This is a genomic window from Streptomyces sp. NPDC058579 (genome assembly GCF_042718575.1).
Taxonomy (GTDB): domain Bacteria; phylum Actinomycetota; class Actinomycetes; order Streptomycetales; family Streptomycetaceae; genus Streptomyces.
The window spans coordinates 1-54,666 of record NZ_JBHXPI010000029.1; the positions used below are offsets into that span (position 1 = coordinate 1).

General features: G+C 71.1%; 57 protein-coding genes and 1 pseudogene (1 of these 58 only partly in view). 22 read left to right on the top strand and 36 right to left on the bottom strand.

Annotation, left to right across the window (positions count from 1 at the left end; all coding sequences use genetic code 11):
- Positions 1–247: 247 nt before the first annotated feature.
- Both ACFWRO_RS26200 and ACFWRO_RS26205 read right to left on the bottom strand, forming a co-directional pair.
- Complete coding sequence (locus ACFWRO_RS26200; protein ID WP_017242433.1) at positions 248–928, bottom strand: response regulator transcription factor; 681 nt, start codon at positions 926–928, stop codon at positions 248–250.
- Entirely contained in the window at positions 925–2,211 is a 1,287-nt protein-coding gene (locus ACFWRO_RS26205) for a sensor histidine kinase (RefSeq protein WP_384513822.1), read from the bottom strand. The genes ACFWRO_RS26200 and ACFWRO_RS26205 overlap by 4 nt, the downstream gene beginning before the upstream one ends.
- Positions 2,212–2,474: 263 nt before the next feature.
- On the opposite strand from ACFWRO_RS26205, the gene phoU reads away from it, so the two are divergent.
- Together phoU and ACFWRO_RS26215 are read left to right on the top strand one after the other, a co-directional pair.
- On the top strand, positions 2,475–3,155 hold the full coding sequence (gene phoU / locus ACFWRO_RS26210; RefSeq protein ID WP_384513824.1) for a phosphate signaling complex protein PhoU: 681 nt from the start codon (positions 2,475–2,477) through the stop codon (positions 3,153–3,155).
- Positions 3,156–3,268: 113 nt separating this feature from the next.
- Positions 3,269–3,421, top strand: a complete 153-nt coding sequence (locus ACFWRO_RS26215) for a hypothetical protein (protein ID WP_384513825.1) — start codon at positions 3,269–3,271, stop codon at positions 3,419–3,421.
- 114 nt (positions 3,422–3,535) lie between these two features.
- Here the strand turns inward: ACFWRO_RS26215 and ACFWRO_RS26220 are convergent, their stop codons facing one another.
- The 3 genes from ACFWRO_RS26220 to ACFWRO_RS26230 form a co-directional block, all read right to left on the bottom strand.
- Complete coding sequence (locus ACFWRO_RS26220) at positions 3,536–4,042, bottom strand: GNAT family N-acetyltransferase (protein ID WP_384513827.1); 507 nt, start codon at positions 4,040–4,042, stop codon at positions 3,536–3,538.
- A gap of 37 nt (positions 4,043–4,079) precedes the next feature.
- On the bottom strand, positions 4,080–4,460 hold the full coding sequence (locus ACFWRO_RS26225) for a VOC family protein (RefSeq protein ID WP_384513829.1): 381 nt from the start codon (positions 4,458–4,460) through the stop codon (positions 4,080–4,082).
- A 313-nt stretch (positions 4,461–4,773) separates the two neighbouring features.
- On the bottom strand, positions 4,774–6,999 hold the full coding sequence (locus ACFWRO_RS26230) for an FG-GAP-like repeat-containing protein (RefSeq protein ID WP_384513831.1): 2,226 nt from the start codon (positions 6,997–6,999) through the stop codon (positions 4,774–4,776).
- A gap of 241 nt (positions 7,000–7,240) precedes the next feature.
- Here ACFWRO_RS26230 and ACFWRO_RS26235 point away from each other — a divergent pair, with 241 nt between their 5' ends.
- Entirely contained in the window at positions 7,241–7,447 is a 207-nt protein-coding gene (locus ACFWRO_RS26235; protein WP_384513833.1) for a hypothetical protein, read from the top strand.
- 114 nt (positions 7,448–7,561) lie between these two features.
- Here the strand turns inward: ACFWRO_RS26235 and ACFWRO_RS26240 are convergent, their stop codons facing one another.
- Positions 7,562–8,323, bottom strand: coding sequence for a phosphoglyceromutase (locus ACFWRO_RS26240; RefSeq protein ID WP_384513835.1), 762 nt, complete (start codon positions 8,321–8,323; stop codon positions 7,562–7,564).
- A gap of 156 nt (positions 8,324–8,479) precedes the next feature.
- Here ACFWRO_RS26240 and ACFWRO_RS26245 point away from each other — a divergent pair, with 156 nt between their 5' ends.
- Positions 8,480–9,781, top strand: a complete 1,302-nt coding sequence (locus ACFWRO_RS26245) for an MDR family MFS transporter (RefSeq protein WP_384513837.1) — start codon at positions 8,480–8,482, stop codon at positions 9,779–9,781.
- Here the strand turns inward: ACFWRO_RS26245 and ACFWRO_RS26250 are convergent.
- The 3 genes from ACFWRO_RS26250 to mshA form a co-directional block, all read right to left on the bottom strand.
- Positions 9,771–11,441 carry a glycosyl hydrolase family 28-related protein gene (locus ACFWRO_RS26250; protein WP_384513839.1) on the bottom strand — a complete coding sequence of 557 codons (1,671 nt, stop codon included), beginning with the start codon at positions 11,439–11,441 and terminating at the stop codon, positions 9,771–9,773. The two genes, ACFWRO_RS26245 and ACFWRO_RS26250, sit on opposite strands and share 11 nt — an antisense overlap.
- A gap of 107 nt (positions 11,442–11,548) precedes the next feature.
- Positions 11,549–12,064 carry a YbjN domain-containing protein gene (locus ACFWRO_RS26255; RefSeq protein ID WP_384513841.1) on the bottom strand — a complete coding sequence of 172 codons (516 nt, stop codon included), beginning with the start codon at positions 12,062–12,064 and terminating at the stop codon, positions 11,549–11,551.
- Positions 12,057–13,400 carry a D-inositol-3-phosphate glycosyltransferase gene (mshA, locus tag ACFWRO_RS26260; RefSeq protein WP_384513843.1) on the bottom strand — a complete coding sequence of 448 codons (1,344 nt, stop codon included), beginning with the start codon at positions 13,398–13,400 and terminating at the stop codon, positions 12,057–12,059. The genes ACFWRO_RS26255 and mshA overlap by 8 nt, the downstream gene beginning before the upstream one ends.
- 243 nt (positions 13,401–13,643) lie before the next feature.
- Between mshA and ACFWRO_RS26265 the strand changes: the two genes are divergently transcribed.
- The 3 genes from ACFWRO_RS26265 to ACFWRO_RS26275 all read left to right on the top strand — a co-directional run bounded on the left by ACFWRO_RS26265 (position 13,644) and on the right by ACFWRO_RS26275 (position 17,266).
- Entirely contained in the window at positions 13,644–14,450 is an 807-nt protein-coding gene (locus ACFWRO_RS26265) for a class I SAM-dependent methyltransferase (protein WP_384513844.1), read from the top strand.
- Positions 14,451–14,685: 235 nt separating this feature from the next.
- Complete coding sequence (locus ACFWRO_RS26270) at positions 14,686–15,762, top strand: NlpC/P60 family protein (RefSeq protein WP_384513846.1); 1,077 nt, start codon at positions 14,686–14,688, stop codon at positions 15,760–15,762.
- A gap of 232 nt (positions 15,763–15,994) precedes the next feature.
- Positions 15,995–17,266: a PP2C family protein-serine/threonine phosphatase gene (locus ACFWRO_RS26275; protein WP_384513848.1), complete on the top strand. Its 1,272-nt coding sequence runs from the start codon at positions 15,995–15,997 to the stop codon at positions 17,264–17,266.
- A gap of 110 nt (positions 17,267–17,376) precedes the next feature.
- Here ACFWRO_RS26275 and ACFWRO_RS26280 read toward each other — a convergent pair whose 3' ends face one another.
- From ACFWRO_RS26280 to ACFWRO_RS26290, 3 genes are all read right to left on the bottom strand, one after another.
- Positions 17,377–17,718 (bottom strand): DUF2516 family protein, encoded by a 342-nt coding sequence (locus ACFWRO_RS26280; RefSeq protein ID WP_384513849.1) that lies wholly within the window; start codon positions 17,716–17,718, stop codon positions 17,377–17,379.
- A gap of 86 nt (positions 17,719–17,804) precedes the next feature.
- Positions 17,805–18,383 (bottom strand): hypothetical protein, encoded by a 579-nt coding sequence (locus ACFWRO_RS26285; protein WP_384513851.1) that lies wholly within the window; start codon positions 18,381–18,383, stop codon positions 17,805–17,807.
- A gap of 27 nt (positions 18,384–18,410) precedes the next feature.
- Complete coding sequence (locus tag ACFWRO_RS26290; RefSeq protein ID WP_384513853.1) at positions 18,411–18,872, bottom strand: helix-turn-helix domain-containing protein; 462 nt, start codon at positions 18,870–18,872, stop codon at positions 18,411–18,413.
- A gap of 179 nt (positions 18,873–19,051) precedes the next feature.
- On the opposite strand from ACFWRO_RS26290, the gene ACFWRO_RS26295 reads away from it, so the two are divergent.
- Positions 19,052–19,870, top strand: a complete 819-nt coding sequence (locus ACFWRO_RS26295) for a DUF6348 family protein (RefSeq protein ID WP_384513855.1) — start codon at positions 19,052–19,054, stop codon at positions 19,868–19,870.
- A 3-nt stretch (positions 19,871–19,873) separates the two neighbouring features.
- On the opposite strand, the gene rox is transcribed toward ACFWRO_RS26295, so the two are convergent.
- Positions 19,874–21,310: a rifampin monooxygenase gene (rox, locus tag ACFWRO_RS26300; protein WP_384513857.1), complete on the bottom strand. Its 1,437-nt coding sequence runs from the start codon at positions 21,308–21,310 to the stop codon at positions 19,874–19,876.
- 297 nt (positions 21,311–21,607) lie between these two features.
- A complete protein-coding gene (locus ACFWRO_RS26305; RefSeq protein WP_384513859.1) occupies positions 21,608–21,979 on the bottom strand; it encodes a winged helix-turn-helix transcriptional regulator in 372 nt (123 codons plus the stop codon).
- Between the two features lie 49 nt (positions 21,980–22,028).
- Between ACFWRO_RS26305 and ACFWRO_RS26310 the strand changes: the two genes are divergently transcribed.
- The 3 genes from ACFWRO_RS26310 (at position 22,029) to ACFWRO_RS26320 (ending at position 25,155) form a co-directional block, all read left to right on the top strand.
- On the top strand, positions 22,029–22,991 hold the full coding sequence (locus ACFWRO_RS26310) for an NAD(P)-dependent oxidoreductase (protein WP_384513860.1): 963 nt from the start codon (positions 22,029–22,031) through the stop codon (positions 22,989–22,991).
- Between the two features lie 38 nt (positions 22,992–23,029).
- Complete coding sequence (locus tag ACFWRO_RS26315; protein ID WP_384513862.1) at positions 23,030–23,515, top strand: MarR family winged helix-turn-helix transcriptional regulator; 486 nt, start codon at positions 23,030–23,032, stop codon at positions 23,513–23,515.
- A gap of 113 nt (positions 23,516–23,628) precedes the next feature.
- Entirely contained in the window at positions 23,629–25,155 is a 1,527-nt protein-coding gene (locus ACFWRO_RS26320) for an MFS transporter (protein ID WP_384513864.1), read from the top strand.
- Here ACFWRO_RS26320 and ACFWRO_RS26325 read toward each other — a convergent pair.
- Positions 25,037–26,044: a DMT family transporter gene (locus tag ACFWRO_RS26325; protein ID WP_384513866.1), complete on the bottom strand. Its 1,008-nt coding sequence runs from the start codon at positions 26,042–26,044 to the stop codon at positions 25,037–25,039. The two genes, ACFWRO_RS26320 and ACFWRO_RS26325, sit on opposite strands and share 119 nt — an antisense overlap.
- 72 nt (positions 26,045–26,116) lie before the next feature.
- On the opposite strand from ACFWRO_RS26325, the gene ACFWRO_RS26330 reads away from it, so the two are divergent.
- Positions 26,117–27,070 (top strand): LysR family transcriptional regulator, encoded by a 954-nt coding sequence (locus ACFWRO_RS26330; RefSeq protein ID WP_384513868.1) that lies wholly within the window; start codon positions 26,117–26,119, stop codon positions 27,068–27,070.
- Here ACFWRO_RS26330 and ACFWRO_RS26335 read toward each other — a convergent pair.
- Complete coding sequence (locus ACFWRO_RS26335) at positions 27,030–27,638, bottom strand: GNAT family N-acetyltransferase (RefSeq protein WP_384513870.1); 609 nt, start codon at positions 27,636–27,638, stop codon at positions 27,030–27,032. The genes ACFWRO_RS26330 and ACFWRO_RS26335 overlap by 41 nt on opposite strands.
- 39 nt (positions 27,639–27,677) lie before the next feature.
- Positions 27,678–28,544, bottom strand: coding sequence for a TetR/AcrR family transcriptional regulator (locus tag ACFWRO_RS26340; RefSeq protein ID WP_384513872.1), 867 nt, complete (start codon positions 28,542–28,544; stop codon positions 27,678–27,680).
- Positions 28,545–28,647: 103 nt separating this feature from the next.
- Here ACFWRO_RS26340 and ACFWRO_RS26345 point away from each other — a divergent pair, with 103 nt between their 5' ends.
- Both ACFWRO_RS26345 and ACFWRO_RS26350 read left to right on the top strand, forming a co-directional pair.
- Positions 28,648–29,646: an ATP-binding cassette domain-containing protein gene (locus ACFWRO_RS26345; RefSeq protein ID WP_384513874.1), complete on the top strand. Its 999-nt coding sequence runs from the start codon at positions 28,648–28,650 to the stop codon at positions 29,644–29,646.
- Positions 29,627–30,382, top strand: a complete 756-nt coding sequence (locus tag ACFWRO_RS26350; RefSeq protein WP_384513876.1) for an ABC transporter permease — start codon at positions 29,627–29,629, stop codon at positions 30,380–30,382. The genes ACFWRO_RS26345 and ACFWRO_RS26350 overlap by 20 nt, the downstream gene beginning before the upstream one ends.
- A gap of 16 nt (positions 30,383–30,398) precedes the next feature.
- On the opposite strand, the gene ACFWRO_RS26355 is transcribed toward ACFWRO_RS26350, so the two are convergent.
- Entirely contained in the window at positions 30,399–31,643 is a 1,245-nt protein-coding gene (locus tag ACFWRO_RS26355; RefSeq protein WP_384513878.1) for a GNAT family N-acetyltransferase, read from the bottom strand.
- 78 nt (positions 31,644–31,721) lie between these two features.
- Positions 31,722–32,324, bottom strand: coding sequence for an ABC transporter substrate-binding protein (locus ACFWRO_RS26360; protein WP_384513879.1), 603 nt, complete (start codon positions 32,322–32,324; stop codon positions 31,722–31,724).
- Positions 32,325–32,450: 126 nt separating this feature from the next.
- Here ACFWRO_RS26360 and dtd point away from each other — a divergent pair, with 126 nt between their 5' ends.
- Positions 32,451–32,876: a D-aminoacyl-tRNA deacylase gene (gene dtd / locus ACFWRO_RS26365; RefSeq protein ID WP_362007721.1), complete on the top strand. Its 426-nt coding sequence runs from the start codon at positions 32,451–32,453 to the stop codon at positions 32,874–32,876.
- A gap of 17 nt (positions 32,877–32,893) precedes the next feature.
- Here the strand turns inward: dtd and ACFWRO_RS26370 are convergent, their stop codons facing one another.
- From ACFWRO_RS26370 to ACFWRO_RS26395, 6 genes are all read right to left on the bottom strand, one after another.
- On the bottom strand, positions 32,894–33,859 hold the full coding sequence (locus tag ACFWRO_RS26370) for a YgfZ/GcvT domain-containing protein (RefSeq protein ID WP_384513962.1): 966 nt from the start codon (positions 33,857–33,859) through the stop codon (positions 32,894–32,896).
- Positions 33,860–33,883: 24 nt separating this feature from the next.
- Positions 33,884–34,321 carry a Fur family transcriptional regulator gene (locus tag ACFWRO_RS26375; protein WP_384513882.1) on the bottom strand — a complete coding sequence of 146 codons (438 nt, stop codon included), beginning with the start codon at positions 34,319–34,321 and terminating at the stop codon, positions 33,884–33,886.
- A gap of 50 nt (positions 34,322–34,371) precedes the next feature.
- Complete coding sequence (locus tag ACFWRO_RS26380) at positions 34,372–34,944, bottom strand: FABP family protein (RefSeq protein WP_384513883.1); 573 nt, start codon at positions 34,942–34,944, stop codon at positions 34,372–34,374.
- Between the two features lie 262 nt (positions 34,945–35,206).
- Positions 35,207–36,175, bottom strand: a complete 969-nt coding sequence (locus tag ACFWRO_RS26385; protein WP_384513885.1) for a hypothetical protein — start codon at positions 36,173–36,175, stop codon at positions 35,207–35,209.
- A complete protein-coding gene (locus ACFWRO_RS26390; RefSeq protein WP_384513887.1) occupies positions 36,172–37,023 on the bottom strand; it encodes a hypothetical protein in 852 nt (283 codons plus the stop codon). Before ACFWRO_RS26390 ends, ACFWRO_RS26385 begins: the two co-directional genes overlap by 4 nt.
- Positions 37,024–37,040: 17 nt before the next feature.
- Positions 37,041–37,793: a hypothetical protein gene (locus ACFWRO_RS26395; protein ID WP_384513888.1), complete on the bottom strand. Its 753-nt coding sequence runs from the start codon at positions 37,791–37,793 to the stop codon at positions 37,041–37,043.
- A gap of 113 nt (positions 37,794–37,906) precedes the next feature.
- Between ACFWRO_RS26395 and ACFWRO_RS26400 the strand changes: the two genes are divergently transcribed.
- Positions 37,907–38,269 carry a DsrE family protein gene (locus tag ACFWRO_RS26400; RefSeq protein ID WP_384513890.1) on the top strand — a complete coding sequence of 121 codons (363 nt, stop codon included), beginning with the start codon at positions 37,907–37,909 and terminating at the stop codon, positions 38,267–38,269.
- Between the two features lie 10 nt (positions 38,270–38,279).
- On the opposite strand, the pseudogene ACFWRO_RS26405 reads toward ACFWRO_RS26400, so the two are convergent.
- The 9 genes and pseudogenes from ACFWRO_RS26405 to ACFWRO_RS26445 all read right to left on the bottom strand — a co-directional run.
- Positions 38,280–38,363 (bottom strand): annotated as a pseudogene (locus ACFWRO_RS26405) (DUF3099 domain-containing protein); the annotation flags it as partial.
- Between the two features lie 108 nt (positions 38,364–38,471).
- Positions 38,472–38,735, bottom strand: a complete 264-nt coding sequence (locus tag ACFWRO_RS26410; RefSeq protein WP_384513892.1) for a DUF3099 domain-containing protein — start codon at positions 38,733–38,735, stop codon at positions 38,472–38,474.
- Positions 38,736–38,795: 60 nt separating this feature from the next.
- Entirely contained in the window at positions 38,796–40,514 is a 1,719-nt protein-coding gene (locus tag ACFWRO_RS26415) for an IS200/IS605 family accessory protein TnpB-related protein (RefSeq protein ID WP_384513894.1), read from the bottom strand.
- Between the two features lie 178 nt (positions 40,515–40,692).
- Positions 40,693–40,980, bottom strand: a complete 288-nt coding sequence (locus ACFWRO_RS26420) for a DUF1416 domain-containing protein (RefSeq protein WP_356607213.1) — start codon at positions 40,978–40,980, stop codon at positions 40,693–40,695.
- A gap of 47 nt (positions 40,981–41,027) precedes the next feature.
- Entirely contained in the window at positions 41,028–41,867 is an 840-nt protein-coding gene (locus ACFWRO_RS26425) for a sulfurtransferase (protein ID WP_362007744.1), read from the bottom strand.
- 420 nt (positions 41,868–42,287) lie between these two features.
- The gene (locus ACFWRO_RS26430) at positions 42,288–42,977 is read right to left on the bottom strand and encodes a DUF2993 domain-containing protein (RefSeq protein ID WP_384513895.1); all 690 of its coding nucleotides are present in this window, start codon (positions 42,975–42,977) and stop codon (positions 42,288–42,290) included.
- A gap of 100 nt (positions 42,978–43,077) precedes the next feature.
- Positions 43,078–44,202, bottom strand: coding sequence for a hypothetical protein (locus ACFWRO_RS26435; protein ID WP_384513896.1), 1,125 nt, complete (start codon positions 44,200–44,202; stop codon positions 43,078–43,080).
- Positions 44,203–44,212: 10 nt separating this feature from the next.
- Positions 44,213–44,467 (bottom strand): MoaD/ThiS family protein, encoded by a 255-nt coding sequence (locus ACFWRO_RS26440; RefSeq protein ID WP_315896192.1) that lies wholly within the window; start codon positions 44,465–44,467, stop codon positions 44,213–44,215.
- Positions 44,468–44,512: 45 nt separating this feature from the next.
- Positions 44,513–45,316, bottom strand: a complete 804-nt coding sequence (locus ACFWRO_RS26445) for an alpha/beta hydrolase (protein ID WP_384513899.1) — start codon at positions 45,314–45,316, stop codon at positions 44,513–44,515.
- Positions 45,317–45,562: 246 nt separating this feature from the next.
- Between ACFWRO_RS26445 and ACFWRO_RS26450 the strand changes: the two genes are divergently transcribed.
- The 5 genes from ACFWRO_RS26450 (at position 45,563) to ACFWRO_RS26470 (ending at position 50,867) form a co-directional block, all read left to right on the top strand.
- Positions 45,563–46,360, top strand: coding sequence for a response regulator transcription factor (locus ACFWRO_RS26450; protein ID WP_362007756.1), 798 nt, complete (start codon positions 45,563–45,565; stop codon positions 46,358–46,360).
- Positions 46,361–46,384: 24 nt separating this feature from the next.
- Positions 46,385–47,413 carry a LacI family DNA-binding transcriptional regulator gene (locus tag ACFWRO_RS26455; protein ID WP_384513901.1) on the top strand — a complete coding sequence of 343 codons (1,029 nt, stop codon included), beginning with the start codon at positions 46,385–46,387 and terminating at the stop codon, positions 47,411–47,413.
- A gap of 180 nt (positions 47,414–47,593) precedes the next feature.
- Positions 47,594–48,664, top strand: coding sequence for a S1C family serine protease (locus ACFWRO_RS26460; RefSeq protein ID WP_384513903.1), 1,071 nt, complete (start codon positions 47,594–47,596; stop codon positions 48,662–48,664).
- Between the two features lie 38 nt (positions 48,665–48,702).
- On the top strand, positions 48,703–49,440 hold the full coding sequence (locus tag ACFWRO_RS26465) for a response regulator transcription factor (protein WP_384513964.1): 738 nt from the start codon (positions 48,703–48,705) through the stop codon (positions 49,438–49,440).
- An 8-nt stretch (positions 49,441–49,448) separates the two neighbouring features.
- Positions 49,449–50,867, top strand: a complete 1,419-nt coding sequence (locus ACFWRO_RS26470; protein WP_384513905.1) for a sensor histidine kinase — start codon at positions 49,449–49,451, stop codon at positions 50,865–50,867.
- Here the strand turns inward: ACFWRO_RS26470 and ACFWRO_RS26475 are convergent.
- Positions 50,832–51,683: a phosphatidylinositol-specific phospholipase C gene (locus ACFWRO_RS26475; protein ID WP_384513907.1), complete on the bottom strand. Its 852-nt coding sequence runs from the start codon at positions 51,681–51,683 to the stop codon at positions 50,832–50,834. The two genes, ACFWRO_RS26470 and ACFWRO_RS26475, sit on opposite strands and share 36 nt — an antisense overlap.
- 111 nt (positions 51,684–51,794) lie before the next feature.
- Positions 51,795–53,618, bottom strand: a complete 1,824-nt coding sequence (locus ACFWRO_RS26480) for a bifunctional metallophosphatase/5'-nucleotidase (protein ID WP_384513909.1) — start codon at positions 53,616–53,618, stop codon at positions 51,795–51,797.
- 145 nt (positions 53,619–53,763) lie between these two features.
- Between ACFWRO_RS26480 and mshD the strand changes: the two genes are divergently transcribed.
- Positions 53,764–54,666: the 5' portion of a mycothiol synthase gene (gene mshD / locus ACFWRO_RS26485; RefSeq protein ID WP_384513910.1), read on the top strand. 24 nt of this gene lie beyond the right edge of the window; 903 of the gene's 927 nt are visible here — the first part of the coding sequence; its start codon is at positions 53,764–53,766; the stop codon falls past the right edge of the window.

A 54,666-nucleotide genomic window follows, 5' to 3' on the forward strand; every position in this document is an offset into this window, starting at 1 on the left:
CAGCCGCTGGAGTGATCCAGCGGCCCGCCCCTCCCGTATGTGCGTAAGGCTCGCGGTTTACGGCTCGAACTTGTAGCCCAGGCCGCGGACCGTCACCAGGTAGCGCGGGGCACCCGGGTCGGGTTCGAACCCATTCCCGCGTGCGCACCTCGCACTGCTCGGCCCCAGGGGGCCTCCCAGGCTTCGGCACGCTGTGCCGGCCTCCGTCCGGCCGTGCCGGGCTCGGGCCGGGTCCACGGCTCGCGGTTTACGGCTCGAACTTGTAGCCCAGGCCGCGGACCGTCACCAGGTAGCGCGGGGCACCCGGGTCCGGCTCGATCTTGGCGCGGAGGCGCTTCACGTGGACGTCGAGGGTCTTGGTGTCGCCCACGTAGTCCGCGCCCCAGACGCGGTCGATCAGCTGCATACGGGTCAGCACGCGGCCCGCGTTGCGCAGCAGCATCTCCAGGAGGTCGAACTCCTTGAGCGGGAGGTCGACCTTGCCGCCGGAGACCGTGACGACGTGGCGGTCCACGTCCATCCGGACCGGGCCGGCCTCCAGGGCGGCGGGGGTGACCTCTTCCGGCTCGCCGCGGCGGCGCAGGACCGCGCGGATGCGGGCGACCAGCTCCCGCGAGGAGAAGGGCTTCGTCACGTAGTCGTCGGCTCCTATTTCCAGCCCGACGACCTTGTCGATCTCGCTGTCCTTGGCGGTCACCATGATGACCGGGACGTTCGAGCGGCCGCGCAGCTGGCGGCACACCTCGGTGCCGGGCAGGCCCGGCAGCATCAGGTCGAGGAGGACGAGGTCCGCCCCGTTGCGCTCGAACTCGTCGAGGCCGTCGGGCCCGGTCGCGGCGACCGCGACCTCGAAGCCTTCCTTGCGGAGCATGTACGAAAGGGCGTCGCTGAAGGATTCCTCATCCTCGACGACAAGCACTCGGGTCACGGAAGGACCTCCGGGGCAGGGAGCGGTTCGGTCATGAGATCAGGGATGGGGGAGGTGGAGGCGGAAGAGCGGCGGTCCCGCACGGCGCCCGCCTCGGGCAGCCGCAGGGTGAAGGTGGAGCCCTGGCCTTCGGTGCTCCAGACCGTGACCTCTCCGCCGTGCGAGGCGGCCACGTGCTTGACGATGGCCAGGCCGAGCCCCGTACCTCCGGTGGCACGGGAGCGGGCCGGGTCGACGCGGTAGAAGCGCTCGAAGACCCGCTCGCGGTCCTTCTCGGAGATGCCGATGCCCTGGTCGGTCACCGCTATCTCGATCAGGTCGCCGCCGGGGGCGGCCACGCGGCGGGCCGCGATGCCCACCCTCGTACGGGCCGGGGAGTAGTTGACGGCGTTCTCGACGAGGTTGCCGAGGGCGGCGGCGAGCTGGCCGCGGCTGCCCCAGACGTGCAGGTCGGCGGTGCCGCCCTCCCGTCGCCCACCACCACCCTGTTCGAGCCCTTCGGGCGGCCATACATTCGAGGCCATGGTGATCTGCTTGGTGGAGGCCGTGTGCCGGGACCGGTCGATGGCCTCGGCGACCAGCTCGTCCACCCGTACCGGCTCGGAGTCCTCCAGCGGGTCGTCGTTCTGCACCCGGGAGAGGTCGATGAGTTCCTGTACGAGGTTGGTCAGGCGGGTCGCCTCTATCTGCATGCGGCCGGCGAAGCGGGTGACCGCCTCGGGGTCGTCCGAGGCGTCCATGACGGCCTCGGAGAGCAGGGAGAGCGCTCCTGTCGGAGTCTTGAGCTCATGACTCACGTTGGCGACGAAGTCGCGCCGTACCGCTTCGATACGGCGGGCCTCGGTCAGGTCCTCGACCAGGAGCAGCACCAGGCGGGAGCCGAGCGGGGCCACGCGGGCGGAGACCGCGAGGGCCTCGCCGCGTCCGGTGCCGCGCCGGGGCAGGTCGAGCTCGACCTGCCGTATCTCCCCGTCGCGGCGGGTGTCGCGGGCCATGTTGAGCATGGGCTCGACGGCCAGCTTTCCGCCCCGGACCAGACCGAGGGCGTACGCCGCCGAGCTGGCCTTGACCACCGAGTCGCTCTCGTCGAGGACGACCGCGGAGGAGCGCAGCACGGAGAGCACGGTGTCGACACCGGGCGGGAGCACGGCGTCGGTGTGCAGGGAGGTCCGGGTGGGTCGCGCCTGGTCGCGCTCGCTCCAGCGGAACGCCAGCATGGCGATCACGCCGGTGCACACCCCGGCGATCGCGGCCAATGCGGCAACCGCCGCGTTCACGTCCATGCCCTCAAGGTTATGCGGCACGACAGACTCTCTCCCAGCCGTCCGAGTGGCTGCTCGAACAGTCGTCGCCCAGAGTTCACCGTGGGGACCGTGCTGGTTCATTTGGACCGAACCGAGGGACGGCCTGCGTCGCCCAGAGTTCACCGGGGCGAAAGAGCTCATTCACTTCGGGTGGAGACTGCGGACGCGTAGGGGCCCGAACGTGGGAGCGTGGGGGTCCGAGCCCGACGGGGACCCCGGACATCAGTGAGAGAGGGACATCGATGCGGGACGCGTACCACGAGGAACTTGACTCGATCGGCGAAGGCCTGGTCGAGATGGCCCGCCTGGTCGGCTCCGCGGTCGGGCGCGCCACGACGGCGATGCTCGACGCGGATCTGAAGCTCGCGGAGAGCGTGATCGCCGCGGACCAGAAGGTCGACGACCTGCAGCACGACCTGGAGGCCCGGGCCATAGCCCTGCTGGCCCGCCAGCAGCCGGTGGCCACGGACCTGCGGATCGTCGTGACCTCGCTGCGCATGAGCGCCGACCTGGAGCGCTCCGGCGACCTGGCGCAGCACGTGGCGAAGCTGGCGCGGCTGCGCTTCCCGGACTCGGCGGTCCCGCGCGACCTGCACGCGACCATCCTGGAGATGGGTCAGCTGGCGCAGCGCCTGATGGCGAAGGCTGCCGAGGTCATCATCACGAAGGACGTCGACCTGGCGCTCCAGCTGGAGCAGGACGACGACGAGATGGACCTGCTGCACCGGACGCTCTTCCAGCACCTGATCGACGACCGCTGGAAGCACGGCATCGAGACGGCCGTCGACGTGACGCTGCTCGGCCGCTACTACGAGCGGTTCGCCGACCACGCGGTGTCGGTGGCGAAGCGCGTCGTGTACCTGGTGACGGGCGAGCACGCGGACGAGCTGCAGCAGTCGGACTCGCCGGTCGAGGGCGCGTAGCCCGCGGCGGGTGACGGGGCGGGTGGCGTTCGCACTCCTGTGCGCCGTTGATGCGCCCAGGGGGGTGGGCATGCAATGGGGAGAGGCGACATACGCCTCCGAGGAGGGACCCCATGGCTGATACCGCCACCACCGACACCCAGCAGGCGATCCCGCACGACGCGGTGCTCCTGCCCGTTCTCAGTCTCAGCGGCTGCGCCTGCGGCCCGGGCTGCGGCTGCGGCTGCCAGTCCGGCGGGTCGTGCCAGTGCGGGGGCTGCTCCTGAGGCCGTGAGGTCCTGACCGCCCATGGCTGTGAGGGCCTGAGGTCTGAGGCCTGAGGAACGCGCGTGGCCCCGCCCGCTTTTCTCCGGGCGGGGCCACGCGTGCGCCGACAGGCCCTAGACGTCGAGGACGCCGACGGTCTCCCCGCCGCTCGTCTCCCCGGTCGTACGGAAGCCGAGCCCGAGGTAGAACCCCTCGGGCCCGTCCTCGCCCGGCTCCCAGGTCACGTACATCGACGTCGACAACGGCCCGCCGTCGCCGCGCCGCCGTATCTCCTCGCGTACGGCCTCGACGGCGAAACGCCCGTACCCCTTGCCCTGCCGGCCGGCGGCGATGTTGAGCCGCCAGAGTCCGCTGCGCCGGTCGTCCGGGTCCCTCTCCGGGGCCCACTGGATGTCCAGGAAGGCCATCAGGAAGCCGACGACCTCGTCGCCGTCCAGGATGAGCCGGGGCCAGGCGGTCGCGCCGAAGGCGTACGCCTCCGCGAGCGAGTGCGCGACGGAGGAGACGTTCTTCTCCTGGTGGGGATGGACGCGCAGGGCGAGCGCGGCCTCGACGTTGGCGGGGGTGATCTTCTCCAGCCGGAGCGCCGGGAGTGCGGTGTCGTCGGTGTCGTGAGCCATGGCACGGAGGCTAGCTAGATCTCTGGGGATCTAGGTACTAGATATACGGGCTGGTGATCAGCTCGAAGAAGTGACCGGCGGGGTCCTTGAAGTACACCCCTCGGCCATCGTGCCCGTGGTTGATCTCGCCCGGGAGCCGCATCTGCGGATCGGCCCAGTGCTCGACGGAACCGTCGCAGAGCCGCTGGTACGCGCGGTCGAAGAGTTCGTCGTCGATCAGGAACGCGTAGTGCTGCATCTGGATCTCGGTCACGCCGGGCGGCGTGGCGAACTGGATCAGGACGCCGTCGGCGAGCTGGACGTTGACGAACGGCCCCCAGGACGGGGCCTCGGGGAGTTCGAGCAGCTCGCGGAAGAAGCGGGCGGACTCGGTGCTGTCCTTGGACGCGATGATGGTGTGGTTGAAGCTGACTGCCATGGGTGGAAGACCTCGCTGTGTGTTCGGCAGGGCGGGAACGAGTGGACTCGGGTGGGGCGGTGGGGTGCACTGCCCAGGGAGGTCCACGTGCCGAACGGTGGGGGTGTCGTACGCACCCCCGCTGCGGGATCAGCCTTCCACCGGCTGACCCATCCGTGTGTGGCGAAGAGTCGCCGATCCGGTGATCACGGACGCGACATTACGCGATGCTCCGTGCCGCAACAACGGGCTTTTCGAAGGGGAATGGCCCCCTCCGTGGGGAGGGGGCCATTCCGCGCGTTCCGTGTGTTCCGCGCGTTCACTTCGCCATGTACTAGGCGATGTTGTTGAACTTGGTGCCCTCGCCCGCGTACAGCGGCGTCGCCTGGCGGCTGAAGGGCGCGGTGGCGGAGCCCGTGGAGCGGTAGACGGACGTGCCGCCCGCTCCGTACGCGATCAGGTCCGGGCGCCCGTCGTTGTCGAGGTCACCCGCGCCGACGAGCTGGCTGAAGGCGCCCCAGCCGGCGCCGACCTTCACTCGGGGGGCGAAGGGGGCGGTGGCGGAGCCCGTCCCCTGGTACAGCCAGAGGATGCCGTCCTTGTCGCGGGCGACGAGGTCACCGGCTGCCGAACCGACGATGTTGCCGACGGCGGTGATCTGGTTGTAGGCGCCCCAGCCGGCGCCGACCTTCACTCGGGGGGCGAAGGGGGCGGTGGCGGAGCCCGTCCCCTTGTAGAACCACAGCACGCCGGTGGTGTCCGTGGCGACGAGGTCGGCGCGGCCGTCCCCGTTGAGGTCCGAGCCGCCGGTGAGCTGGTTGTACACACCCCAGCCGGCGCCGACGCGGGCGCGGGTCGTGAAGGTGCCGTCGCCCTTGCCGAGGTAGTGCCAGAGCACGCCGGCGCTGTCGAGTCCGAGGAGGTCGCCGACCTTGTCGCCGTTGAGGTCGCCGACGGCCTCGATCTGCTTGTACGTGTTCCAGCCCGCGCCGATCTTGGTGCGCTGGGCGGGCTTGACCTGGCCGCCCACGGGCCGGTCCCGCAGGTCGTCCCGCCACAGCACGCCGGCCGCGTCCCGGGCGAGGACGTCGGTGGAGCCGTTGCTGGTGTAGTCGTGCGGGTTGGGCGTGCGGGCGAGGAGCATGGCCGCGTCCTGGGTGACGGACGATCCGACACCGTCGAGCGGTGTCGCGTGGGCCGTCACGCTGTACCTGCCGTTCGGTGCGTCCACCCCGTCGATGGTGCCGTCCCAGGTGAAGTCGAACCGGGAACCGGAGGCCGGGGCGGCCACCCGCGTCCGGAACTCCTTGCCCGTGGCGTCGTGGATGAGAGCGACGTCCAGGCGGACGTTGGGACGGGACAGCGTCCAGCCCAGCGTCACGGTGCCGCCGGTCTGGTCGAGGTTCGCCACGTCGGGGAAGTGCACGTCCCGGAACTTCACACCGAGCGGCTCGCCCTCTTCGGCGACCTTGGTGACCGTCGGGGTGCCGTCCGCCGCGGCCGCGATACGGAACAGCCCCGCGCCGTCGGCGGCCCTCTTGCCTTGAACCACCGCGCTGCCGTCGGCAGCGGCCCACACTCTGGATCCGCTGTCGAGGAGGACGCGGGTCTCGCCGGTGGTCAGGGAAACGGCCTTGAGACGCTGCCAGGCGTTGCCGTACACCAGCCAGCCGCCCACGAGTTGGTGGTGCCACTCCTCGTCGTCGCCCAGGGCGGTCCGCTTCACCTCCCGGGTGGCGCGGTCGACGGAGGTGATGATGTATCCGAGGTCGATGTCGTGGCCGAACCAGGCCACGTGCGAATCGGAGAACGACAGGCCCCTGAAGCCGTACCCACCCTCGACGGCGGAGTACGTCTCGGACACCGTCCCGGCCGCCACGTCGATCACGGCACGGCCGCCGTTCCGGAAGTCCGCGGGGCCCTGCTCGTACCCGACGAAGGCGACGCCGCCCTTGACCGGTGCGCTGGTGTGGAAGTGGGTGGCGTCCGCGGGCAGCCCCGAGATCTTGCGGGTGGTCGTCGTGGTGCCGTCCTTGGTCACGACGTGCAGTTCCGCCGTGCCGTCGGCCTTCGTCACCTGCGCGAGGACGCTCGTCGGGCTCACCACGGCCACGAAGTTGGCGTCGAGCGCGCGGAGGTCGATGTCCACGCCGGGGGCGGACGGGTCGGCCATGTTCCGCAGCGTCAGGGAGCGCATCTCGGAGGTGAAGCCGTCGTCTCCGATGGCGACGACGTCAGTTCCCGACCGTGCCAACCCACCGCCCTCGGGCAGCTGCAGCTGCGTCGCCGCGCCACCCGCGTACGGCGTCCAGTGCACCTCCCGGGTCCTGTCGCCGGGGAAGGAGTACATGAAGAATCCCGTCGCGCCCGTACCGCCGAGCTCGGAGTCCTCGGGGAAGGAGGGAAGGGCGGCGGGCTGGTCGTCCGCGGCCCGGACGGCGCCCGGGGTGGCCGCGAACGCGGCCGGCGCGGTGGCCAGCGTGCCGGCACCGAGGGCCGTGACGGCGAGAACGGCGGTGATGGCCGTGGCGAGACGGGTACCGGTGGAACGGAACTGCAAGGTGAACCCCCACAAGAAGATCGGACACGGCGATGCCGTGCCCGAATCAGACTCATGATCGGTTCGATTGGTTGTACGAGATCCCCGGCGAACCGTTGGACCACTTCGGCCGCTTCTTCTTCGCCTTGCGTGCTCCGGCCTACGCGATGGGGCAATTGCCGCGCGCCTATTACGCCGATACCCGTCACAGTGCGTTACTATTCGATCACTGTCAGTCATCTCGAAAGGGTGCTCCATGGCTATGTCGATCGATGAAGCCCGCGACCTCAAGAGGTCCCGCAGCAAAGAGAAGGACGCGGCCCCGGGCGCGGTGTGGATCGCGGTCACCGGCTTCGCCTACTGGTGGGATGCCGTTGACTTCGCCAACCTCGAACCGGCCCAGGCCGGGGGCGAGTTCATCGCCAGCCACAACGCGGATGGAACAGTCGACGGCTCGTACTTCTTCTGACGGGCCGTCGTAGGTGAGCGCCGCCGACCCTGGGGTCGGCGGCGCCAGGGCCCAGAGCACACGACAGCCCCTGACCTGCGCCATGTGCGCAGGTCAGGGGCTTGATCGCGTTACCTACTTCTTCTTGCCCTGGTTCTTGACCGCCTCGATCGCCGCGGCAGCCGCCTCCGGGTCGAGGTACGTGCCGCCCGGGTTCAGGGGCTTGAAGTTCTCGTCCAGCTCGTAGACCAGCGGGATGCCCGTCGGGATGTTCAGGCCCGCGATGGCCTCGTCCGAGACGCCGTCCAGGTGCTTGACCAGGGCGCGGAGGCTGTTGCCGTGGGCCGCGACCAGGACCGTGCGGCCGTCCAGGAGGTCCGGGACGATGCCGTCGTACCAGTACGGGAGCATCCGGTCGACGACGTCCTTCAGGCACTCCGTGCGGGGGCGGAGCTCCGGCGGGATCGTCGCGTAGCGCGCGTCCGCCGACTGGGAGAACTCCGTGCCGTCCTCGAGCGCCGGCGGCGGGGTGTCGTACGAGCGGCGCCAGAGCATGAACTGCTCCTCGCCGAACTCCGCGAGCGTCTGCGCCTTGTCCTTGCCCTGGAGCGCACCGTAGTGCCGCTCGTTCAGGCGCCAGGAGCGGTGGACCGGGATCCAGTGACGGTCCGCGGACTCCAGCGCCAGCTGCGCCGTGCGGATGGCGCGCTTCTGGAGGGAGGTGTGCAGTACGTCGGGCAGCAGGCCGGCGTCCTTGAGCAGCTCACCGCCGCGGACCGCCTCCTTCTCGCCCTTCTCGGTGAGGTTGACGTCCACCCAGCCGGTGAACAGGTTCTTCGCGTTCCACTCGCTCTCGCCGTGGCGGAGGAGGATCAGCTTGTACGGTGCGTCGGCCATGCGTCCGAGCCTAAACGACGGCAGGGGCCCCACGCGCACCGCGGACAGTCCGTGGACGGTTGACGGTCGCCGTCAATTCACTGGCGTCCGGGAAGGCCCGGCTCGTAAGTTACGTGTCTGCATAGCGACACTTACAGGCACGGGAGCTCGCCACACATGTCCTTCGACTCGCTCAGACGATCAGCCCGTGCCACCGTCTCCGGTCTCCCCCGTGGCTTCTGGTGGCTCTGGCTCTCCACCCTCGTCAACCGGACCGGCGCCTTCGTCCTGACGTTCCTGTCGCTGTACCTGACCCAGGAGCTCGGCCACTCCGCCTGGTTCGCCGGGCTCGTCGTCGCCCTGCACGGCCTCGGCGGCGTCGCAGGCTCCCCGCTCGGCGGCACCCTCACCGACAAGTGGGGCCGCCGGCCCACGATGGTCACCATGCACCTGGTGACGGCCACCTGCGCCGCCGCCCTCGCCCTGGTCACCACCGCCTGGGGCGTCGCCGCCGTCGTCCTGCTCATGGGCGTCTCCATGCAGGCCGTCCGGCCGTCCATCCAGGCGACCATCACCGACATGGTCCCCGAGCACGACCGCCGCCGCGCCTTCGCCCTCAACTACTGGGCCCTGAACCTCGGCTTCGCCGTCGCCGCCCTCGGCGGCGGCGCCGCGATCTTCCTCGGCTACCGCACCCTCTTCGTCGTCGAGGCCGTCGCGGTCACCCTCTGCGCCCTCATCGTCTTCCTGCGCCTCCCCGAGACCCGCCCCGAGGCCAAGCGGAACCAGGCAGGCGAGATCGTCGAGAAGGACCGCGTGAGCGTCCTCGACGTCCTGCGCGACGCCCCGTTCCGTACGCTCGTCCTCCTCAACCTCCTCATCTGCCTCGTCTTCACCGCCCCTTGGGTCGGCCTGCCGCTCTCCATGGCGGCCACGGGGCTCGAACCCTCGGCGTACGGCGCCGTCATCGCCGTCAACGGTGTCGTGATCGTCGCCTTCCAGCTGCTCGTCAACAAGGTGACCGACAAGCGCTCCCCCGCGATGCTGCTCACCGTCTCCTCGCTGCTCTTCGCCGTCGGTACGGGCGCCACCGCCCTGGCCGGCACCCCGCTCGTCTTCGCCGTCACCGTCGTCGTGTGGACCATCGGCGAGATGGTCCACGTCCCGACGAACGCCGCCGCCACCGCCAAGCTCGCCCCCGAACACGCCCGCGGCCGCTACCAGGGCGTCATGGGCATGTCCTGGGCGCTGTCCGGCTTCCTCGCCCCGATCCTCGCCGGATGGGTGGTCGACGGGCCGGGCCCCGACTTCCTCTGGATGGGTACGGGCGTCATCGGAACCCTCGCCGCCATCGGGTACGTGACCCGGCTCCGCAAGGTCCTCGACGAGGACACCGTCCCCGACCCCGCCCCCGACCCCGCCGACAGTCCGGCCGCCTCCGTCGACAAGAAGACCGGCACCCCCTCCGTCAGCGCCTGAACTCCCGCTGTGCCTCGTACAGGTTCCGGGGGCGGACCGTCCCCGGAGTCCCGTACGCCTCCACGCGCGCGTGGAGCTCGCCCGTGAAGTCCGGTACGTCGATCTGGTCGAACTCCGTGACCTCGCTGATCCCCACCGTCGCGCTGTACGGCGCGATCGTGTCGATCTTGACCAGGCCCGCCCGGCCGTTGGTCACCGTCACGTTCCAGTGCGTGAACCGGGCGCCGTACAGCGGGCCCGCCGAGGCGTCGCCGCCGTGCCGGCCGTTGTTCTCGACCGTGATCTCCGTCCGTACGTTGGCGAACGGCATGCCCCGGTGCGTGTCGAAGGTGCCCATCTCCATCACCCCGCGCGACCAGACGTTGTAGCTGGAGAGCCCCTCCACATTGATGCCGTGGAGCTGCGTCCCCGCCGGCGCCGGGACCGTACGGGCCGCGATGCGGAAGTCCTCGATCAGGTTGTCGTGCGCGCCCTCGCGGCAGAAGTATGGGTGGTGGGAGCCGCGCCCCTCGACCCGGGTGCGGCGCAGCGTGCAGGCGGAGGCGGCGACGAGACCGAAGCCGTTGTCCACGTGCCGTACGACGATGTCCTCGGCCCAGCAGTCGTACGCGCACTGGAAGGTGACGCCGTTGTAGCCCTTGTCCAGGAGGTGCGCCGACTGCGGCGTCTCGACCGCCTCCAGGGTGAGGCCCTCCACGCCCGAGCCGGTGAGCGGTTCCGCGAGCGTCGTCAGGCGCGGGTCCCACTCCGGGCGCACGTCGAGCGGGAGCGGGCGCTCCAGGGTGACCTTGCGGCCCCGTACGGAGACCACGCGGACGGGCCACTCGTGCGGCACGTACGAGGTCAGCTTGGTCTTGTCGTCCCAGTGGTACGACTCGGGGCCGGCGCCGCCGCCCGCCATGTGCTCCAGGAGCGTGTGGCCGGCGTCGTCCGCGAGGCGGAGCAGAACCACCTGTCCTCGGCGTACGGCTGACGGGTCGTCGACCGTGATCGTCCAGTCGCCGCGCCTGGCCGGGCGGACGGTGGTCAGGGTCTCCCACTCGTCGCGCTTGTTGCCGGTCCAGCCCTCGAAGGGCCAGGCCTTGGCGCGGATCGCCGCGACGAGGGAGGCGTGCCGGGCCTTGGGGGCGAGCCAGATCAGGCCACCGGCCCAGGACCAGGACGACTTGTCGCCGCCGTAGCGCGAACCGTACGCACCGATGAGCTCGGTCAGGTTCTTCGTCGCGATCAGCTTCGTACGGCCCGAGCCCGCGCCGCGCAGCACCACGTCGCTGTGGCCGATGTGCAGGAAGTCGTCGATGCGGTACGTCCCCGGCGGGACGAGCACCGTGCCGCCGCCGCGCTCCCCCGCCTCGGCGAGCGCCCGGTTGATGGCCGCGGCCGAGTCGGCGGAGCCGTCGGGGACGGCCCCGTACGTGAGGACGTTCGCGACGACCGGCGGCCGGCCGAGACGGGTGGCGCCTCTGCGGGCGCCGGCTCGGCCCACGTAGGGGATCTGGGGGTGGGTGTAGGGGGCGTCGGCGTACTCGCGCCAGAGGGCGGCGGTGCGGGTGGGGGCGGGGTGTGCGGGAGCGGGGCGGGACGGCGTGAAGCCCGTCGTCGTCGCCGCGACCCCGACTCCCACCGCGCCGCCCACGAACTGTCTCCTGCTGATTCCCATGAGCCCGCCTCGCATTCATAGATGTGAACCATGTTCAGATCTGCGTTGGCGGTGAGCATGGCACGGCCTTGGCGCGGTAAGGAAGGGGTTGTACGCGCGTTCGTCGCTTACGACTTCTGGGTCAGGTGGGTGAACGCGTCGAGGTTCCGGGTCGACTCGCCGCGCGAGACCCGCCACTCGTACTCACGCCGGATCGCGCTCGCGAAACCCAGCTCCAGCAGCGTGTTGAAGGAGCCGTCCGCCGCTTCGAGGACCGAGCCGAGCAGCCGGTCCAGCTCCTCCGGGGTGACGGCGGCCAGCGGCAGCTTGCCGGTCAGATAGATGTCGCCGAGGCCGTCGACCGCGTAACTCACGCCGTACAGCTTGAGGTTGCGCTCAAGGAGCCAGCGGTGGACGCCCGGCTCGTTCTCGTCGGGGTGACGGATGACGAAGGCGTTCAGCGAGAGGGAGTGCCGGCCCACCCGGAGGGAGAGCGTCGTGAAGAGCTTGCGCGTGCCGGGGAGTTTGACGACGTACGAGCCCGGCTCGGGCGACTCCCACTCCAGCTCCGCGTCCTTGAACGTGTCCTCGATGACCCGTCGTGCGCCTTCGCCCTGTTCAGCCCGTTCAGCCCGCTCAGCCATGGTGCGAGCGTACGCGACGACGGTGATCGTGCATCGCCGCCGTGTACACGTCCGCCGTGCCCGAGGCCGCCGTGTCCCAGCCGAAGGACTCCGCGTGCCGGGCCGCCGCCGCTCCCATCCGGTCGGTCAGCGTCGGTTCGGCGAGGAAGCGGCCGAGCGCGCGGGCGTAGTCGGCCGGGTCGTGGCCCTGGACCAGGAAGCCGGTGACGTCGTCCCGTACGGCGACCGGAAGGCCGCCCACCGCCGCCGCGACGACCGGGGTCCCGGCCGCCTGCGCCTCGATGGCGACCAGGCCGAAGGACTCGCTGTACGAGGGCATGACCAGCACCGACGCCGCCCGGAACCAGTCCGCGAGGCGGTCCTGGCCGACCGGCGGGTGGAAGCGGACGACGTCCGCGATGCCGAGCCGGGCGGCGAGCTTCTGCAGCCCCTCGGGCTTGGCGAGGCCGCTGCCGCTCGGCCCGCCGACGATCGGCACGAGCATGCGCGAGCGCAGGGACGGATCGCGGTCCAGGAGCTGGGCCGCGGCCCGCAGCAGGATATCGGGGGCCTTCAGGGGCTGGATCCGGCCGGCGAAGACCGGGATGAAGGCGTCGGCGGGCAGCCCGAGGCGGGCGCGGGCGGCGGCCCTGCCGTCCGCCGGGCGGAAGTGGTCCAGGTTCACGCCGGGGTGGACGACGGCGACCTTCGCCGGGTCCGCGTCGTAGAAGCGGACGAGCTCGTCGGCCTCCTCGGCGGTGTTGGCGATCAGCCGGTCGGCGGCGTCGACGATCTGCGTCTCGCCGATCACCCGGGCCGTGGGCTCGGGCGTGTCGCCCTCCGCGAGCGCCGCGTTCTTGACCTTGGCCATGGTGTGCATGGCGTGGACGAGCGGGACGCCCCAGCGCTCGGCGGCGAGCCAGCCGACGTGGCCGGAGAGCCAGTAGTGGGAGTGGACCAGGTCATAGTGGCCGGGACGGTGGCCCGCCCAGGCCTGCATCACGCCGTGCGTGAAGGCGCAGAGCTGGGCCGGCAGCTCCTCCTTGGCGAGGCCCTCGTACGGCCCCGCGTCCACATGCCGTACGAGTACGCCCGGCGCGAGCTCGACGACCGGGGCGAGGCCGCCGGTGGTGGCCCGGGTGAAGATCTCGACCTCGATGTTGATCGCGGCGAGGCGCCTGGCCAGCTCCACGATGTACACGTTCATGCCGCCGGCGTCGCCGGTGCCCGGCTGGTGGAGGGGCGAGGTGTGGACGCTGAGCATGGCCACCCGGCGGGGGCTCCGGTGACGTCCGGGGAGCCGGAGTCGGGGCGGCGTCGCCAGGGAGCCGGCGAGCCGGGACACGTACTGACTCACGTCGACGGTCCTTCCACTGGGTGGGGGCTTAGCGGGTAGAGCGGGGGAGCGGGCACTGCGGTGGAGCGGGCAAAGCGGTCTGGCAGGTAATGCGGTGTAGCGGGCACGGCGAAGGCGGCGCGCGCGGCGCACCCTTCAGGGGCGACAACGCCGGAATCACGCCATCCATTTCCTCTTTGCCAATTCATTGCCCTGCCGGGCGGCGTGGCACCGCCGCCCGGCACCGGCCCGTACCCTCGTTGCATGGCCCCGCGCACCACCCGCCCCGTCGTGCCCCGCCCCGTCGGCACGGCCACCCGCGGGACCACCAACCCGAACCGGCTGCGCCGCATGGACCGCTGGATCGCCGCCACCCACGGCCCCGCACTGCGCCGCTCCGCCGAGCCGCCCGTCGCCGTCGACCTGGGGTACGGGGCCGCCCCCTGGACCGCCGTGGAGCTCCTGACGCGACTGCGGACGGCCGATCCGCGTACCGAGGTCGTCGGCATCGAGATCGAGCCGGCCCGGGTCGCCGCCGCCAAGCCGTACGAGCGCCCGGGCCTCACTTTCCTGCACGGCGGCTTCGAGGTCCCGGTGCCGGGCGAGGTCGCGCTGATCCGGGCCGCGAACGTGCTGCGGCAGTACGACGAGGACGAGGTGGCCGCGGTGTGGGCGCGGCTGTGCGCGCGGCTCGGGCCCGGCGGGCTGCTGGTCGAGGGGACCTGCGACGAGATCGGGCGCCGTCACGTGTGGGTCGCGCTCGACCGGTCCGGGCCGAGGACGGTCACCTTCGCGACCCGGCTCGGCTCGCTCGACCGCCCCTCGGACCTCGCGGAACGGCTGCCGAAGGCGCTGATCCACCGCAACGTGCCGGGCGAGCCGGTCCACGCGTTCCTGCGGGACTTCGACCGGGCGTGGGCGGCCGCCGCCCCGTACGCCTCGCTGGGCGCGCGGCAGCGCTGGATCCGGGCCGTGCGCGACCTGGCGGCGGACTGGCCCCTGACGGACGGGCACCGGCGTCGGCGCCAGGGCGAGGTGACGGTCCGCTGGGAGGCACTGGCGCCCCGCTGAAGGACCAATTGCCGGTGAATTCCCGGTCGATCGGGAACGCAACTCCCTTCCCACCCGTCCCGTCTGGGGGAGAGTGACCCGACAGGGCCCGGTATCCCCTGTCGCTTTGAGGCCACGCGTGGCACTATCGCCAAGGTCGCCACCAAGTTACTGACGGTAAATCAGATACCGGCTACGAGCAGTACGCGGTACGCGACGTACGAGATACGGGTGCGGGCCGTACGAGGGGGAGCTTGTGAACCGACGCCGCTGTGTCAACGCCGCGATCACCGTGGTCTGCGCCCTGACGGTGCTCGCCTCACCCGCGCTGACGCTCGGAGCTTCGGCTGCTCCGCTGCCCCCCGGAGCGCCCGCCGCGCCCGCCGCGCCCGCCGCGCCGAAGAAGACCCTCGAAGAGGTACGCAAGGAGATCGAGGGCCTGTACCGGCAGGCGGCCGCCGCCACCGACGCGTACAACCTCGCCGAGGAGCAGACCAAGGAGCAGTCCGCCGAGATCGTGCGGCTGGCCCAGATGATCGTGGCCGGCAACGAGAAGATCGACTCGCTCAAGGCCCAGGCGGGCGCCGCGGCCCGCGCCCAGTACCGCAACGGCGGCCTGCCCGACGGCGCGCAGTTCGTCCTCACCGACGACCCGCAGCTCTTCCTGGACAACGCCGGCAGGTTCAAGGAGGGCCAGAAGGCCACCAAGGACCTGATCGCCGAAATGACCCGGACCCAGGCCCAGTTGACCGTCTACGCCAAGGACGCGGGCACCAACTGGACCAAGCTGGAGGCCAACCGCGTCAAGCAGGCGACGGCCAAGAAGGACATCAACGACAAAATAGCCGCGGCGAAGAAGCTGGAGTCGACTCTGGCGGCCGAGGAGCTGGAGCGGCTGCGGCGCCTGGAGGAGCAGGAGCAGTACCGGCAGCAGACCGCCTGGGTGAACACCGGCGTCCTCAAGGGCCTGAACACCACGGCGACACCGCAGGGCAAGCGGGCGGTGGAGTTCGCGACGGCGCAGATCGGCAAGCCGTACATCTGGGGGGCCGAGGGCCCGGACTCGTACGACTGCTCCGGGCTGACCCAGCGGGCCTGGGGCACGGCCGGCCGGAACATTCCGCGCACCTCGCAGGAGCAGTGGCGGCTGCTGCCCAAGGTGGACATCAAGGACATGCGGCCCGGTGACCTGATCGTCTACTTCAAGGACGCCAGCCACATCGGCATGTACGTCGGGAACGGCGCCATCGTGCACGCGCCGCGCCCGGGCCGGGACGTCACGCTCGCGGGCGCGGGCTCGATGGAGATCCTGGGCGTGGTCCGCCCGGAGTGAGGCGCTCTGGGGGGCGCGCTCGGGGTGACGGCGCTCACCCCGGCGGCGTGATGTTCGTCATGACCGGGAGGGCAACAACCTCCCCATGCGCGGCATATGCCAACGGCTCTTCGGTGCTCGTACCCTGATCACCATTCCGCTCCCCCGTGCGCTACCGCTATGGTCCCCGTCTGGCGGGACGTCGTTCGTCGCCCCGCCGCGCCCTCGGGGGGAGGGAAGGAATCCGCGACCGATGCCCGTACCCGTACCGCGCCAGAGAATCGTCTCTGCGGCCGCGCCCGGCGCTGTTGTCACCGCTGCCACCGCTGCGACAGGCACCGGCTCCGGCACCGATCTCACCCTGCTGGTCGTCGAGGACGACCCGGCGGGCGCCCTCGCCGTGCCCGAGATGCTCGACGACCGGGACGGGACCCGCGTCCGCATCCGTACCGCCCGCAACCTGACCGAGGCGGAGCGGCTGCTCACCGACGACGTGCACTGCGTCCTGGTCGACCTGGCCCTGCCCGGCCCCCGCGCGTCCGGTGACGACCCGCTCGCGCCCCTGCGCCAGATCCTGCGGCTCGCCCCGCGCCACGCCGTCCTGGCGCTCGCGGCCTCGGCCGACGCGGAGCTGGCGGCGGAGGCGGTACGGGTCGGGGCGCAGGACCACCTCTTCCGCGAGGAGCTCGACGGCCGGCTGCTGAGCCGGGCGATCCGGTACGCCGTCGAGCGCAAGCGGGCCGACGCGGTCCAGGTGAAGCTGACCGAGTCGCGGCTGCGGGCCCAGGAGAACGCCCGTCTGGAGCGCGGGCTGCTGCCCACGCCGCTCCTGGAGGGCTCCGACCTGCGGTTCGCCGCCCGCTACCGGCCGGGCCGCTCGCGCGCCCTGCTCGGCGGGGACTTCTACGACACCGTCCGTACGCCGGACGGCACGGTCCACGCGATGATCGGCGACGTCTGCGGGCACGGCCCGGACGAGGCCGCGCTCGGAGTGGAGCTGCGCATCGCGTGGCGGGCGCTGACCTTCGCGGGGCTGTGCGGGGACGAGCTGCTCTCCACGCTCCAGCAGGTCCTGGAGCACGAGCGGGAGAGCGAGGAGATCTTCGCGACGCTCTGCACGGTCGACATAGCCCCGGACGGCCGCCGGGCGGGCCTCTGCCTGGCCGGCCACCCCGCGCCGCTGATCGCCCGCAGGGGCCGCCCGGCACGGCTCCTGCCGTACGAGGACGGCGGCCCGGCGCTCGGCCTGCTGCCGCGCGCCCGCTGGCCGCGCCGCCAGGTGGAGCTGGGCGGGGCGTGGAGCCTGCTGATGTACACGGACGGCCTGATCGAGGGCCGCTCGGCGGGCCCGGGCTCGCCGCGGCTCGGGCAGGACGGGATGGTCGAGATGATCAACCGGCAGCTGGCGGAGGGCCTGCGGGGCGAGGACCTGCTGGAGGCGGCGGTGACGGAGGTGCGGTCGCTGAACGGCGGCGAGCTGACGGACGACGTGGCGGTCCTGGCACTGGAAAGGGCCCGGGGATAACCCCAGGCACTGGAAAGGGCCCGGGGAAAACCCCGGACCCTTCGGACCCTTTGGACCCCTTTGGACCCTTCGGATCCCTCGGACCCTTTGGCTCCACGTTCCGTTCGCTGCTACCGGCCGCCGTTGTACGGCCCGTAAGGCCCGTCGCTGCTGGACCCGCCACGGCGTCCGCCGCCTCCGCCGGAGACCTGCTTGATGGCCGGCCGGACGTCGACCATGAAGACGATCGCGGCGATGACGCCGGCGATCTGCAGGAAGAGCATGTCCAGAACCAGGTTCAGGACCAGGTTGATGCCGAGGATGATCAGCCAGAACTTCTTGGTCTGCTTGTCGGCCGCGCGGTAGGCATCCTCGCGCGCCATGGCGGCGAAGACGAAGGTGACGACGGCGAAGACGAGGAAGAACAGCCCGACCACCAGCGTGATACCCAGGTCGAATCCGTCGCGCAACATATCTGAACCGCCTCGTCAGTGGATGAACCGCCTCGCGGCCAAGGTACCCGGTACAACGCACCGGACACCCTGTTTGGTGCCCTGGCTTACTTGTCGGTGGCGCCGGCGGTCTTCTTGGCGACCGGCTTGCGGACGGAGGTCTTCCGGGCGGGGGCCTTCTTGGCGGGCTCGTCGGCCGCGGCGGAGTCCTGGGCCGGAACCTCGGCCTTCGCTTCGGCCTTCGTCTCCGGCTCGGGCTCGACCACGACGGCGATCTCGGTGATCTCCTCGGCCACCTCACCGCGCCAGGCCTTGACGGCCTCCTCGCCGTGCTCGGCGATCTCCTCGTACTTCTCGCGCGCCTTGACCGCGTACTCGGCGGCGACGCCGACGCCCCGCAGGGCCAGGTCCTGGGCGGTCTCGCCGAGCTTCTTCAGGTCGGTGTCGAGGTTGCCGACGACCTCGGCGAACTTCGACTGGACGGTGGCCTGGGCCTCCTTGGCCCGGTCGGTCACCTTCTCCTGCACGACCTTGGGGTCGGTGTTGCGCACGGCGTCGATCCGCGCGGGCGCCTCGGCGGCGATCTGCTCGATCAGGCCGGGGACCTTCTTGGCCTGCTGGACGGCGAGGTCGGCGGTGCCGGCGGCGAAGTAGAGGGGGGTACGCAGTTCTTCGATGATGGCCATGGTGGTGGTCCTCCGGAATGTCACGTACTAGCTCGCGGTGGGTTCGGCATCGGAAGCGGCGTCGTTCCCCGAGGCCACCTGGTCGGCGACCGCCTGATCGTTGGCCGCCTGATCGGTGGCTGCTTCTGCGGCCTCCGCTGCCTCTGCGGCGTTCTCCTTACGGAAGGAGTCGTAGATCTGGAGCAGCACCTGCTTCTGCCGCTCGTTGATCGAGGGATCGGCCAGGATGACGGCGCGCGTCTCCAGCTCGTCCCGCTCCTTCTCGTCGAGGATCCCGGCCCGCACGTACAGCGTCTCGGCGGAGATCCGCAGCGCCTTGGCGACCTGCTGCAACACGTCGGCGCTCGGCTTGCGCAGGCCGCGCTCGATCTGGCTCAGATAGGGATTGGACACCCCGGCGGCCTCCGCGAGCTGCCGCAACGACAGCTGCGCGGTGCGCCGCTGCTCACGGAGGTACTCGCCAAGATTGCCGACGTTGAGTGATGCCATGCTGCGAAGATGCCACCCCGCGCTAACTATTGCAAGCACCCGCTTGCAATAGTGTCGCGCCTCATACGCGGATCGCGCCCCGAACGCGGCATCGCGCTCCACGCGCGGCGGCCCTTACGACGTCCAGCGAGCCGGGAAACGCAGGTGGCCCACCGGCACCGTCTCCGTATGATCCCCGCATGCCCTGGATACGCCGTCGCCGCCGCGCCACCGAATCCAATGAACCCACCGAGCCCACCGAGCCCACCGAGCCCACCGAGCCCACCAAGCCCACCAAGCCCACCAAGGGCCGACTGCCCGACCTGGAGCTTCTCGCCCTGGTCCGGGAAGCTCTGGAGGAGGTCGCTCCCGGCTCCACGGCGGGCGCCGAGTTCAAGGGCAGTTCGTTGCTCAGCCCGCGGGGCTGGGCCATCGGTGTCGCACCGATGGGGCACGGGGACGACGGGCACCACGACCTGGTCGTCTTCCCGGACGTGAGCATCCAGCCCGACGTTCCCTGCTTCGTGGACTGCGTCGTGGTGGTCACCACCCCGCGCGACGCGGCCGACGTCTGGGCCGGTTCCGCCGGCGCCTGCCTGCTCGAACTGCTCGACGGGCGCGGGCGGTTCGCCGAGAACCGGGGCCCCGACGAGGAGCACGGCGTGCCGGGATGGCGGTCCATCACCTCGGGGGTGCTGGCCTACGGGCTCTCCACCCAGGAGAACCTCCGCCTCCAGGAGGCACTGCTGGAGGCGGACGTGCTCCGGAAGATCGCCCACACCTTCACCGCCGACCTGGAGTCGCCCTGGTTCAACGGTGTCCGGGTCTTCTACGGCGGCGCCCCGGGCGCCGTGCAGGCCGAGGTCCGGGTCAACGGCGAGCGGCACGAGGCCGCCTCCGCCGCACTGGCGGCGCTCGGCCTGCCCGAGCCGACCGTCTTCACCGTTGCCCGGTCCTTCACCCTGGTGCTGCCCGTCGGCGCCGGCCAGGAGCAGCACGACCACGCGGCCGCCGGGTAGCCGTCAGCCGGTCGTCGCCGTGCCGAACCAGCGGTGCAGGGCGGCCCGCAGTTCCTCCGGGTTCTCGCCCGCCCAGGCCACGTGGCCGTCCGGGCGGAGGAGGACCGCGGGGGCGTCGAGCTCCTCAGCGGGGTCGACGACGTGGTCGACGCGGTCCGCCCAGCCCGTCGCCGAGAGGGTGCCGGTCCGGTCGATCAGCAGGCCCCGGCCGCTGCGGGTGAGTTCGTAGAGGCGCCCCTGCTTCAGCTGGACGTCCCGCAGGCGCCGGCCGAGCAGCGCGTGGCCGGCGCCGAAGTCGTAACGGACACCGAGCGCGGTGACCTTCTCGATCAGGTACCGGTTCACCTCCTCGAAGTCCATCAGCTCCGCGATCAGCCGACGCACCGACTGGGAGCCCGCCTCCAGGGACATCAGCTCCATCTGCGCGCGGGTGTTGTCCAGCACGTCGGCGGCCACCGGGTGCCGCTCGGCCTCGTACGTGTCGAGGAGGCCCTCCGGCGCCCAGCCGTCGACCTCCGCCGCCAGCTTCCAGCCCAGGTTGAACGCGTCCTGGATACCGAGGTTGAGGCCCTGCCCGCCGGCCGGCGGGTGGATGTGCGCGGCGTCGCCCGCCAGGAACACCCGGCCGACGCGGTAGCGCTCGGCCTGCCGGGTGGCGTCGCCGAAGCGGGAGAGCCAGCGCGGCGAGTGCACGCCGAAGTCGGTGCCGGCGACCGCCCGCAGCCGCTCCTTGAACTCCTCGAAGGTCGGCATGACCGTGCGGTCCTCCGACACGCCCTCGGCGGGCACGACGACGCGGTACACCCCCTCCCCGAAGGGGATGACGCCGAACCGCTTCTGCGTCTTGCGGACTTCGACCATCACGGCGGCGAGCTCCTCGGGCGAGGCGGTCAGCTCCATCTGCCCGAGCAGCGTCTCGACCTTGCTGGGCTCGCCGGGGAAGGCGACGCCGAGCAGCTTGCGTACGGTGCTGCGGCCGCCGTCGCAGGCGACGAGGTAGCGCGAGCGCAGCCGTGTGCCGTCGGCGAGTTCGGCGGTCACACCGTCCTCGTCCTGGCTCAGTCCGACCACCTGGCAACCGCGCCGGATGTCCGCGCCCAATTCGACGGCGCGCTCGGACAGCAGGCGGTCGACAATGGGCTGCGGAATGCCGAGGACGTACGGGTGCGTGGTGTCGAGGTGCGGCGCGGGCTTGTCGATACCGGCGAAGAACCCGCCGCCGAGCGGGTGCTGCTTGCCGAGCGGGAGGAACCGTTCCAGCAGGCCGCGCTGGTCCATCACCTCGACGCTGCGCGCGTGCAGGCCGAGCGCGCGGACCACCTCGGTCGGCTCCGTGTCCCGCTCGAGAACGGCCACGCGCACATCCTGCAGGCGCAGCTCGGCGGCGAGCATCAGGCCGGTCGGTCCGCTACCGACCACGATCACGTCGACGTCGTACATGGGTCCCCCAGAGTGCTGTCGAACAGAGCAGGAAATACGGACAATAAGGAAGCATCCGGCTCAGGTCGATGATTCTGCACCACACCGGGGGCCTTGCCGCAAGGCCCCCCATGCGCTATATCTTGAGAGTGGCAAGGGGCTCGTCCTCCTTGCCTTTTCTGTTTTCCGGGGGCTTTCAGCTGCCCCGTACGCGCATCCCCCATGTAGCCACTTTTTTGTGGGTACTTGGCGACGACCGGCCGAGCGGCGAACCTGGTGAGGCCGACGGAACGGAGGGGAGGTTGCGGTGCGAATACGTCAGGACGCGGCCGAGCGCATCTCGGCGGGCCGGGCGTGCTCCGTGAGCTTCTCCAGGCGGCGGTGGCCCCAGTCGGAGAGGGGCGCGAGCGCCGTCGCCAGTTGCCCGCCGAACTCCGTCAGGGAGTACTCGGTCTTCAGCGGAAGCGTGTCGTACACCTGCCGGTGCACCAGCCCGTCGGTCTCCATCTCGCGGAGCGACTGAGTCAGCACCTTCTCGCTGAGGCCGGGCAGGAGGCGGCGCAGTTCGCCCGGGCGGCGCGGACCCGACTCCAGCAGCCACAGCAGGGTCGTCTTCCACTTGCCGTCGATGACCGCGATCGCCGCGGTCACTCCACAGACGTCCCTGTCCTGGGCCCGACCGCGCGTCACCCTCGCCCCCTTTGTCACTGATCATCACTGTATTTACGGGAGTTGAACCATGCCCTCACCCACTGAGCAGTCCGACGTCACCGCCACCGTCACCGTACTCGGCCTCGGGCCGATGGGCCGGGCCCTGGCGGGCGCCTTCCTGGACGCCGGGGTACGCACCACCGTCTGGAACCGGACGCCGGGTCGCGAGCGGGAGCTGGTCGCGCGGGGCGCGACCGGTGCCGGCTCCGTCGAGGAGGCGGTCGCGGCGAGCCCGCTGACCGTGGTCTGCGTCGTGAACTACGACGCGGTGGACGCCGTTCTGCGGCGCGAGGCGGTCACCGGCGCGCTCAAGGGGCGGACGGTGGTCAACCTGACCGCCGACACCCCGGACCGGGCCCGGTCCACCGCCGCCTGGGCGGCCGAGCACGGCGTCCGCTACCTGGACGGGGCGATCATGACCCCTACGTACACCATCGGGACCCCTGACGCGGTGTTCCTGCACAGCGGCCCGGCGGAGCTGTACCGCGAGCACCGTCCCGTACTGGACACCCTCGGTGGCACCCACACCCATCTCGGCGAGGACCCCGGCCGGGCGGCGGCGTACGACATCGCGCTGCTCGACATCTTCTGGACCGCCATGGCCGGGTACGCCCACGCCCTCGCGGTCGCGCGGGCGGAGGGGATCAGCGCGGGGGACCTGGCGCCGTTCGCGCGGGGCATCGGCGCGATCCTGCCGCCGATCTTCGAGGAGAGCGCCGAGGACGTGGACGGCGGGATCTTCTCGGGCGCGGGCAACCCGCTCACCTCGGCGGCCTCGTCCATGACCCACATCGTGCACGCCTCCGAGGCGCACGGCATCGACGCCGGCGTGATGCGCGCGGCCGAGGGCCTCGCCCGGCGCGCCATCGCGGAGGGCCACGGCGGCGACGGCTTCCTCCGGATCACCGAACTCCTGAGCCGGGGCGAGGGCGGGGGCCGGGGCGGCCACCGCGAGGGCCAGGACCCAGACCCCCTCTCGTCCGCTTCCTGATAATCCGCGACAGACCGACTTCACCTACCCTGGCTGACATGACAGCCATGGCACCCACCCGCACCGAGCCCGATCTCTCCTTCCTCCTGGACCACACCAGCCACGTCCTGCGGACGCGGATGAGCGCCGAGCTCGGGGAGATCGGGCTCACCCCGCGCATGCACTGCGTCCTCGTGCACGCCCTGGAGCAGGAGCGCACGCAGGCGCAGCTGGCCGAGATCGGGGACATGGACAAGACCACGATGGTCGTCACCGTCGACGCCCTGGAGGCGGCCGGGCTCGCCGAGCGCCGGCCGTCGAGCGCCGACCGGCGGGCCCGGATCATCGCGGTCACCGAGGAGGGGGCGAAGGTCGCCGCGAAGAGCCAGAAGATCGTCGACGGGGTGCACGAGAACGCCCTGGCCTCGCTGCCCGACGACGAGCGCGAGGTGCTGGTGCGCGCACTGAACCGCCTGGCCACAGGCCACCTGGAGACCCCCGTGGAGAGCGCGCGACCGGCCCGGCGGGCCCGCCAGAAGGGCTGACGGAGCCAAGGCCCCACCGAGGGTCCCCGCACCCCTCGATCCGTAAAAGATAGTCTGCAACAGAACTATCTGCTACGGTCTTTCCTGTTGCCTCCCTCGCACAGGAGAGACCCATGAACACCGCTGTCACCACCCTCACCCCCACCTCCACCCGCTCCCGCTCCCTCGCCCTCGGCGTCCTCGCCACCGGGATGCTGATGACCGTCCTCGACGGGAGCATCGTCACCGTCGCCATGCCCGCCATCCAGAGCGACCTCGGCTTCACCCCGGCCGGCCTCAGCTGGGTCGTCAACGCCTACCTGATCGCCTTCGGCTCGCTGCTCCTCCTCGCCGGCCGCCTCGGCGACCTGATCGGCCGGAGACGGATGTTCCTCGCGGGTACGGGAGTGTTCACCGCCGCCTCCCTGCTCGCCGGTGTCGCCGCCTCCCCCGAGGTCCTGATCGCCGCCCGCTTCCTGCAGGGCGTCGGCAGCGCGATGGCCTCCGCCGTGAGCCTCGGCATCCTCGTCACGCTCTTCACCGAACCCCGCGAACGCGCCCGCGCCATCGCCGTGTTCAGCTTCACCGGAGCGGCCGGCGCCTCCATCGGACAGGTCCTCGGCGGGATCCTGACCGACGCGCTCACCTGGAACTGGATCTTCTTCATCAACCTCCCCATCGGCGCCGCGACCGTCCTCGTCGCCCTCCGCGCCCTGCCCGGCGACCGAGGTCGCAGTGCCGGTGGCGGCCGCACCGGCGGCGTGGACCTTCTCGGCGCACCGCTCATCACCGCCGGCCTGATGACCGGCATCTACGCGGTCGTCACGATCGAGGAGTACGGCGCGACTTCCGCCCACACCCTCGGCCTCGGCGCGCTCTCCCTCGCCCTGCTCGCCGGCTTCGTCCTCCGCCAGGCCCGGGCGGCGAGCCCCCTCATGCCGCTGCGGATCCTGCGCTCGCGCAGTGTCTCGGGCGCCAACCTCGTCCAGATGCTGATGGTCGCCGCCCTCTTCTCCTTCCAGGTCCTCGTCGCGCTCCACCTGCAGAAGGTCCTCGGGTACGGCGCCGCCGAGACCGGTCTCGCGATGCTGCCGGCCGCCGCGATCATCGGCGCGGTGTCCCTGGGCGTCTCGGCCCGCCTCATCGCCCGCTTCGGCGAGCGCGCCGTACTGCTCACCGGGCTCGGGCTGCTCGTGGTCATGCTCGGCCTGCTCACCCGGGTCCCCGTGCACGCCTCGTACGTCACCGACCTCCTGCCCGTGATGCTGCTGGCCGCCGGTTTCGGCCTCGCGCTGCCCGCCCTCACCTCGCTGGGCATGTCCGGCGCGAAGGAGGAGGACGCGGGCCTCGCCTCGGGGCTCTTCAACACCACCCAGCAGATCGGCATGGCCCTCGGCATCGCGGTCCTCTCCACCCTGGCCGCCGCCCGCACCGAGTCCCTGACCGAGGCAGGCCGCTCCACCGCCGAGGCCCTGACCGGCGGCTACCACCTGGCCTTCGGCGTCGGCGCCGGTCTCCTCGTCGCCGCCTTCGCGGTCGCCCTCACGGTCCTGCGACAGCCGAAGAACGGCCGGAGGGCACCCCAGGAGCCGGACCGCGATCAGGATCAGGTTCAGGTTCAAGATCAGGATCAGGCGCGGGCCGCCGCCCCCGTCGCGTAAGCGCCACCCCCGCCAGTACGACCGCCATCCCCGCCACCACCCGTACCGTCAACGGCTCGTCGAGCACGAGGGCCCCGAGCGCCACCGACACCACCGGCAGCAGGTAGCCGACGGTCGCGGCGCTCGTCGGGCCCTCTTCGGCGATCATCCGGTAGTTGAGGTGGAAGGTGAGCCCGGTCGCGAAGATCCCGAGGACGACGACCGCCCCGACACCCGCCCAGGTCAACGTCCCCGTGCCCCCGGCCAGCGGCGCCGGCACGCTCAGGGCCGTCGCCGCGAGCAACTGCGCCGCCGACAGCGCCATCGGCGCGGTGCCCCCGCCGACCAGCTTGCGCGCCATGTACGCGAAGGCCACCGCGTAACTGGCCGAAGCGCCGAGCAGCGCGAGCGCTCCGATGCTCATCAGGCCCGAATCCCCGCTCCAGGGCGCGAAGATCAGCAGGATGCCGGCGAAGCCGAGGACCAGACCGGCGACCTTCGCCGCGCCGAAGCCGCGCTCCGTGCCAAGCGCCACGCCGATGAGCAGGGACCAGAGCGGGGTGGTGGCGTTCAGGACGCCCGCGACACCGCTGTCGACGGTCTGCTGCCCGATGCCGAAGAGCAGGAACGGCAGGGCGTTGCAGAAGAAGGCCGCGACGGCCAACCGCCTCCAGGTGCGCCGGTCCCGTGGCAGCCGCTGCCCGGCCGCGTACGCGAGAGCGAGCAGCACGCCCGCCCCGAGCAGGCACCGTACGAAGGTGATCCACCCAGGGGTGAGGCCGTGGTCGAGAGCCAGCTCGATCCAGAGGAAGGCCGAGCCCCAGAGCAGGGCCAGCACACCCATACGTACGCCCATGCGCACGCCCGTACGTCCGCCCATACGTCCGCCCATACGCGTCGTCGATGTCATGGGCCCCACGGTCCCCGCCCCCACTCGACAGGACAAGCGAAGAATCATGCATCCAGCGTTAAGCTGTGCTACATGCTCGACGTGAGACGCATGCAGGTGCTCCGGGCCGTCGTCACCAGCGGCTCCGTCACCGCCGCCGCCGCGAACCTCGGTTACACCCCCTCCGCCGTGAGCCAGCAGATCGGTGTCCTGGAGAAGGAGGCCGGCATCGCGCTGCTCGAACGGTTCGGCCGGGGCGTCCGGCCCACCGCCGCCGGGCTGTTGCTCACCGAGCACGCGGACGTGATCGGCCGCCAGGTCGCCGAGGCCGAGACCGCCCTCGCCGACCTGCGGGCCGGGCGCACCGGCCAGGTGGCGGTGCGGTACTTCGCCACGGCGGGCGCCGATCTAGTCGCCCCCGCGCTCGCCCGCTTCCGCCGCGAACACCCAGGTGTACGGGTGGACTTGAGGATCGCCGAGGGCGCGCGGCCCGACCCGGAGGCGGACGTCACCCTGGTCGTACGACCCCGAGACACGCACCGGGGCGGCGCGGACACCGAGGACGGTCTCCGTCTGGTCCACCTCGCCGACGACCCGTACCGCGCCGTACTCCCCAAGGGCCACCGGTTCGCCGACCGCCGCCTCGTCGACCTGGCCGAACTCGCCGACGAGCCGTGGGTCGGCAGCGAGCGCCCGGGCCCCTGCCTCGACGCCGTCCTGGAGGCGTGCGCGGCGGCCGGGTTCACGCCGGACATCGCGGTGGAGTGCGAGGAGTACGCGACCGCCCAGGGCTTCGTCGCGGCGGGGCTCGGGATCAGCCTGGTCCCGCTGATGGGCCTGGGCAGTCGCCACCCGAACGTGGTCGTCCGCCGGCTCCGGGGGCCGGAGCCGGTCCGCTCGATCCACGCGGCGGTACGGGAGTCCTCGCTCGCCCTGCCCGCCGTACGGGGCCTCCTGACGGCGCTTCAGGAGGCCTGGGAGGCCGGGGCCGGGGCCGGGGCCACTCCTACGAAGCGCGCGGCTCGCGCCACATCGCCCACAGCGTAGGCCCGCCCCCGGGAAGCTCCAGCTCCTTCCGCACGGTGAAGCCGAAGTGCTGGTAGAAGGCCAGGTTGTCGGGCTTGGAGGACTCCAGGTAGGCGGGCATCTCCGCCGCGTCGGCCTTGGCCAGGCCCGAGCGGAGCAGGGCGGCTCCGTGCCCCTGGCCCTGGGCGGCCGGGTCGGCGCCGATCAGGGCGAGGTACCAGTGCGGCTCCTGGGGCGTGTGCTTCCCGGCTTCCTCGACGGCCGCCCCGAAGACCGGCGCGCGGTCACCGAGGATGCCGGTGAGCTCCTGGATGGTCTCCTCGTCCGGAACGGCCTTGGCCGCCGCCTCCGGCGGCACCCAGAACGAGGCCGCCGCGCCGGTGCGCTCGCACACCGCGTGACGGACGTACTGCCGGGTGAAGAGCGTGGTGAAGTAGCGGCCGAGCGAGGCCTCGCGCGAGGCGTCGTCGGGGAAGAACCAGCGCATCATCGGGTCGTCGTCGAAGGCGCGGGTGAGGGTGCGACCGATCAGCGGTGCGTCGTCGATCGTTGCCGTCCGGGGGGTGTTCGTTATCGACATACGGGTCATTCTGCACCTTGATGATCTTGACCCTCGGGCGGGGTCCGCTCAACCCGAAGCCCCCGCCTCCTTCCCGTCGACGAGCAGCGCGACCCCGTCGAGGATGCGCGCGAGGCCGAAGCGGAACTCGTAGTCCGGCTCGTCGGCCTGCCCCATCACGCCGGAGTCCAGCATCCGCGCGACCGCCGGATAGCGCTCGGGGTCGGCGAGGCGCCGGAGGGTGTGGCCGTAGCGGGCGAGCGCCTCCTCGGGGCGCTCCCCGCTCGCCCCGATGACGGCCCCGATGTCGGCCATCATCAGCGCCTCGTTCCGGACGAACCCGGAGACCAGCATGACCACCGAGACCTTGGTCCCCTCGTCGAGGCCGGTGCCGTCCAGGGCGACCATGGCCCGCTCCCACCAGGCGACCGAGTTCGGTGTCGCGGGCGGTCCTGTGAGCGGCATGCGGAGCATCCAGAGGTTCTGGTGGTAGATCTCGCGCAGCTCACGGGCCCAGTGCTCGACGCCCTCGCGCCAGCCCGTTCCAGCGGGCAGCGAGGCGGGCGGCGGGCCGGTGGCGACGTCCTGCATGAGGACGTACAGCTCGCTCTTCGCGCCGACGTAGCGGTAGAGGGACATGGTCGAGACGCCGAGCTCCTTGGCGATCCGGCCCATGGAGAGGGCGTCGAGGCCCTCCGTCGAGGCGACCGTCACGGCGGTCCCCACGATCCGGTCGAGGGTGAGGCCGGGCTTGGGGCCCTTGGAGGGGCGCTCCCGCAGCCCCCAGGCGGCCTCGATGCTCGCGGGCAGAAAGCTTCCGCCGCCATCGCCCGGAGCGCGGTCGCTCGGAGCGCCCCGGCCGGGAACACCCTCACTCGGATCGCCCCCGCTCGGAACACCCTCACCCCGAGCGCCCGCGCCCTTGCCGTCCGCCACCACAACCGCCCGCCCTTCCTCGCTTGACGACCATCCTAGTAATGCGTAACCCTTACACAGTAACGCGTAAGGCGTACGCAGTACTGAACTCAGGGGGACCCCCATGCCATCCGCCGCCATCGAAGCCAACGGCCTGCGCAAGGCCTACGGCACCGTCCCCGTCCTCGAATCCCTCGACCTACGGGTCGACGAGGGCACGATCTTCGCCCTGCTCGGCCCCAACGGCGCCGGCAAGACCACCACCGTCCGCATCCTGACCACGCTCACCCAGCCGGACGCCGGCAACGCGCGCGTGGCCGGGTACGACATCGCCACCGAGCGGTCCCGGGTGCGCCGCGCGATCAGCCTCACCGGCCAGTTCGCCGCCGTCGACGAGATGCAGACCGGCGCCGAGAACCTGCGCATGATGGCCCGGCTCTCCGGGCTCTCCCGCCGTGCCGCCGAGCGGCGCGCCGACGAACTCCTGGAGCGCTTCGGCCTCACCGACGCGGGCCGCCGCCTCGCCAAGACGTACTCCGGCGGCATGCGCCGCCGCCTCGACCTCGCCGCGGGCCTGGTCCGCGACCCCGGCGAGACCTCGGTGATCTTCCTCGACGAGCCGACCACCGGCCTCGACCCGCGCAGCCGCAAGGAGCTCTGGGAGATCGTCCGCGCCCTCTCCGACAGCGGTACGACGGTCTTCCTCACCACCCAGTACCTGGAGGAGGCCGACCTGCTCGCCGACCGCATCGCCGTCATGAACGCGGGCCGCGTCGTCGCCGAGGGCACCGCGCAGGCCCTGAAGGCCCGCCTCGCCGACCACCGCCTCGACCTCGTCCTGCGCGACCGGGACGCCTACCTCCGGCTCGCCGACCGGGCCGTCCACCACGAGCCCGAGGCCCTCACCCTCGGCGTCGCCACCGACGGCAGCGCCGCCCAGGTCCGCGAGCTTCTCGACACCCTCGACCCCGACCGCACCGACGTCGTCCGCTTCGCGCTGCGCGGCGCGACCCTCGACGACGTGTTCCTGGCGCTCACCGAAAAGCCGGCCGCCAACCCCACCGCGCAGCCCAGCACCAACTCCACCGAGAAGGAGTCCGCCCATGTCGACGCCCGTATCTGACGCCCTGACGATGACCGGCCGCGGGCTCCGCCTCGGCCGCCGGAACGTCGACGCCGTCATCACCTCGATGATGCTGCCGATCATCCTGATGCTGGTCTTCGTCTACTTCTTCGGCGGAGCCATCGACACCGGCACCCGCTACGTGACGTACGTCGTCCCCGGCGTCCTGATCCTCTGCTCCGGCTTCGGCTCCGCCGGCACCGGCGTCTCCGTCAGCGAGGACATGAAGGGCGGGATCATCGACCGGTTCCGCTCGCTCGACATCGGCGGTACGGCGATCCTCGCCGGCCACGTCGGCGCCAGCATCGCCCGCAACCTCGTCGCCACCGTGCTCGTCTTCGGCGTGGCCTTCGCCATCGGCTTCCGGCCGTCCGCGACCCCGCTCGGCTGGCTCGCCGCGCTCGGGCTGCTCGTCGCCTTCATCACCGCGATCTCCTGGCTCGCGGCGGCGGCCGGGCTGCTCGCCCGCACCCCCGAAGCGGCGGGCGGGATCACCTTCTTCATGATGTTCCTGCCCTACCCGAGCAGCGCGTTCGTCCCCGTCGAGACGATGCCGAGCTGGCTCCACGGCTTCGCCGAGCACCAGCCCGTCACACCGCTCATCGAGTCGATGCGCGGACTGCTGCTCGACCAGCCGGTGGGCAACACGCCCTGGATCGCGCTCGCGTGGTGCGCCGGGATCCTGGCGGTGGCGCTGGCCGCGTCCGGGGCGCTGTTCCGCCACCGTACGAAGTGACTCGCTGAGAGGCCGCTCAGAATATGTCGGGGCACCACGGGCGGCGCGCGGCCCGCAGCAGTACGTCCGCCCGGGCGGCCGCGCCCGCCGCGAGCTCCTCGACCCGGCCCAGCTCCGCCAGCCGTACGACCGACTCGTCACCGAGCGAGAGCGTGCCCAACTCGGCGACGTCCAGGGCGAGATCGGCGGACTCGGTGGTACGGGAGACCTCCGAGCCCGCCGGGGAGGCGTCGAGCCGGTAGCGCCCGCCGGCGAGCCCGGCGGCGTCCTCCACCTCCAGGACGAGGCTGCCGGAACTCGCGTACGTACGCCCCTCAAGCACCTTGGCGACGTCCAGGACCCTGACCCACAGCATGTCGGCGTGGCTGACCACCCTGGCGGCGCGCGGGTCGGGCAGGAGCAGCGGGAGGACGTCGTCGGGGGCGCGCAGGCCTGAGCGGACCTTGGTCACCCAGTCGAGCGAGCACATGTACCGCCAGAGCGCCCGCTCGGCGGCCGGGGTGCAGGCGATCAGGTCCCGGACGGTGGCGGTGTTGACGGGCTGCTTGCCGTCGTCCCACTTGTCGTCGGAGCGGTAGGAGACATGGCCCTCCACCTCGCCGGACGCGGAGCGGTAGACGGCGTAGAAGGGCTCGGTCCACGGCTCGCCCTGGAAGCCGAGGCCGGTGCCGCGCTCCCAGCCCTGGGTGTCGCGGTTCGGGACGCCGGCCCGGACACGGGCCAGGCGGCGGTGCACCTCTGGGCCGACCTTGCGGATCTCGGCGCCGTCGGACATCTCGATCGTGCCGCCGTCCTCGGGCTGCCCGGTGCGGCGCGGGTCGAGCCCGGCGCGGGGGACGTCGACGGACCACTCGGTGGTCCAGGCGGCGGGGCCGAAGCCGTACCGCCCGTAGATCGGGTACTCGGCGGCGATGAGCGACGCGACGGCGTCACCCCGCTCCTTCGCGGCGGCCAGGTCGCCCGTCATCACCCGGCTGAGCACACCGCGCCTGCGGTGGGACGGCGAGACGGTCACCTGACTGACGGCGTCGGAGACGAGCGAGCCGCCACCGACGGTGGACAGCTCCTGCGTGAACGTACGGAAGGTGGCGACGATCCGGCCCCGGTCGAAGACCCCGAGCGTCCGGGACAGGTCGAACTGCGGGCGCCGCTGCTCGACCTCCTCGTCCGTCACTAGGGGTGGCCGGAGGAACCCGGTCTTGAGCGCACGCAGCCAATCACCCAACTCGGACTCGCCCACCGGGCGCACCTCAAGACTCATACCAGCGAGGCTATGGCGCCCACCCGATCGCCCGCACCCCGGTTTTTCACCGGGCGAGGGCGGTCGAAGAGAGTGGGCTCAGGCCAGCAGGTCGTCGACCTGGGCCTCGCCCTCGCGGTAACGGCGGGTGATCTCGGCGCTGCAGTCGTCGGCCGTCCCCTGGAGCTCGCGCCGCCGCCGCGAGATCTGCTGCTCGCACCCCGCGAGGCGGCCCATCGCCGCGTGCAGCTCGTCGTCGGTCCGCGCCCCGAGGTCGGACAGCTCGACCTCCGAGAGCATCTCCTCGACCAGCTGCCGGTACTCCTCGCTCCGCGGCGTCGACAGCGTCAGGTGCCGCGCCGAGGCCGCCCGCCGCGAGGGCACGTCCGCCAGGATCTCCGAGAGCCGGTCCAGAACCGGTGACTCCGGATCCGTCCGCCGGGCCAGCTCGGCCCGCAGGATGTCGATACGGCCCTGCAGCATCCGCCGTACGTAGCTGAGGTCGGCCTCCTCGCTCTGCGCGTCACGGCGCAGCGCGCGCAGCTCCGGCAGTCGCAGCGCCGCCATGTCCGGCTGCGCCGCCGTCTCCGGCTGCGACGACCGCGCCGGCAGGGCGGGCTCGGCCGTCCGCTGCACGGGCGGACGTACGCCCACTCCGGAACCGAATCGGGCCGGCGTCTGCCCGGCGCCAGATGCACTCATGTGAATCGTCCCCTCGACCGGCGCGGAACCGCACCGCCTGACACGCATGGTGCCACTCCCGCACGTGCGCGTGCAGGCGCTCTGCACCCGTTCAGCCCCTATGCGTCGGTCTGTAGGTTGGTCTGTATGCGTGCAGTGGTACAGAGGGTGGACGGCGCGAGCGTCGTCGTCGCAGGCGAGACCGTCGGCGAGATCGTCGGTGAAGGGCTGTGTGTACTGGTGGGAGTGACCCACGAGGACACACCGGAGAAGGCGGCGCAGCTTGCCCGAAAGCTCTGGTCCGTCCGGATTCTGGAGGGTGAGAAATCCTGTTCGGACACCAATGCGCCCTTGTTGGTGATTTCTCAGTTCACCCTCTACGGGGATGCCCGCAAGGGCCGCAGGCCCACCTGGAACGCGGCCGCGCCCGGCCCGGTCGCCGAGCCGCTCGTCGACGAGGTGGTCGCGCGGCTGCGGGAGCTGGGGGCGCACGTGGAGACGGGCCGGTTCGGAGCGGACATGCGCGTCTCGCTCACGAATCACGGCCCGTTCACGGTGCTCGTGGAGGTGTAGGCCCTACGTTGTAAGCCCTACGGCTCGACGACCGTCTCCTGGGCGGCGGCGGTCTCCCCCGCCATCAGCTCGGCGTCCACGGGCACGTTCCGCTTCACCATCGCGAGCGCGATCGGACCGAGCTCGTGGTGGCGGCCGGAGGTGGTGATGAAGCCGAGCTGGCGCCCGTCGGCGCCGTCCGCCGCGAGCCGGATCGGGGTGCCGTGGCCCGGCAGGTGGACCTCGCTGCCGTCCAGGTGCAGGAAGACCAGGCGGCGCGGCGGCTTCCCCAGGTTGTGGACGCGGGCGACGGTCTCCTGGCCGCGGTAGCAGCCCTTCTGCAGGTGCACCGCGCTGCCGATCCAGCCCAGCTCGTGCGGGATGGTCCGGTGGTCGGTCTCGAAGCCGAGCCGCGGCCGGTGCGCCTCGATCCGCAGCGCCTCGTACGCGAGCATCCCGGCGGCGGGCCCGTGCGTACCGGCGAAGGCGTCGAGCTCGTCCCGGGGCAGAAACACATCACGCCCGTGCGGAGTCTCCCGTACGACACCTCCCTCCGGGATCTCGGCGATGGAGCCGGCCGGGAGGTGGACGACGGCGAAGTCGTCCGTGCGGTCGGCGACCTCGACCCGGTAGAAGAACTTCATCGACTCCAGATAGGCGATGAGCTCGTCCCGCGTGCCGGGCTCCACGTGCGCCCAGACCGTCTCGCCGTCGTCGACGAGGTAGAGCGCGTGCTCGATGTGACCGTTCGCGGAGAGGATCAGCGCCTCGGTGGCCCGGCCCACCGGCAGATCGCTGACGTGCTGGGTGAGCAGCAGGTGCAGCCAGCTCAGCCGGTCGTCTCCGGAGACGGTGACGACACCGCGGTGCGAGAGGTCGACGAAACCGTCACCGGCGGCCAGGGAGCGCTGCTCGCGGAACAGATCGCCGTAGTGCGCGGCGACGCCTTCGTCACGGCCTTCGGCGGGAACGGCGCCGGGCAGGGACAGCAGAGGGCTCTTCACGACAGGGCTCTTCATGAGGCAAGCCTACGACTGCGTACCGGCGTCCTTCTTCGTACAGTCCTGACAGCGGCCGAAGATCGCGAAATGCTTCATGTCCGTCTCGAAACCGAAGGTCTCCTTCAGCTTCGCGGTGAACCCGGCGGCGACGTCGACGTCCGCCTCGATGACGTTCGTACAGTCCCGGCAGACCAGGTGCAGGTGGTGGTGCCGGTCGGCGAGGTGGTACGTCGGCGCCCCGTGCCCGAGGTGGGCGTGGGAGACGAGACCCAGCTCCTCCAGGAGCTCCAGGGTCCGGTACACGGTGGAGATGTTCACACCGGAGGCCGTCTTGCGGACCTCGCCCAGGATGTCGTCGGGCGTCGCGTGCTCCAGCGTGTCCACGGCCTCCAGGACAAGCTGGCGCTGCGGCGTCAGCCGGTAGCCGCGCTGCCGCAGGTCGCTCTGCCAGTCGGTACTCACCACGCCCCCCAGTGTAGGAGGGCGTGGCGGAATCCCGGCTCTTCGTACTGCGCCTACTTGAAGAAGGCGATGCCGTCGTCCGGCAGGTCGCCGAGGTTGCGCGCCATCTCGGCAACCTCCTCGGGCGTGACGACCTTCTTCAGGTGCGCCGACATGTACGGGCGGAGCGGGACCTCGGGGGTCGCCTTCTCGCCGACCCACATCAGGTCGCCCTTGACGTAGCCGTACAGCCGCTTGCCACCGCTGTAGGGCCCGGAGGCCGCGGTACGGGCCACGGCGTCCGTGACCAGGTCGATCTGCGGCTTCTTGTCGGCCAGCTCGCCGTACCAGATCTCGACGATGCCCTGGTCGCGGACCATGACGATCTCGACCTTGCGGTCCTTGTCGATCCGCCAGAAGCCGCTCTCGCTCTCCAGCGGGCGGACCTGCTTGCCGTCGTTGTCGAGCACCCAGGAGTGCGAGTGGTACTCGATGAAGTCCCGGCCGTCATGGCTGAAGGTCACGGACTGCCCGAAGTTGCACTTCTCGGCACCGGGGAAGTCGGCCACGCCCGCGCCTTCCCACGTTCCGAGGAGGAACGCGAGGGGGACGAGGCCCGGGTTGAGGTCGGACGGGATCTCGATCATGAGCAGCTCTGTCGTTCCGTAGACGTCGAGTATTCGAGGTGATCAGCGCTGGTGATCAGCGCTGGCCCTGGTACAGCTTCTTCACGGCCAGACCGGTGAACGCGAGCACGGCGACACAGACCAGGGCCAGGAGAACTTCGAAGAAGATGATCACGGGTGCTCCTCGGATGAGCGTGAAGGCAGAACGGGCCGGACCCCACTTTAGTCTGCGGGGACCCGGCCCTCTCTGCGAGGTACGTCCGGCGACGCGGCTCGGCCGTTTTCAGCCGAGGAGCTGGTTCTGCAGGGCGACGGTCTGCTGGAACGGAACCTCCAGCGCCTCGCCCTTACGGGTCTGGGTGATCATCGCCAGGGTGTCGCCGGCCTGGATGTAGACCCAGCGGGTCTGGTCGGCGTTGTGGGGGAGCTCCACGTAGGGGTACGTGTCCGTGTTCGGCACCTCGACGCCGTCCAGGAGGTCGGCCTCGACCTCCTCCCCTTCGACCCCGTCGAGGAGCGGGCGGTCGGCCGCGTTCAGCAGGTCGTCCCTGAAGGCCTCGGAGAAGGCGACCGAGTTGAACCGGAGCAGGTAGATCCGGGTCGTGGTGCCGTCCGGCATGGTCCAGCCCCGAGCGGCGATGTGCCGCAGCGCGGACTCGGCGAGCGGCCCGGTCACCTCGGTCCGGTCGTCCGCGCGGTACTGGGACGCGAACTGGTTCACGGTGACCCAGCCGCCGTTCAGCTTCGGGTCGACCGTGGCGCCGGCCGGCGCGGGCAACAGGAGTTTGCGCAGGTCGGCGTGGTGGATCTCGCCCGTGTTCCCGAGACTGAAGGGCTGCGGCGCGTCCGCCGGAAGAGCGGGCAGGCTGATCTTCGGGTACTCCCACCGCCCGTCGCTCTCGGTCGCGAGACCGGGCACGTCGGTCCGCTCCATGACGGTGATCCCGGCCACGGCCCCGGCCCCGACACCGCCGCAGACGAGCACAGCGGCGGTCCAGCGGGCGACGGCCCAGAGGAGGGGCTTACGGGAGCGCTTGGGGGCGGGGTCGACGAGGGGCGCGGACTCGGCGACCGGCTCAGCGGCTGGCTCGACCACGGTCTCGGCCGCGAGTTCGGTCTCGGCCGCGGGTTCGGGCTGCTCGGGCAGGTCCTTCGGCAGGTCCTCGGCGACCGGGGCAGGGGCCTGCCCCGGGACCGACTCCGACTCCGTCGCCGGCTCCGTCCCCGGCTCCGTCTGCTGCTCGGTCGTCATACGTACTCCCCCGGGGACTTGATGTGGTCCAGCTGCTTCTTCATCAGCTGGGCGACCTCGGACTCCTCGTCGAGGTAGTCCTTGGATCCCGCGACCATGATCGTGACCTCGACCTCGGAGTCGTAGGCCGAGCAGACGATCTGCTCCATCTGCCTGCGCTTCTCCTCCTTGGTCAGGTCCTCGTCCAACGGAACCTTGAAGCAGACGGAGTTCTTGTGGCCGCTGATCTTCGGCCCCTTGGGGAACTCCAGGAGCTCGAAGAGCTCCTTCTTCACCTCGAACGCCTGGCGGATCTGCTTCTTGTCCTTCATCTGCGAGACCCGGAGGTAGACGACGGTCTCGGAGTCCTCCGAGACGAACGTCCGGAGCGCGATGCCCTTGATGCCGAGCTTGTCGACCTGCTTCTCGTACTCGCGGCGCTTCTTGCCGGAGAGCCCCTTGCCCTCCTGCTTCACGAGCGCGGTCGCCTCCGCCGCGCCCACCTCGTCGTCGTTGCCGTACGACTCGGTGTCGGGGCCGAGCCCGTACCCCTGGGGCGTGGGCATCAGGAGCTTGCTGAGCGGCGTCGACGCCTTGCCGTACCTCGACTCCCGGGATGCGGGGTCCTCCGGGGCCGGGGTCTCGTCACCCTCCCAGACGACGGTCTCCGCGCTGCGGTCGGCGGAGCGGACGGTGAGGCCCGTGAACGTGACGCCGGCGCCGATCGCCCCGAGGACGAGGACAGCCGGCAGGACGACGGTCAACACCTTGCTCCTGCGGCGAGGCTTCTCGTCCGCGATCGCGGCCTCGGCACCGGCACCGGCCTCGACCTCGGCCTCGACCTCGACCTCGGTCACAGGCTCGGTCACGGTGTTCAGTTCCTCGCTCACAGGCGCCCCAGCTGCTTCTCGGCCAACGAACGGATGTCCGCCGCGGAGATCTTCTTGCTGTCGATGATGAAGATCGCGGCCATGATGTCGCCGCGATGGAAGTACGCCCTGGCCTCGTACAGATCCAGGTATCCCGCCTTCCGCTCCACCGGGAAGACGTAATAGCGACCGTTGGCAGAGCCCTTGATCGGCTCTCCCTCGGAGCGGGCGAAGTCCTCGTCGGGCATGTACTCCATCTGCCCCTCGGCGTGCTCCTGCGCGCCGAGCGCGTCGTTGGAGCGGTACTGCACGAGGCGGACCGTGGTTTCGCGGTGGCTGCCCGTCTGCCACGACGTCGCGGCGATGCGCCGGACGCCTCGCTCCAGCTGATCACCCAGCGCGCCACCGGGGTTCCTGAACTCGTCGGCGTACGCGGGCACCGTCACCCAGCCGTCGATGTCCCCGAACTCCGACTTCTTCGCGCCCGCCGGCTTCGGCACCAGCAGCTTGCGCAGGTCGCCGTCCGTCTTGACCTTGCGGTCCTCGGAGGCCGGCAGCGCCACGGGCTTCTGGCCCTTGGGCAGGGGCTTCGGGTAGGCGAGACCGGGCTGGTTCAGGGCGGGCAGCGGCGTCGGCTCACGATCGGCCTGGATGCCGTAGCCCACGGCGGTACCGCCGACGAGGCCGAGAACGGCGGCGACGGCGATCAAGCCGACCGTCCGCCCGGTGCGACGCCGACGCGGCGGGGCCGCGACGGCGCTTACTTCCATGGCTTCCAAAGGGTCCCCCCACGAGACCTGAACGACGGATTCCGTTATCCGTGCACACAACTGACACGTGAGGGGTGCATGAGGTTGCAGGGGTCCGCATTACAGTTCGGTATATGGCGAAGAAGCTCGTGATCAAGGTGACCGCCGGGGCCGACGCCCCCGAACGCTGCTCCCAGGCCTTCACGGTGGCGGCCGTCGCCGTGGCGAGCGGGGTCGAGGTCTCGCTCTGGCTGACGGGCGAGTCGTCGTGGTTCGCGCTCCCGGGCCGCGCGGCCGAGTTCGACCTCCCGCACGCGGCACCGCTCCCGGACCTCATCGACTCGATCCTGGCGGCCGGCCAGATCACTCTCTGCACCCAGTGCGCGGCCCGCCGCGAGATCACGGAGAAGGACGTCCTGAACGGCATCCGCATCGCGGGCGCCCAGGTCTTCGTCCAAGAGGCCATGACGGACGAAACCCAAGCCCTCGTCTACTGAACCGAAACGTTCAACGCTCCCGACGCTTCTTCCCGTCGAGTTCGTCCCACCACTCGTCCGACTGAGCGTCCCCGGACGGGTCGTCCCACCACCGGCCCCGCTCTCGACGCGCCTCTCGCACCGCTCGGCCCCCTGGGGGCCTCACAGGCTTCGAGCCGCTGCGCCGGACTCCGTCCGTCGGGTCGTCGGCCCACGCCGCCGTTCAACGCTCCCCGCGCTTCTTCCCGTCGAGCTCGTCCCACCACTCGTCCGACTGCGGATCCCCGGACGGGTCGTCCCACCACCGGTCCTCCGGCCCCCGCCGGTTCGCGATCATCGCGGCGACCGGCGGCATGACCATGGCGACGACGCACATCCCGATGGCCACGGGCATCGAAAACAGCCGCACGACCGCCCAGGCCCCGACGAAGAGCACCAGGCAGATGCCCATCATCCAGAAGTAGACATGCCGCCGTCGCGCGTACATACCTCAAGCGTAAGACCGAAGGGCCGCGCCTCAAGTCCTGGAATGGCGTCCAACCGTCCCTCATACGCCGAACGCAAGGGGATCCTGAACCCAGGCCCCCACGCCGACGGGCCGCTCCGAACGGTCCTGAGCAGCCTGGACCGCAGACGCCATCCGTCGGCGAGGCGCATCACGTACGCCATCCTCCGGACGATCGACGGTCCTCGATGCACGGACAGAGCCCGGTCTGCTGCACTGCACGGGCGGGCGATGGGTCTCCGTACCAGCCAAGCCGCGCAGCATCACGCGCGCACACCCGGCCTCTTCCGTCATCTCGCGGGATACGGACTTCTCTGCCCTGCGCCGCGCGCCCAACCCCTGGCCGCGCCTCCCGATCACGACGGCCGAAGCCTCATGCCGGGACGTCTTCTCATGCCTCGGACTCGTACTCCGCAGCCAATGCTGCGCGCCCCAACGGCTCGAGTACGCCGGGTCGACCGCGATCACAGCCAGCCCCGCACGATGCGCCATCACCACTAGGCGGGACATGAACCGCGCCACCGGCATCCCTGCCACCAGCGCACGGAATCGCCGTCCCCGCCGGCCCGTCCAGCCGCACTGTTCCCGCCCCGTACCGAAGGCGAGGTCCTCGATGACCAGAGCCGTCGCCCCGCACTCCTGGGCCACTCGGATCAGAGCACTGCAGGCGTGCCGCACCTGAGCATCACGACGCGACGTCGAACCGCTGTAGTCGACATCGACCCGTCCAGGACGGCCCATCGGATTCCCATGGACATCCAGCCGCCACACCGCGAGATGGTCGACATTCTGGTCGACACCCAACACCCCACCGGCCAGAGCCGCGCCCATCACCGCCGAGTCGTCCACGCCTTCCGGCAGTGCCACGCGCGCCGGAGTGAACGACGCCGTCAGATAGCACCGGCCCTCCTCGAACCGAACCGTGTACCCCACAGCACGGCCGGCCCCTACCTGCGAACGCCACTCGTCATCCCGATACGCGAAGACACACCGGGCATCCAACCTGTAACGGCCGAAGCGATCGCAATGCTCCCGATGACGGTCGGCCAGAGCCACGGGCAGCTTGACGAGGACAACCCCGTCGGGAGCGATGCGCAGGGACTCGTTGCCATACGTCTTGCCGGACTCGCCATCGGCCTCGATCCGCGTCCGCGCCTCCCACCACCGCCCCCGCCAATCGTCGATCGCCCCCTGCGACTGATCCAGATGCAGACGGCTGCGCAGAAGATCCTTACCGCCGCGCACCACATGCACCCGCCCGGCCGCCATGTCCGCTGAAACCTGCGTCGCACGCGCCCTCAGGCGCTGAAGGCGCCACTGCTTGGCCGCACGCACCGCCTGCGTGGGATAGCCCCTGACACGGGATCCGGGATCCCGCCCACCGACCGGCACGGCCAGCCGAGCCTCGATCACCGCGATCTCGGCGCGAAGGCTCCTGAGATGGTCCGCCTGCGCACGCCGGGCCAGCTGCCATTGATCGTTCGACCCGCGGGTGATCGTGCCGGCCCAGCGCGACGACGTAGGCGCCGTCAATTCACGCTTGCGGCGGGCGAAGTCGGCCGCCGTGTGCCGCGTACCCAGTGCCACACGCTCGGCCAGATCACGGGCCGCGAGTCGTGACAAGTATTCCGCCAGCTCGCGAAGGACCAGCGCGTCGCGGTCCGAGAGACGCAGGCGCGTCCGCACGGTGATCGCACCGCTCGGGGAGACCAACCGAGGCGGAGCCAGCACGCGCAGCCCCGATGGCGAACGTTCGACCATGCCCCACCTCCGATCACCAGCCCGTCGAACATGCCAACGATGCAGGCGAACGAAGGTCACACAACCGGCCGAATCTTCATACGGAAGAAGACAGACCGAAGGGCCGCACCTCGGGCTCTGATGGCGTCCAACCCCCAGAGAGGCACGGCCCTTCGGCCGGTTCAGCGGTGCGGTGGCGTCAGACCGCGATGGCGACCTCCGCGAGGCCGCCCTGCTGGGCGACGACCTGGCGGTCGGCGGTGCCGCCGGGGACCAGGGCGCGGACGGTCCAGGTGCCCTCGGCCGCGTAGAAGCGGAACTGGCCGGTCGCGGAGGTGGGGACCTCGGCGGTGAACTCGCCGGTCGAGTCCAGGAGGCGGACGTAACCGGTGACGGGCTCGCCGTCCTTGGTCACGAAGCCCTGGATGGTGGTCTCACCGGGCTTGATCGTCGAGGCGTCGGGGCCGCCGGGCTGCGCTCCACACATGTTTCTGTCCTTACGGTCGGGAGGTCCGGGGAGGGGTCCGGAGGGTCTTACTTGTTGGCGCCGAGCTCGATCGGCACGCCCACGAGGGAGCCGTACTCGGTCCACGAACCGTCGTAGTTCTTGACGTTCGAGACCTCGAGCAGCTCGTGCAGGACGAACCACGTGAGCGCGGAGCGCTCACCGATGCGGCAGTAGGCGATGGTGTCCTTCGCCAGGTCGACCTGCTCGTCCTCGTAGAGGGCCTTGAGCTCGTCGTCCGACTTGAAGGTGCCGTCGTCGTTGGCGTTCTTCGACCACGGGATGTTGCGGGCGCTCGGCACGTGGCCGGGGCGCTGCGACTGCTCCTGCGGGAGGTGCGCCGGCGCGAGCAGCTTGCCGGAGAACTCGTCGGGCGAACGGACGTCGACCAGGTTCTGCGCGCCGATCGCGGCGACGACGTCGTCACGGAAGGCCCGGATGGAGGTGTCCTGCGCCTTGGCCTTGTACTCGGTGGCCGGGCGGGACGGGACCTCAGCGACCAGGTCGCGGGAGTCGAGCTCCCACTTCTTGCGGCCGCCGTCGAGGAGCTTCACGTCCTGGTGGCCGTAGAGCTTGAAGTACCAGTAGGCGTAGGAGGCGAACCAGTTGTTGTTGCCGCCGTAGAGGACGACCGTGGTGTCGTTCCCGATGCCCTTCGCCGAGAGGAGCTTCTCGAAGCCCTCCTGGTCGATGAAGTCACGGCGGACCGGGTCCTGCAGGTCCTTGGTCCAATCGATCCGGATCGCGTTGCGGATGTGGTTCTTCTCGTACGCCGAGGTGTCCTCGTCGACCTCGACGACGGCCACCTGCGGGTTGTCGAGGTTCGCCTCGACCCAATCGGCGTCTACCAGGACGTCGCTGCGGCTCATGCTGTTTCTCCTCCGGGGCAGTGTTCGGCGGTGTGCTGCGGGTACGCGTCAGTGCGGGATTGCGGGCGTACGGCTTCGCGAGGTGCGGCCCCGACCGGAGGTCGAAGGGCCTGAGGAATACGGGACTCGAGGTCCCGCTCAGAGAGAGCGACAGAGCATGGCGGCGATGCGGCACAGGTCTACTGCCCGCCGCTTCGTGAGATCCGCCTGTCGCTTCATGCCCACGATCGTAGGGACGGACAGGCCGCCGTGTCACCGGTGTGTCGTATTTTGAGACGCGATCGTCCGAGATGTGAGACGTGATCGCGGGGAAGGGCCCTCCGGAGGCGTTTCCGAGGGAGGATGAGGAGCCGGTTTTTACGGGGCGGACTCCCCCGTCTCAGCATGTGGCCCCGGCTTACGGCCGGGCCCCGGGCGCCCTCAGCCCGCCAGCGTCACATCCGTACCCGTCACGGCGATCGCCACGCCGTCCGCCCGTGCCTCGATCTTGGTCAGCTTCAGGCCCGCCGGGAGGCCGCCGATCTCGCGGTCGAAGTCGGTCCGCTGGCGGATCAGGGACTCCAGGCCCGGGATGCCCTCGCCCGGCACCGCGTCCGCGCGCACCCGGATCGTGTCGCCGTTGACCAGCGTCACCGAGGACACGACGCTGCGCGTGACCGTGCGGCCCAGGACCTTGACGCCGCCGGTGACCTTCAGCTTGCCGTTCTCGCCGTAGGCGACCTTCACGTCGCGGTCGGCGGCCGCCGTCAGGTCCGCGTACGAGATCAGTGCCGTGCCGGTCGCGGTGCGCGCGCGGGCGCTCGTGAAGGCGTCGTTCACCGTCACGTCGCGCAGGTCGGCGTTCATCTCGGTGATCCGGATCTTCCGGTCGCCGGCCGTGGCCTCGACGCCGGTCAGCACCACGTCGACCTCGTCGAGCCGCTTGTCCATGACCTGGGTCAGGAAGGGGAAGCCCTTGATGTCGACCTCCGTCGAGGCGGCGCGCGCGGGGCCGAGGCGCACCTTGCCCGCCGCCTCCGACTCGGCGTACGAGACCGCGAGACGGTCGACGCCCACGAAGATCCCGCCGAGGACCACGGCCACGATCAGCAATACGCGCAACGCTCGCACGGTCTGTTCGCCCCCCACCTAGAAATAACGACTCCGGCCCCCGACACGAAGATCGACGTGTCGTGGGGCCGGTTGGTTCCCGAACGCTTGACGCAACGGCTCAGGCGAGCGCCCGTCCGAGCAGGTACACGGCCGGGGCCGCCAGGGTCAGCGGGAGGGCGACACCGGCGGTCATGTGGACGAACCGCGACGGGTAGTCGTAGCTCGCGGCCCGCAGGCCGACCAGCGCGCCCACCCCGGCGCCGAGGCCGAGCAGCGCCCCGGCGGACCCCAGGTCCGTGAGGGAGCCGGCCGCGATCCCGGCGCCCGCGGCGGCGAGCAGCGCCACGACGACGGAGACCGCGCCGGGCAGCGGCAGGGCGCGGGCGACGACGGCGGCGGCGACCGCGAGGCCGCCGACGACCACGGCGTCGGGCGCGGCGCCGAGGTGGCCCGCGGCGACGATCGTGAGCGCGGCCGAGGCGACCGTGGCCATCAGGCCGTACATCCGCTCGTCGGGGTCCGCGTGGCTGCGCAGCTGGAGCACGAGGGTGAGCAGCACCCAGACGCCGAGGGTGCCGATGATCGCGGCGGGCGCGTTCTCCCGGCCGGCGGCGAGCAGGACGACGTCGGCGGCCAGGCCGCCGGCGAAGGCGAGGGCGATGCCCTGCCGGGCCGGCCACATGCCGTTGAGCCGGAACCAGCCGGCGGCGGTGACGGCCTGGAGCAGGACGAGCGGGACGAGCAGCCCGTACGGGCCGAGGGCCGCGCCGACGGCGAGCAGGACACCGAGTCCGGCGGTGAGCACGGCCGGCTGGATCCCGGGCGGGATGATCGGCGACCGGCCCTCGGCCCGCGCGCGCTGGGCGTCGGTGAGGCGGGTGTGTCCGGAGGTGGTGGGCGGGGACCAATCGGGCCCGGCCTCGGGCGCGGCGGACACCTCAGCAGCCATCGGTGTCTCTTCCGACAGCGGGTAAGAGGCGGACTGCGGCGGCAGGTACGAGGTGTCGGCGGCGAACGGCTCCGGCGCGGGCGTCTGCGCGGGCGTCTGCTGCACCACCGGCTGGTACTGCGTGTCCCAGGTCTGGCCCTCCCACGTCTGCGTGACGTGCGGGTCCTGGTGTCCGTACTGCTGCTGCCCGTACTCCTGCTGCCCGTACTGCCCCTGCTGTCCGTACTGCCCCTGCTGCTCCCCGTAGTACGGGTCGTACCCCGGGTCGTACGGCTGCTGCTGATCGCTGCTCATGCTGTGCGGTTCACCCTCCTGCGAACGGCGGGAGCACCTCGACCGTGCCGCCCTCGGCAAGGCGTACGGTCTCATGCGCGCGGGTCCCGACGGGGTCACCGTCGATGAGGAACGAACACCGCTGGAGTACGCGGACCAGCTCGCCCGGGTGCTTCGCGCGGGCGGCGTCCAGCGCCTCGGCCAGGTTCTCGGCGGTGTACGGCTCCTCGGCGACACCGGCGGCGGCCTTGGCCGCGGCCCAGTAGCGGATGGTTCCCGCTGCCATAGCGGCGCTCCCTTCGTTCGTGTGCGCGCCGCTCTCCATGATGGGCTATCCGCGGGTGAGCCAGTCCCCCAGTCGGCGCAGCAGCTCCTCGTCCACCGCGTTCTCCGCGTGCCCCATGCCGCGCTCCAGCCACAGCTCGCACCCGGCGGCCTCGGCCAGGGTCCTGGGGTGGTCGACGGGGAAGTACGGGTCGCGGTCGCCGTGCACGATGAGCAGCGGGGTCGGCGCGATCATCGGGGCCGCCTCGATCGGCGAGATCGGTACGGGGTCCCAGTCCCGGTGGTCGATGCGCGTCCGCAGGCCGTAGCGGCCGACGAACCGGCCCATGGGACGGGTGATCACCCAGTGGACGCGGCGCATCGGGGGCGTACCCCGGTAGTACCAGCGCGCCGGCGCGCTGACGGCCGCGACGGCGTCCGCGTGGCCGCCGGTGTCGCGCTCCAGGGCCGCGTGGCGCAGGACGATCGAGCCGCCCATGGAGAAGCCGACGGTCGCCACGCGCGCGTGGCCTAGCTCACGGGCCCAGCGCACCGCGGCCGCCAGATCGAGGACCTCCCGGTCGCCGACGGTGGAGCGGCCACCCGATCGGCCGTGTCCCCGGAAGGAGAAGGTGACGACGGCGGCATGCTCCGCGAGGGCCCGGGCGGCGCGGCGGACGGCCGGGCGGTCGACCGACCCGGTGAACCCGTGTGCCAGGACGAGGGCCGTCTCGGTGACCCCGCGCGTACACGGTTCGTAAAGGGCCTCGATACGGACACCGTCAGCGGTGAGCAAAGTGGCACGCTGGGATCCGGATGTGGTCGAGAAGACATCCACGATATGAAATCGACCCTCTGCCTCGGAACTCATGTGGGCTATTCTGCTTGCCAGAGGATCCGGGCGACGCAGCCCCCGGGTCCTTTTGCGTTTTCCGTCCGTTGTTACGGGTGGATGAACAAAAGCTCTCAGGGCGCGAGAGTCAGCAGTGAGCAAGTGCCGCAGTAGTCCTCGCAGGGACCGAGGAGGAACCGACGTCATGGACGAGCGAACCGAGCACGACCGACCGACGACCCAGCCGACCGCACAGGCACGGGTAGCACGGGCAGGTGGGGTGCGATGAGTTCTCTGCTGCTCCTCACCAATGCCCTCCAGCCCTCGACCGAGGTGCTTCCCGCCCTCGGCCTGCTGCTGCACAACGTGCGGGTGGCCCCCGCCGAGGGCCCCGCCCTCGTGGACACCCCCGGAGCGGACGTCATCCTGGTCGACGGCCGGCGCGACCTCCCGCAGGTCCGCAGCCTCTGTCAGCTGCTCCGCTCCACGGGGCCCGGCTGCCCGCTGATCCTCGTCGTCACGGAGGGCGGCCTCGCGGCCGTCACCGCCGACTGGGGCATCGACGACGTGCTGCTGGACACCGCGGGCCCGGCCGAGGTCGAGGCGCGGCTGCGCCTTGCGATGGGGCGGCAGCAGATCGTCTCCGACGACTCCCCGATGGAGATCCGCAACGGCGATCTCTCGGTGGACGAGGCGACGTACAGCGCGAAGCTGAAGGGCCGGGTCCTGGACCTGACCTTCAAGGAGTTCGAGCTGCTCAAGTACCTCGCGCAGCACCCGGGCCGGGTCTTCACCCGCGCCCAGCTGCTGCAGGAGGTCTGGGGGTACGACTACTTCGGCGGCACCCGTACGGTCGACGTCCACGTGCGGCGACTTCGCGCCAAGCTCGGACCGGAGCACGAGTCGCTGATCGGCACCGTCCGTAACGTCGGATACCGCTTCGTCACGCCGGAGAAGGTGGAGCGGGCGGCCGAGGAGGCGCGGGCGAAGGAAGAGGCCCGGGTCAAGGCCACCGCGCGGGATGTCACCCCCTCGGGTGACAGGAACGTGGCAGAGGCCACAGCGCGACCTGCCGGTAGGTAGGTCACCCCGCGTAGACTGCCGCGCGTGGCCAAGGTGACGCGGGATGACGTAGCGCGACTGGCGGGTACTTCGACCGCGGTCGTGAGTTACGTCATCAACAACGGACCAAGGCCGGTTGCCCCGGCCACGCGCGAGCGTGTACTCGCCGCCATCAAGGAGCTGGGCTACCGCCCGGACCGGGTGGCGCAGGCCATGGCGTCCCGGCGTACGGACCTCATAGGCATGATCGTCCCGGACGCGCGCCAGCCGTTCTTCGGCGAGATGGCGCACGCCGTCGAACAGGCGGCCGCCGAGCGCGGCAAGATGGTCCTCGTCGGCAATTCGGACTACCGGGACGAGCGCGAGGTCCACTACCTCCGCGCCTTCCTCGGGATGCGGGTCTCCGGTCTGATCCTGGTCAGCCAGGGCATGAGCGAGCGGGCCGCGACCGAGATCGAGGCCTGGGACGCGCGCGTGGTGCTGCTGCACGAGCGGCCCGAGGCGCTGGACGACGTCGCCGTCGTCACGGACGACATCGGGGGCGCGCAGCTCGCCACCCGGCACCTCCTGGAGCACGGGCACGAGTACGTGGCGTGTCTGGGCGGCGTGCCGAACACCCCGGCGGTCGGCGACCCGGTCGCGGACCACGAGGAGGGCTGGCGGCGCGCGATGCTGGAGTCCGGCCGGTCGATCGAGGGCCGGCTCTTCCAGGCCCCGTACAACCGCTACGACGCGTACCAGGTCGCGCTGAAGCTGCTCTCGGGCCCGGACCGGCCGCCGGCGATCTTCTGCTCCACCGACGACCAGGCCTTCGGTGTGCTGCGGGCGGCGCGGGAGCTGCGGATCGACGTGCCGACGGAGCTGGCGGTGGCTGGCTTCGACGACGTGAAGGAGGCGGCGCTGACGGATCCGCCGCTGACGACGATCTCCTCGGACCGTCCGGCGATGGCCCGGGCGGCGGTCGATCTCGTCCTCGACGACGGGCTGCGGGTGGCGGGGTCGAAGCGCGAGCGGGTGAAGCTGTTCCCGTCGGCGCTGGTGGTCCGCCGCTCCTGCGGCTGCAACGGCGGCTGACCGCTGGCTGAGGGCCCCCCGCCTTTGCAAGGGCATCCCCGGGGGCCTTCCACAGGGCACCCCCCGGGGGCCTTCACATAGGACACCCCCGCAGGTCTTTACATAGGGCATACAGGGTTCTGTCGGGCTTCTCAGGTCGTCCTCAGGGTGCTCTCATCTACGGCTCCGAGAGTCATAGCCATGACGGACTTCCAGCAGCCGCAGCAGCCGTACTACCCGCCGCAGCCCCCGAGGCCCCCGTACGACCCCACGCAGCCGGTCACGACCGAGCCGGGTACGACGATCTGGCCGTCCGGCGGCCACCTGCCTCCCGGCCCTCCCGCGCCCCCTGTGACGCCTCCGTCCCCGGCCGGAGCCCCGGCCCCGCACCGGCGGGCCAAGCGGGGCGTGGGTCTCCTCGCCGCCGTCGCGATCGCCGCGGCGGCGGTCGGCGGCGGCACGGCCACCCTCGTGGAGCGGCTGACCGCGGACGGCACCCCCACCGCGAGCGGCGTCAACGGCACGAACGTCTCCGCGAGCAGCAAGGGCACGGTCGCCGGGGTCGCCGAGGCGGTCTCCCCGTCGATCGTGGAGATCTCCGCGAGCTCGACCGCAGGCAAGTCCACCGGCTCCGGCGTGATCATCACCGGCGACGGCGAGATCGTCACCAACAACCACGTGATCTCGGGCGCCTCCGAGATCAGCGTGCGGCTGTCGAACGGGAAGACGTACCAGGCGAAGGTCGTCGGCACGGATCCCGACAAGGACCTGGCGCTGATCAAGCTGGAGGGCGCGTCCGGCCTCAAGGCGGCGACGCTCGGGAACTCGGACAACGTGAAGGTCGGCGACGAGGTCGTCGCGATCGGCTCCCCCGAGGGTCTGACCGGCACGGTCACCAGCGGCATCGTCTCCGCCCTCGACCGCGACGTGACCGTCGCCAAGGACGAGGGCCAGGGCCAGGACCAGCAGCGTCAGCAGTACGACCCGCGTCAGGGCTGGCCCTTCGAGTTCGGCGGCCAGGAGTTCAACGGCGACACGGGCTCGTCGAAGACGACGTACAAGGCGCTCCAGACGGACGCCTCGCTCAACCCGGGGAATTCGGGCGGCGCGCTGATCAATATGAACGGCGAGATCATCGGGATCAATTCGGCCATGTATTCGCCGAGTTCTTCGAACGGCTCTTCGGCCGGCAGCGTCGGCCTCGGATTCGCGATCCCCGTGAACACCCTCAAGGCCGACCTCGACAGCCTCCGCGACGGCGGTTCGAACTGAACGCGTGCGACGCTGACACCATGACTGGCGTGACTGGCGTGACTGCCGCGACCGGCCCGGAGAACGCGGGCGACCGCATCCTCATCGTCGACGACGAACCCGCCGTACGGGAGGCGCTGCGCCGCAGCCTCGCGTTCGAGGGGTACGGGACGGAGGAGGCCGTCGACGGTGTCGACGCGCTCGCCCGCATGGAGTCGTACGCCCCCGATCTCGTCGTGCTCGACGTGCAGATGCCCCGGATGGACGGGCTGACGGCGGCGCGGCGGATCCGGGCGTCCGGCTCGACCGTGCCGATCCTGATGCTGACCGCGCGGGACACGGTCGGCGACCGGGTGACGGGGCTCGACGCGGGCGCCGACGACTACCTGGTGAAGCCCTTCGAGCTGGACGAGCTGTTCGCCCGCATCCGGGCGCTTCTGCGGCGCAGCTCGTACGCGAGCGCAGCCGAGGCCCCGGCCGACGGCGGCGACGTGCTGAGCTTCGGGGACCTGCGGATGGACCTGGCGACCCGCGAGGTGACGCGGGCCGGGCGCCCGGTGGAGCTGACACGGACGGAGTTCACGCTCCTGGAGATGTTCCTGGCGCATCCGCGTCAGGTGCTGACCCGCGAGCAGATCCTGAAGGCCGTCTGGGGCTTCGACTTCGAGCCGTCCTCGAACTCGCTCGACGTGTACGTGATGTACCTGCGCCGGAAGACCGAGGCCGGCGGCGAGCCGCGCCTCGTGCACACCGTGCGCGGCGTCGGCTACGTGCTGCGCGGCGGAGGCCCGGAGTGAGCGGTCCCGTGTCGTGGTTCAGATCGCGGCCGCTGCGCTCGCGGCTCGCGCTGCTGACGGCGACGGCGGTCGCCGTGGCCGTCGCGGCGGTCTCGCTGGCCTGCTGGTTCGTGACGCGGGCGCAGCTGGAGGCGGAGCTGGACTCCTCGCTGCGCAGCATCAAGCTGGACGACCGTTCGGTGTCCACCCTGGCCCTCGCCTGCGCGCGCGGCGACGACTCGCCCGTCCAGCTCACCGGCTCCTACACCGCCACGGTCCAGATCGTGCTGAGCAGCGGCAAGGCCTGTACGTACGGTCCCTCGCCGATCCCCGTCCAGGCGGGCGACCTGGCCGTGGCGCGCGGGCAGTTGCCGGACGCGCTGCACACGACGACCGACGAAGACGGCACCGACATGCGGGTCTACACCTACCGGCAGCCCGCCTTCCAGGACGTTGTCGGCGTCTCCGTCGCCCGGCCGCTGGCCGAGATCGACAACTCGATGGCCACGCTGCGCTGGATGCTGCTCCTGGTCTCCGGGATCGGCGTCGTCGGCGCCGGGGCCGCCGGTCTCTGGGTGGCCAGGACCGGGCTCGAACCGGTGGACCGGCTGACAGGCGCGGTCGAGCACGTGGCGGCGACGGAGGACCTGACGGTCCGCATCCCGGCCGAGGGCGAGGACGAGATCGCCCGGCTCTCGCGCTCCTTCAACGCGATGACGGCCGCGCTCGCGGTCTCCCGCGACCGGCAGGCGCAGCTGATCGCGGACGCGGGCCACGAACTGCGGACGCCGCTGACCTCGCTCCGTACCAACATCGAACTGCTCGCCCGCAGCGACGAGACCGGCCGCGCGCTGCCGCCGGAGGACCGGCGGGCGCTCATGGCGTCGGTGAAGGCGCAGATGACGGAGCTGGCGGCGCTCATCGGCGACCTCCAGGAGCTGGCCCGCCCCGACGCGGCGCAGCCGGGACCGCTGGAGGTCGTACCGCTGCACACGATCCTGCGCTCCGCCCTGGACCGGGCGCGGCTGCGCGGCCCCGAGCTGACCTTCGTCACGGACCTGGCGCCCTGGTACGTCCGGGCGGAGCCGGCGGCCCTGGAGCGGGCCCTGGTGAACGTCCTGGACAACGCGGTGAAGTTCTCGCCACCGCGGGAGACGGTCGAGGTCCGGCTGATGCGCGGGGAGCTGACGGTCCGCGACCACGGCCCGGGCATCGCGCCCGACGAACTCCCGCACGTCTTCGACCGCTTCTGGCGCTCCCCTTCGGCGCGCAGCCTGCCCGGCTCGGGGCTGGGCCTGTCGATCGTGGCCCGTACGGTCCAGCAGACGGGCGGCACGGTGGAGCTGACGGCGGCGGAGGGCGGCGGCACGGTGGCGGTCCTGCGACTGCCGGGCGCGCCGACGCCCCCGCCGTCAGTTGTGGCGGATGAGGGAGTCGACCAGGCCTGAGCGGGTGTTCGGGTAGTCCATGACGACGATGCCGAGGCCCTTCCAGCCGTTCGCCGTACCGTCGAGGAAGCCGTGGACGCGCGGGTTGAGGTTGTCGGAGTTCCAGCGCGGCGGCAGCGAGGCGGACGTCGAGACGAAGTTGATGTACAGCTTGCCGGGCTGGGCGACGGCACCGCGGAAGTGGGCCTCGATCTTCGGGTACTTGGCGTTCGGCAGGGCGTTCCAGTCGTCCTGGATCGCGATGGCTCCGCCGTCCCACCACTTGAGGCCGGGCAGCCCGCCGTTGTCGGCGACGAGGACGACCTTGCCGCGGGCCTCGCCCAGGGTGGGGACGGTGTCGCCGATACGGAAGAGGGAGCGCCAGCCCCGGTTGTCGAGGTAGTCGGTGAAGACCGCGCCGAAGGTGGCGTCGGAGTCCGAGGAGTACTCCTGCTTGACCCGCATGAGAACGGTCTCGGAGGGGTGGGCGGCGAGGAAGTCGCGGCAGGCGACGAGGACGTCGCCGAACATCATGTTCTGGTACGCCGCGCCGTGGTGGATGGCGAAGGAGCCGCCGGTGACCCGGCAGCGGACGTCCAGGAAGCGGATTCCGGCGGCGAGCTGCTGCGCCACGGTCGTGTTCTGGCACTCGGCCCAGGGGCCGCCGAAGCGGGCGCCGGAGTCGTGGGTGCCGGGGATGGTGAGCTTCTGGAGCGGGGTGGGGTCGCCGTGGCCGGCCATCCAGTCCTGGGTGGCGAGCGCCCGCGCGGGCGGGGCTCCCACCAGGAGGACGGCACCGGCTGCCGCGGCTCCCGCGAGAAAGCGTCGTCGGTCCATGCGCGGAGTATGACGCGTACGCGTCAACCAGCGCCAGGGTCGCGTACTCCCGGGTACGGGAAAGGGGCGGCGGACCGTAGAAACGATCCACCGCCCCTGGGCGTCGCGGTGTTACTTGACGACCGTGATCCGGCCCGTGGCCGGCGGGGCCAGCGGGGCGCTCGCGGAGGAGTGGGCGCCGAGGTAGGCGGTGAACAGGTCCAGGTCGGAGGCGCCGACCAGCTTGTTCTTGTGCTCCTTCAGGACGGCGAAGCCGTCACCGCCACCGGCCAGGAACTCGTTCATCGCGACCCGGTAGGTCTTCGACGGGTCGATCGCCTCGCCGTTCAGCTTCACCGAGGACACGACGATCCGGTCGGCGCCGGTCTTCGTCAGGTCCAGGGTGTACGTGAAGCCCTTCGACACCTGGAGGATCTTCGGGGCGGCCTGGTTCGGGCCGCTGACCTGCTGCTGGAGCGTGGTGATGAGCTGGGCGCCGGTCAGGTCGACGGCGGTCATCATGTTGGTGAACGGCTGGACGGTGTACGCCTCGCCGTAGGTCACCACGCCGTCGCCCTCACCGGCCGACGCCTTGTGGACCAGCGGCGCGCGCACGCCGCCCGGGTTCATCAGGGCCAGCTGGGCGCCGCCCTTGTCGGCCGGGGCCATGCCCTCGAGCTGCGCGTCGGCGATCAGGTTGCCCAGCGGCTTCTCGGGCGCGTCGAAGGGGTTGTCGATGTCGCCGGAGACGAAGCCGACGGGGCGGCTCGCGATCGGCGCGGCCAGCGTCTTCCAGCGGTCGATCAGCCGGGTCATGTCCTCGGCCTTGGCCACGTCACGGGTGACGACGTGGTTCGCGGAGGAGACGGCCGTACGGACGATGTCCTTCGAGCGACGGTCGTAGGTGAGCGTCGTGTCGGTGTACAGCTTGCCGAAGGAGGCCGCCGAGGTCACCGTGCGCGGCTTGCCGGACGGGTCCGGGATGGTGCACGCGTACGCCTGGTGGGTGTGGCCGGTCACCAGCGCGTCGACCTGCGGGCTGACCTTCTTGGCGATGTCGACGATCGGGCCCGAGATGCCGTCACCGGGGCCGGGGCTGTCGCAGTTGTAGTTGTACGAGCCCGAGGCCGGCACGCCGCCCTCGTGGAGCAGCGCGACGATCGACTTGACGCCCTTGCGCTCCAGGATCTTCGTGTACTTGTTGATCGTCTCGATCTCGTCGCCGAACTTCAGGCCCTTGATGCCCTCGGCGGAGACGATGTCGGCGGTGCCCTCCAGGGTGACGCCGATGAAGCCGACCTTGACCCCGTTGCGCTCCCAGATGAAGTACGGGTCGAGGATCGGGCGACCTGTCTTCTCGTTGGTCACGTTGGCCGCGAGGTAGGGGAACTGCGCCCCCTTGAACCGCTTGCCCTTCTCGAAGCAGCCGGCGGTCGGGTGGCAGCCGCCGTTCTGCATCCGGGCCAGCTCGCGCGCGCCCTCGTCGAACTCGTGGTTGCCGACCGAGCTGACGTCGAGCTTCAGGCGGTTCATCGCCTCGACGGTCGGCTCGTCGTGGAAGAGCCCGGAGACCAGCGGCGAGGCGCCGATCATGTCGCCGGCGGCGGCGGTGACGGAGTACGGGTTGCCCTTACGGGCCTCACGCAGGTGCGTGGCCAGGTACTCGACGCCACCGACACCGTCGATGGTCTTCGTCGTCCCGTCGGGCTGGATCTGGGTGACCCGGCCGGCCGAGCCCGTCGGCGGCTCCAGGTTCCCGTGCAGGTCGTTGAAGGAGAGCAGCTGGACGTCGACGTAGCGCCCGTAGCCGTAGCCGTGGCCCTTGCCGCCCCGGTCGTCCTTCGTCCCCGAGGCGCCCGCGGGCAGCGCGGCCACGAGCGCGCCGACGGTGGCGAGCCCCGCGCCGACGGCGAGTATCCGCGCCGCTGTCCTCTTCTTCTTCGGTGTCGCTGCCATCGCTCCCCTTGTCCCCGCGCCCCGTCGTGCGGCGCCACTCGACTGCTCATTCGACTGCTGACGTGCCAGCGCAGCCTAGAGTCAACGCGCGTAGCGCAACAGGGGGTGCCGGGTTACAACTAGGTTGATTCCGTAGGCTCGGTGCATGACTCCTGACGCGGCACCGGCCATCGAACCCGGTCGGCAGATCCACACTCTCGACGAGCTCTCGCCCGAGCAGGTGAGCGACGTCCTCGACCTGCTGGAGGCGGCCGACCGCGCGGACGGCGTCCACGCCGTGTCCGAGCAGGGGCGGCTGTATCTGCGGCACGGCCGGCGCGAGGGCGTTCGGCACTTCCTGCTCACCGTCGGCTCGAACCTCTACGGCTACGCCCAGATGGAGGACACCGACCCCGTGGAGGCCCCGGCCGCCGAGCTCGTCGTCCACCCGACGCACCGGGGCCGGGGGCACGGGCGGGCGCTCGGCACCGCGCTGCTCGCGGCCTCGGGCAAGCGGCTGCGGGTGTGGGCGCACGGCGGGAAGTCGGCGGCCAGGCACCTGGCGCAGGTCCTCGGCCTGACCCTGTTCCGCGAACTGCGCCAGCTGCGCCGCGCCTTGGTCCCGCTCGACATCCCCGAGCCTGTGCTGCCCGAGGGCGTCACGGTCCGCACCTTCGTGCCGGGCCAGGACGACGCGGCCTGGCTGGCCGTCAACGCGGCGGCCTTCGCCCACCACCCGGAGCAGGGCTCGCTCACCCAGCGGGACCTCGACGACCGGACGGCAGAGCCGTGGTTCGACCCGAAGGGCTTCTTCCTCGCGGAGAAGGACGGCCGGCTGATCGGCTTCCACTGGACGAAGACCCACGCGGAGGACCAGCTCGGCGAGGTGTACGTGATCGGGATCCTGCCCGACGCCCAGGGCGGCGGCCTCGGCAAGGCGCTGACGGCGATCGGCCTGCGGCACCTGGCGGCGCAGGGGCTGCCGACGGCGATGCTGTACGTGGACGCGGACAACACGGCGGCCGTGACGGTGTACGAGCGGCTCGGCTTCGTGACGCACGAGGTGGAC

Coding starts and splice junctions, on each gene's coding strand:
- ACFWRO_RS26205 (WP_384513822.1), bottom strand. CDS start 2,211: ATGGACGTGAACGCGGCGGTTGCCGCATTGGCCGCGATCGCCGGGGTG.
- phoU (WP_384513824.1), top strand. CDS start 2,475: ATGCGGGACGCGTACCACGAGGAACTTGACTCGATCGGCGAAGGCCTG.
- ACFWRO_RS26215 (WP_384513825.1), top strand. CDS start 3,269: ATGGCTGATACCGCCACCACCGACACCCAGCAGGCGATCCCGCACGAC.
- ACFWRO_RS26220 (WP_384513827.1), bottom strand. CDS start 4,042: ATGGCTCACGACACCGACGACACCGCACTCCCGGCGCTCCGGCTGGAG.
- ACFWRO_RS26225 (WP_384513829.1), bottom strand. CDS start 4,460: ATGGCAGTCAGCTTCAACCACACCATCATCGCGTCCAAGGACAGCACC.
- ACFWRO_RS26235 (WP_384513833.1), top strand. CDS start 7,241: ATGTCGATCGATGAAGCCCGCGACCTCAAGAGGTCCCGCAGCAAAGAG.
- ACFWRO_RS26240 (WP_384513835.1), bottom strand. CDS start 8,323: ATGGCCGACGCACCGTACAAGCTGATCCTCCTCCGCCACGGCGAGAGC.
- ACFWRO_RS26245 (WP_384513837.1), top strand. CDS start 8,480: ATGTCCTTCGACTCGCTCAGACGATCAGCCCGTGCCACCGTCTCCGGT.
- ACFWRO_RS26250 (WP_384513839.1), bottom strand. CDS start 11,441: ATGGGAATCAGCAGGAGACAGTTCGTGGGCGGCGCGGTGGGAGTCGGG.
- ACFWRO_RS26255 (WP_384513841.1), bottom strand. CDS start 12,064: ATGGCTGAGCGGGCTGAACGGGCTGAACAGGGCGAAGGCGCACGACGG.
- ACFWRO_RS26265 (WP_384513844.1), top strand. CDS start 13,644: ATGGCCCCGCGCACCACCCGCCCCGTCGTGCCCCGCCCCGTCGGCACG.
- ACFWRO_RS26275 (WP_384513848.1), top strand. CDS start 15,995: ATGCCCGTACCCGTACCGCGCCAGAGAATCGTCTCTGCGGCCGCGCCC.
- ACFWRO_RS26280 (WP_384513849.1), bottom strand. CDS start 17,718: ATGTTGCGCGACGGATTCGACCTGGGTATCACGCTGGTGGTCGGGCTG.
- ACFWRO_RS26285 (WP_384513851.1), bottom strand. CDS start 18,383: ATGGCCATCATCGAAGAACTGCGTACCCCCCTCTACTTCGCCGCCGGC.
- ACFWRO_RS26290 (WP_384513853.1), bottom strand. CDS start 18,872: ATGGCATCACTCAACGTCGGCAATCTTGGCGAGTACCTCCGTGAGCAG.
- ACFWRO_RS26295 (WP_384513855.1), top strand. CDS start 19,052: ATGCCCTGGATACGCCGTCGCCGCCGCGCCACCGAATCCAATGAACCC.
- rox (WP_384513857.1), bottom strand. CDS start 21,310: ATGTACGACGTCGACGTGATCGTGGTCGGTAGCGGACCGACCGGCCTG.
- ACFWRO_RS26310 (WP_384513860.1), top strand. CDS start 22,029: ATGCCCTCACCCACTGAGCAGTCCGACGTCACCGCCACCGTCACCGTA.
- ACFWRO_RS26315 (WP_384513862.1), top strand. CDS start 23,030: ATGACAGCCATGGCACCCACCCGCACCGAGCCCGATCTCTCCTTCCTC.
- ACFWRO_RS26320 (WP_384513864.1), top strand. CDS start 23,629: ATGAACACCGCTGTCACCACCCTCACCCCCACCTCCACCCGCTCCCGC.
- ACFWRO_RS26325 (WP_384513866.1), bottom strand. CDS start 26,044: ATGACATCGACGACGCGTATGGGCGGACGTATGGGCGGACGTACGGGC.
- ACFWRO_RS26330 (WP_384513868.1), top strand. CDS start 26,117: ATGCTCGACGTGAGACGCATGCAGGTGCTCCGGGCCGTCGTCACCAGC.
- ACFWRO_RS26335 (WP_384513870.1), bottom strand. CDS start 27,638: ATGACCCGTATGTCGATAACGAACACCCCCCGGACGGCAACGATCGAC.
- ACFWRO_RS26345 (WP_384513874.1), top strand. CDS start 28,648: ATGCCATCCGCCGCCATCGAAGCCAACGGCCTGCGCAAGGCCTACGGC.
- ACFWRO_RS26350 (WP_384513876.1), top strand. CDS start 29,627: ATGTCGACGCCCGTATCTGACGCCCTGACGATGACCGGCCGCGGGCTC.
- ACFWRO_RS26355 (WP_384513878.1), bottom strand. CDS start 31,643: ATGAGTCTTGAGGTGCGCCCGGTGGGCGAGTCCGAGTTGGGTGATTGG.
- ACFWRO_RS26360 (WP_384513879.1), bottom strand. CDS start 32,324: ATGAGTGCATCTGGCGCCGGGCAGACGCCGGCCCGATTCGGTTCCGGA.
- dtd (WP_362007721.1), top strand. CDS start 32,451: ATGCGTGCAGTGGTACAGAGGGTGGACGGCGCGAGCGTCGTCGTCGCA.
- ACFWRO_RS26380 (WP_384513883.1), bottom strand. CDS start 34,944: ATGATCGAGATCCCGTCCGACCTCAACCCGGGCCTCGTCCCCCTCGCG.
- ACFWRO_RS26385 (WP_384513885.1), bottom strand. CDS start 36,175: ATGACGACCGAGCAGCAGACGGAGCCGGGGACGGAGCCGGCGACGGAG.
- ACFWRO_RS26395 (WP_384513888.1), bottom strand. CDS start 37,793: ATGGAAGTAAGCGCCGTCGCGGCCCCGCCGCGTCGGCGTCGCACCGGG.
- ACFWRO_RS26400 (WP_384513890.1), top strand. CDS start 37,907: ATGGCGAAGAAGCTCGTGATCAAGGTGACCGCCGGGGCCGACGCCCCC.
- ACFWRO_RS26410 (WP_384513892.1), bottom strand. CDS start 38,735: ATGTACGCGCGACGGCGGCATGTCTACTTCTGGATGATGGGCATCTGC.
- ACFWRO_RS26415 (WP_384513894.1), bottom strand. CDS start 40,514: ATGGTCGAACGTTCGCCATCGGGGCTGCGCGTGCTGGCTCCGCCTCGG.
- ACFWRO_RS26420 (WP_356607213.1), bottom strand. CDS start 40,980: ATGTGTGGAGCGCAGCCCGGCGGCCCCGACGCCTCGACGATCAAGCCC.
- ACFWRO_RS26425 (WP_362007744.1), bottom strand. CDS start 41,867: ATGAGCCGCAGCGACGTCCTGGTAGACGCCGATTGGGTCGAGGCGAAC.
- ACFWRO_RS26435 (WP_384513896.1), bottom strand. CDS start 44,202: ATGAGCAGCGATCAGCAGCAGCCGTACGACCCGGGGTACGACCCGTAC.
- ACFWRO_RS26440 (WP_315896192.1), bottom strand. CDS start 44,467: ATGGCAGCGGGAACCATCCGCTACTGGGCCGCGGCCAAGGCCGCCGCC.
- ACFWRO_RS26445 (WP_384513899.1), bottom strand. CDS start 45,316: ATGAGTTCCGAGGCAGAGGGTCGATTTCATATCGTGGATGTCTTCTCG.
- ACFWRO_RS26450 (WP_362007756.1), top strand. CDS start 45,563: ATGAGTTCTCTGCTGCTCCTCACCAATGCCCTCCAGCCCTCGACCGAG.
- ACFWRO_RS26460 (WP_384513903.1), top strand. CDS start 47,594: ATGACGGACTTCCAGCAGCCGCAGCAGCCGTACTACCCGCCGCAGCCC.
- ACFWRO_RS26475 (WP_384513907.1), bottom strand. CDS start 51,683: ATGGACCGACGACGCTTTCTCGCGGGAGCCGCGGCAGCCGGTGCCGTC.
- ACFWRO_RS26480 (WP_384513909.1), bottom strand. CDS start 53,618: ATGGCAGCGACACCGAAGAAGAAGAGGACAGCGGCGCGGATACTCGCC.